Source organism: Methylobacterium sp. JK268 (assembly GCF_054052225.1).
On sequence record NZ_JBSVZN010000016.1, the window covers coordinates 112,878 to 169,101 of the forward strand.

Below are 56,224 nucleotides of genomic sequence, written 5' to 3' on the forward strand. Positions count from 1 at the left end.
GCGCAGGGCGCCCTCGAAGCCCGCATCAACGACATGCTGTTCGCCTGACACGAAGACCACGCCCGGGAGACACGCCCATGAGCACCGCCTCCACCTCCACCCTCGGCCTCGACCAGCGGCCCGAAATCCTGCGCGAGACCACCGCGTCCGGCGCCGTCGCGGTCGAGCAGCGCCTGTCGCTGCCCGACCTCCTCTACCGGCAGGGCTGGCTGCGCAAATGCGCGGTGCTGGCCGTGCTGGCGCTGGTCTGGGAGGCCTACGGCCGCTGGCTCGACAACCCGCTGCTGTTCCCGACCTTCACGGCCACGATCGAGGCCTTCGGCCAGGCGATCCTGAGCGGCGAGATCCCCGCCAAGGCCCTGATCTCGCTCCAGACGCTGGCGATCGGCTACGGCATCGGCATCGCGCTCGCGGCGATCCTCACCACCATCGCCATCGGCTCGCGGATCGGCACCGACCTCCTCGAGACGCTGACCGCGATGTTCAACCCGCTGCCAGCCATCGCGCTGCTGCCGCTGGCGCTGATCTGGTTCGGTCTCGGCCAGGGCAGCGTGGTCTTCGTCCTCGTGCACTCGGTGCTGTGGGCGATCGCGCTGAACACCCATGCGGGCTTCCGCTCGGTGTCCAACACCCTGCGGATGGTCGGGCTGAATTACGGCCTGCGCAACCTCAAGCTCGTGCGGATGATCCTGATCCCGGCCGCCTTCCCGAGCATCCTCACCGGCCTCAAGGTCGGCTGGGCCTTCGCGTGGCGCACCCTGATCGCCGCGGAACTGGTCTTCGGCGTGTCGTCGGGCTCGGGCGGACTCGGCTGGTACATCTTCGAGAACCGCAACGCGCTCGAGACCACCAACGTCTTCGCGGGCCTGTTCACGGTCATCCTGATCGGCCTGTTCGTCGAGAACGTGATCTTCGCCAACATCGAGAAGCGCACGATCCGGCGCTGGGGCATGCAGCACTGACCCCCCCTGATCCGGCAACCAACGACACGAGGAAACGCACGATGATCCGACGGACATGGCGGCGGGCCGCAGCCTGCGCGGCGCTCGCGCTCGGGCTCTCCGCCGGCCCCCTGCGCGCCGAGGTCTCCGAGGTGCGCATCTCGAAGGGCTACGGGGTGCTCTACCTCCCGCTCTTCGTCATGCAGGACAAGAAGTTCCTGGAGGCCCAGGCCGCCAAGGCGGGGCTCGGCGACGTGAAGGTGACCTGGCTCACCCTCGACGGCGGCAACGTCATCAACGACGCGATGATCGCCGGCTCGCTCGACATCGCCGGGACCGGCGCCCCGGGCTTCCTCGCCCTGTGGGCGAAGGGGCGGGGCAGCGCCAAGACCGAGGTGATCGGCGTCTCCGGCTTATCGACCACGGCCCTCGACCTCAACGTGAACAAGCCCGAGATCAAGTCGCTCGCGGACTTCACGCCGAAGGACAAGATCGCGATCCCCGGCATCAAGACCTCGCTCGCCGCGGTCGTGCTGCAGATGGCGGTTGCCAAGACGTTCGGGCCAGAGAACTACAACAAGCTCGATTCGAGCACGGTCGGCCTGCCGCATCCCGAGGCGGTGGCGGCGCTCCTCTCGGGCCGGACGGAGATCGTGGCCCACTTCGCCTCGCCGCCCTTCACGCAGGTGGAGCGCGCCGACCCGAAGGTGCACACGGTGATCAAGGCCTCGCAGTTGTTCGGCCCGATCACCCTGGACGTGGTCTTCGCGCTGAAGCGCTTCACGGAGGCGAATCCGAAAATGACGCAGGCCTTCCTGGCCGCCCTCGACCAATCCTGCGCCTTCATCAAGGAGCACAAAGCCGAGACGGCCGAGATCTTCGCGCGGGCCTCGAAGGTGAAAGTGACGCAGGAGGAGGTCGCCCAGATGCTGGACGACCCCGACAGCCGGTTCTCCGCGACCCCGAACGGGATCATGGAGTTCGCGGAGTTCATGCACCGGGCCGGCATCATCAAGACGAAGCCGGCGACGTGGTCGGACCTGTTCATCCCGGCGCTGAAGGAGCGGGCGGGGAGCTGAGAACGGCGGAACCCCGAACCCTCCCCCCTCTGCGGGGGAGGGTGCCCCACGGAGTGGGGCGGGAGAGGGGAACCCCGCTTCAGGATCACACTCGACCGTCAGTGCCGGGCGACACCTGGATCAGCGTCGCGCCGGCCCCTCTCCCGGCTCGCTCCGCTCGCCACCCTCCCCCGCAGAGGGGGGAGGGTGATCCGCCTCTGACCTCCGATCCCCACCATCCGCCAGCTTCCGCCGCGCCGCCGCCCTCCTGTATCAGGGCGCCATGTGGATCCGGCCCCTCCCGCCCCTCGACCCGATCGCCGCCGCCGCGCGCCTGCGGGACCTGGGCGGCCTGGCGTTCCTCGACAGCGCCATGCGCCACCCGGAGCTCGGGCGCTACTCGTACCTCGCCGCCGCGCCCTTCGCGGAGATCCGCGTCCGCGGCGGCCGGGCCTTCCTCGACGGCGCGCCGCTCGACGGCAGCCCGCTCGCCGCGATCCGGCGCATCCTGGCACCCTACCGGACCGAGGCGCGGCCGGACCTGCCCCCGTTCCAGGGCGGCGCCATCGGCTACCTCGCCTACGATTTCGGCGGGCTCTTGGAGCGCGTCGCCGCGCCGCCCCGCCGCGCCGGCCTCTGCGACGACGGCGCCCTCAACCTCTACGGCACGATCCTGGCGTTGGACCACCGGGAGGGGACGTGCCACCTGATCGCCTCGGGCTTCCCCGAGACGGAGCCCGCCGCCCGGGAGCGGCGCGCGCGGGCCGACCTCGACGCCGTCGCCGCGCGGCTCGACGGACCCGAACCCGGGCCCGCGGCCGGGAGCGGGCCGCCGCTCACCTGGGCGTCGAACTTCACGCCCGAGACCTACGCGGCCGCGGTGGAGCGGGTGCGCGACTACATCCGGGCCGGCGACATCTACCAGGCGAACATCGCCCAGCGCTTCACCGCGGCGCTGCCCCCCGGCTTCGACGCCTTCGCGTTCTACCGGCGCCTGCGGGTCCGGAACGCCGCCACCTTCGCGGCCTTTCTCGATTTCGATCGGCTGACAGTGGCGTCGAGTTCGCCGGAGCGCTTCCTGCGCCTCGACGGGCGCGCGATCGAGACGCGGCCGATCAAGGGCACGGCCCCTCGCTCCGCCGATCCGGCGGAGGACCGCGCCCGCGCCGAGGCGCTCCTCGCCAGCGAGAAGGACCGGGCCGAGAACGTGATGATCGTCGATCTCCTGCGCAACGACCTCTCGCGGGTCAGCGCGCCTCACAGCGTGACGGTGCCGGCCCTCTGCGACCTTGAGACTTATGCGGGCGTCCACCACCTCGTCTCGGCGGTGACAGGGCGGCTGCGGGACGGGGCGGACGCCTTCGACCTCATCGCCGCCACCTTCCCGGGCGGCTCGATCACCGGCGCCCCGAAGCTGCGCGCCATGGACATCATCACGGAGATCGAGGGCGACGCTCGCGAGTTGTTCTGCGGGAGCATCGGCTGGATCGGCTTCGACGGCAGCCTCGACACCAACATCGCCATCCGCACCGTGGTCATGGACGAGCGGCAGGCCGTGCTGCAGGCGGGCGGCGGCATCACCCTGCTCTCCGACCCGGTCGCCGAGTACGAGGAGACCCTGACCAAGGCCGAGCGGATCTTCGCGGCCTTCGCGGAGGCGGGCTGAGACCGGCGCCGTCGCTCCCCCCGAGGCTGCGACGTCGACGGGCCTCGGCACCCTTCTCGCAGGCGGCGATCATGCGGTCGCGGCCCCCGCGTCACGGGCCGCCCGCGAGGCGGCGCAAGGCAACCAGGATGATCCTCGTCATCGACAACTACGATTCCTTCGTCTTCAACGTCGTGCGCTACTTCGAGGAGCTCGGCGCCCCGGTCGCGGTGGCGCGGAACGACGCCCTCGACGTGGCGGCGATCCGCGCCCGCGCCCCGCAGGCCGTGGTGATCTCGCCCGGTCCCTGCAGCCCCGCCGAGGCCGGCGTCTCGCTGGACGTCGTGCGCGCGCTCTCGGGCGAGGTGCCGATCCTCGGCGTCTGCCTCGGCCACCAATGCATCGGCGCGGCTTTCGGGGGCCGGGTCGAGCGGGCCGCGCGACCGCTGCACGGGCAGGGCTCCCCCATCACGCATGGGGCGCGGGGGCTGTTCCAGGGCCTGCCCTCGCCGATGCGGGTCGGGCGCTACCATTCCCTCATCGTGGCGCCGCGTCCCGCCATGGAGCGCAGCCTGACGATCGACGCGGTCTCGGCGGAAGGGGAGGTGATGGCGCTGTCCCACCGCCAGCATCCGACCTACGGCATCCAGTTCCACCCGGAATCGGTCCTGACCGAGCACGGCCACGCGCTCTTCGCGAACTTCCTCCGCCTCGCGCGGGCCTTCCGGAGGGCACCCGCCGATGCCGTGGCTTGACGGGGCGGTCGTCGAGGGGCCGACGATCCCCTTCGATCCCGCGGATCGCGGCTTCCTCCTGGGGGATGGCGTCTTCGACACCGCCCTCGTGGTGAACGGGCGGGTGATGTTCGAGGCGGCCCATGTCGCCCGCCTCGTCGCCTCGGCCGCCGCGCTCGGCTTCGCGATCGATCCCGCGGCGGTGACCGCGGGCATGCGGGCGATGGCGGCCGGACATGACCGGGCGGCGCTCCGCACCACCGCGACGCGCGGCAGCGGCCCGCGGGGCCTGCGCCCGCCGCCGGAGCCGCGCCCCCGGATCCTGGTGACGGCCGCCCCGCTCGCGCCTCCCGGCGCGGCCTTCGCGCCGCTCTCGCTGCACACGACCTCCATCCGCCGCAACGACACCTCACCGGCCTCCCGCCACAAGACGCTCGGCTACCTCGACGCGGTCCTGGCCGCGCAGGAGGCCGCGCGGGAGGGAGCGGACGAGGCGCTGTTCCTCAACACGCACGGGCACGTCGCGTGCGCGGGCAGCGGCACCCTCTTCGCCGTGATCGGCGGCGCGCTCATCACGCCGCCGCTGGCGGACGGCGTTCTCGCGGGCATCGTGCGGGGCTGGATCCTGGCGCAGGCTCCGGCCCTCGGGCTGCCGGCGACGGAGCGCTCGCTGACGCCAGCGGACCTCGCGGGCGCCGAAGCCCTGTTCCTGACGAATTCCCTCCGCCTCGTCGCCCCCATCGTCGCCCTGGACGGCCGCGCGCTTCCCGGTGCCGCGCATCGCGTGCTCGCCCGCCTGACGCAGACGACGCGGGACACCCTCGCGGCGGAATTCGGCGCGCCGCCCTGAGAATCCGGCCGCGTGCCGGAACGGAAAAGCCGCGCTGCGGTTTGCCCTCCCGCTTCAGGGAGGTGACGGTGCAAGCGACGGCCGATGCAGCGAGGACCCCGGCGGATGGCAGGGTCCGCACCGACATCCCCGCCCGGATGGACCGGCTGCCCTGGAGCCGCTTCCACCTGCTCGTCGTCATCGCGCTCGGCGTGACCTGGATCCTCGACGGGCTCGAAGTCACCATCGTCGGGTCGATCGGCCCGATGCTGCAGGACAAGCAGGCGCTGGGCCTCACGGTCGAGCAGATCGGCCTCGCCGCCTCCTTCTACGTGGTCGGCGCCGTGGCGGGCGCGCTCGGCTTCGGCTGGATCACCGACCGCTACGGGCGGCGGGTCGTGTTCTACACGACGCTGATCATCTACGTGGGCGGCGTGCTGGCGAGCGCGCTCGCCTGGAACTTCTGGAGCTTCGCGCTCTTCCGGCTCGTCACCGGGCTCGGCATCGGCGGCGAGTACGCGGCGATCAACTCGGCCATCGACGAGCTGATCCCGGCCAAGTACCGCGGCCGGGTCGACCTCATCGTCAACGGCAGCTTCTGGGTCGGGGCCGCGGCGGGCGCCGGCGCCTCGCTGCTGCTGCTCGACTCCTCCCTGGTTCCGGCCCATCTCGGCTGGCGCCTCGGCTTCGGCATCGGCGGCGTGCTCGGCCTCGGCATCCTGCTCCTGCGCCGCTACGTGCCCGAGAGCCCGCGCTGGCTCGTGGTGCATGGGCGCGAGGAGGAGGCGGAGCAGACCGTCGCGGAGATCGAGCGCACCGTCGAGAAGGAGACCGGCCAGCGCCTGCCCGCGGCCGAGGGCGCGCTGGAGGTGCATCCTAAGGCGAGCTTCGGCTTCGGCGAGATCTTCGGTTCGATGCTCGGGCCGCATCGCGGGCGCAGCCTGCTCGCCCTGGTGCTGATGTCGGCCCAGGCCTTCCTGTTCAACGCCGTGTTCTTCACCTACGGCCTCGTGCTGGCGAAGTTCTACGGGATCCCCGAGACTGGGGCCGGCACCTACCTGGTGCCGCTCGCCATCGGCAACTTCCTCGGGCCGCTGCTGCTCGGCCACTTCTTCGACACGATCGGGCGGCGCCGCATGATCACCGGCACCTTCGCGGTGAGCGGCCTGATGCTGCTCGTCACGGCCGTGGCCTTCGGTCTCGACCTGTTCACCGCCTGGACGCAGACCTTCGCGTGGATCGCGATCTTCTTCGTCGCCTCGGCGGCGGCGAGTTCTGCCTACCTGACGGCGAGCGAGATCTTCCCGCTGGAGACCCGGGCGCTCGCCATCGCGGTGTTCTACGCGCTCGGCACCGCGGCCGGCGGCGTCGCGGCCCCCTGGCTGTTCACCCGCCTGATCGAATCCGGCCTGCACGGCGCCCTGGCGGCGGGCTACGCGGGCGCCGCGCTCCTGCTCCTCCTGGCGGCCGGCACCGAGTGGGTGCTCGGCGTCGACGCGGAGGGAAAGTCGCTCGAGAGCATCGCGGACCCGCTGTCGAAGGCCCGCTGACCTTCAGGCATAATGTACACCATAGGGGGCTTGTGAAAGTCCGCTGAATGCGCTGACTCTTTTCGCAAGCCGAAATCTTGGGGCGGGCGGGGAGTGCGGAGCATGAGCATCGCGATCGTGGGGGCGGGCGCCATCGGGGGCTATCTTGGCGTCCGCCTGGCCGATGCCGGGGAGCAGGTCACCTTCATCGCCCGCGGGGCCAACCTGGAGGCGATCCGCCGCGACGGCATCCGGCTGATCGAGGAGGACGGGCGCGAAGTCCATGTCCGCGACCTCAGCGCCACGGCGTCCATGGCGGAGGCGGGGATCCACGACGTGGTGCTTCTGACCCTCAAGGCGCATCAGGTCGGGCCGATCGCCCAGGACCTGAAGGCGCTGATCGGCCCCGAGACCCTCGTGGTGACGATGCAGAACGGGATCCCGTGGTGGTACTTCCACGAGCACGGCGGGGCCTACGCGGGCACGCAGCTGAAGACGGCCGATCCGGGCGGGCTGATCGCGGCGGCGATCGATCCCCGGCAGGTGATCGGCAGCGTCGTCTACCCGGCGGCGGTGCTGACCGAGCCCGGCGTGGTCCGCGTGGTGGAAGGGTCGCGCTTCGGCCTCGGCGAGCTCTCGGGCGAGATGTCGGAGCGCGTGCAGGGCCTCGCCCAGCGCCTGATCCGGGCCGGATTCAAGGCGCCGGTGACGAGCGACATCCGGGCCGAGATCTGGCTGAAGCTCTGGGGCAACCTCTCGTTCAACCCGATCAGCGCGCTCACCCACGCGACGCTGGTCGACATCTGCCAGTTCCCGGACACGCGGGCGCTCGCCGCCGAGATGATGCGCGAGGCCGAGACCATCGCCAACACGCTGGGGATCACCTTCCGGCTCGGCATCGACCGGCGCATCGCCGGGGCCGAGAAGGTCGGCGCCCACAAGACCTCGATGCTGCAGGACGTGGAGGCGGGCCGGCCGATCGAACTCGAGGCCCTGGTCGGCTCCGTGATCGAGCTCGGGCGGCTGACGAAGGTGCCGACCCCGCACATCGACGCGGTCTACGCCCTGATGCGGCTCCTGGCGCGCACGCTGGAGCACCAGAAAGGCCGGCTGTCCATCCGGCCGCTGTGATCCATAATCTCCACCCTAGCTCAGACGAGGAGAGGCCGGGATGGCCGAGGAACCGGGCCGCACGATCGAGGCCCTGATGCGGGCGGGCGCGGAGGCGGCGACCGCCCTCGACGCGCCGGGAGGCCGGCCCCTGAGCTTCGGCGCCCTGCGGGACCTGATGGGCCGCACCGTGGCGGATCTCAACGCCCACGGGGTCGGGCGCGGCGACCGCGTCGCCATCGTGCTCGACAACGGCCCGGCCATGGCGGCGTCCTTCATCGCCGTCGCGGCGGGCGCGACCGCGGCGCCGCTCAACCCGGCCTACCGGGCGGAGGAGTTCGAGTTCTACCTCACCGACCTCAAGGCCCGGCTGCTGATCGCGGCCGCGGGCAGCGACACGCCGGCGGTCGCGGTGGCCGAGCGGCTCGGCTTGCCGGTGGTGCGCCTGCGCGAGACGCCCGAGGCCGGGGCGGGGTCCTTCACGCTCCTGTTTCCCGGGCCGGCGGCCCCCGTCGCCGAGGGCGGGCCCGCCCAGCCGGAGGACGTGGCCCTGGTGCTCCACACCTCGGGCACCACGTCGCGCCCGAAGATCGTGCCGCTGACGCAGGGCAACGTCACCGCCTCGGCGCGCAACATCCGCACGACGCTCGCCTTCACGGCGGCGGATCGCGGCCTCAACATCATGCCGCTGTTCCACATCCACGGGCTGATCGCCGGCATCCTGGCGCCGCTCTCGGCGGGCGGGTCGGTGTCCTGCACGCCGGGCTTCAACGCCTTGAAGTTCTTCGCCTGGATGGATGAGGTCGCGCCGACCTGGTACACGGCCGTGCCGACGATGCACCAGGCGATCCTCGGCCGGGCGGCCCGCAACCGCGAGATCATCGCGCGACACCCCCTGCGCTTCCTGCGCTCCTCCTCGTCCTCGATGCCGCCGCAGGTGCTGCGCGAACTGGAGGAGGTCTTCTCCGCGCCGCTGGTCGAGGCCTACGGCATGACCGAGGCCGCCCACCAGATGGCCTCGAACCCGCTGCCGCCCCGCGCCCGCAAGGCCGGCTCGGTGGGGCTCCCGGCCGGGCCCGAGATCCGGGTCGTGGACGAGGCGGGCGAGCCGGTCCCGGCGGGGGCCACCGGCGAGATCGTCATCCGCGGCGACAACGTGATGGCGGGCTACGAGAACAACCCGACCGCCAATGCCGAGGCCTTCACCCGGCACGGCTATTTCCGCACCGGCGACCAGGGGGTGATGGACGCGGAGGGCTACCTCACCATCACGGGCCGGCTCAAGGAGATCATCAACCGCGGCGGCGAGAAGATCTCGCCGCGCGAGGTCGACGAGATCCTGATGGATCACCCGGCGGTGGCGCAGTGCGTGACCTTCGCGGTGCCCCACGACAAGCTCGGGGAAGAGGTCGGCGCCGCGGTGGTGCTGCGCGAGGGGCACGCCGCCGACGACAAGGAGCTGCGGGCCTTCGTGGCGGCCCGCGCGGCGGCCTTCAAGGTGCCGAGCCGGATCACGATCCTCGACGAGATCCCCAAGGGGGCCACCGGCAAGCTGCAGCGGATCGGCCTCGCGGCCAAGCTGGGGATGGGGTAGGGGGCTCGCCCGGGGCCGACTCAGCGAGATGTGACTTTCTCCGCCACGGCGCCTCCCGTAGCTTCCGCCGACGGGAGGGCGATGCGTGCGCCGGATGATGAAGTTCCTCCACACGATGGGGGCGATCGGCCTGATGGGCGCGATGGCCTCCCTGGTCGTGCTGCTGGGACTGACGCCCTCGCCCTCCGCGCTCGCCGGCTACGCCCTGATGCGCGGCGCCATCGCCGCCGTGGCGACCTGGATCGTCCTGCCCTCGCTCGCCCTGACGCTCGTGTCCGGGCTGCTGGCGATCGCGCTCAACCCCGTCTTCCAGAATGCCGGCTGGGCCTGGGCGAAGCTCGCCAGCGGCATCCTGCTGTTCGAGTACGGCTTCGTGGGCGTGCAGGGCCCGATGCAGCGCGAGGCCGAGCGCAGCGCGGCGGCGCTCCTCGGGCAGGTCGACCCGGGCACGCTCGCCGGCTCGCTGCGCGCCGAGACGGGCACGCTGTGGGTGCTGCTGGTGGTGGCCACGGCCAACGTGGTGTTCGGGATCTGGCGGCCGCGGCTGATCCGGTCGCGCGGGCCGGCGTCGGCACCTTACCCTCCCCCCTCTGCGGGGGAGGGCGCCGCGCAGAGGGGGGAGGGGAACCACGCCGCAGGATAGACCGGGGCCGCGGTGAAGAGCGCCACCCCTCCGACCGGGCAGAGTTTCGCCCGTGATCCTCACCCCGCTTCCGGCCGGTCCTTCGCCTCGCCGGCCGCGAACGCCGCCCCGAACTCCACCGCCGCGATCTCGTCCGCCAGCGCCCGCAGCTGCGCCGCCTTCTCCGCCCCGAAGGTCCGCTCGAAGCGCGCCTGCGCCTCCCGCCACAGCCGCGCCGCTGCCCGGAAGCGCTCCCGGCCCTCCGGCGTCATCACCACCCGCCGGCTGCGGCGGTCGGCCGGGTCGACCTCCAGCGCCACCAGCCCGTCGCGGGCCAGCGGCTTCAGGGTGTGGCCGAGCGCCGAGAGGTCCATCACCATCGCCTCGGCCAGCGCCTTCATGGTCGGCGTGCCGAGGCTGCGCAGCTGCGCCAGCAGCCCGAACTGGGTCGCCTTCAGGCCGGAAGGCGCCAGCGCGTCGTCGTAGAGCTGGCCGAGCCGTCGCGTCGCCCGGCGCAGGGACGCGTTGCTGCACGGGCCATCCTCCCGCCGCCCTCCGCTCATCGCCGCCCCGGGCGCGTCCCGCTCCGGCCGCATGGCTCGTCCCTCACAGCGCGCTTGACGAATACAGGCATATGCCACCAATCTTCCCGTGGGGCCAGACGTGACGATGCCGGATCGGACCCCGATCCGTCGAGGCCCGATCGGGAGGTCCCATGGACGACCGCACGCGCCGCCTGCTCCACGGCCCGATCCTGCCGACGCTGCTGCGCCTGGCGGTGCCGAACGTGGTGGTGATGCTGGTCCAGTCCAGCGTCGGTCTGATCGAGACCGCCTTCGTGGCCGGCCTCGGCACCGACGCCCTCGCCGGCATGGCGCTGGTCTTCCCGCTGGTGATGACCGTTCAGATGATCTCGGCCGGCGCGGTCGGCGGCGGCATCCTGTCGGCGGTGGCGCGCAGCCTCGGGGCCGGGCGCCGGGAGGCGGCGGAGGGGGTGGCGTGGCACGCGATCGCGATCGCCCTCGGCCTCGGGCTCCTCACCACCGCGGCGGCGCTGGGCTTCGGACCGACCCTGTACCGGGCAATGGGCGCGGACGGCGCGACCCTCACGGCGGCCTCGGCCTATGGCGGCGTCGTGTTCGCGGGGGCGGTGCTGGTCTGGCTGTTCAACGCGCTGGCGGCGGTGATCCGCGGCACCGGCAACATGGCGCTGCCGGCCGCCGTCACCAGCCTCGGGGCGGTCGTCCTGGTGCCGGTGTCGCCGGCGCTGATCTTCGGGCTCGGGCCGCTGCCCGGCCTCGGCATCGTCGGGGGCGCGGTGGCGATCCTCGCCTATTACGCGGTCGGCAGCGCCGTCCTCGCGGCCCATCTCCGCTCGGGACGCGGCGTGCTCCGCCTCGCCCGCCCGCCGGCCATCGCCTGGGCTCCCGCGCGCGAGATCCTGAGGGTCGGCGCCGCCTCCTCGCTCGTCAGCCTCACCACCAACATCACGATCGCCACCGCCACCGCCTACGCCGCCCGCTTCGGCCCCTCGGCGGTGGCGGGCTACGGCACGGGCGCGCGGCTCGAATACCTGCTGGTCCCCCTGGTCTTCGGCCTCGGCGCGCCGATCTCCGCCATGGTCGGCACCGGCATCGGGGCGGGCGACCGGGCCCGGGCGCTGCGCGTCGCCTGGACCGGGGCGGTGCTGGCGGTCGGCCTCACCGAGGCGATCGGCGTCGCGGCGGCCCTCTGGCCCGGCGCCTACCTGCGCTTCTTCGTCACCGATCCCGCCATGCTGGCGACCGGGGCGCGCTACCTCGCCGCGGTCGGGCCCTTCTACGGCTTCGCCGGGCTCGGCCTCTCGCTCTACTTCGCCGCGCAGGGCGCCGGACGGGTCGGCTGGCCCCTCGTCGCCGGCATCACCCGCCTCGTCGTGTCGATCGGCGGCGGCGCACTCGCCCTGCGCGCCGGGGTGGGGCTCGACGGGATCTTCCTGGCGCTCGCCCTCGGACTGGTGGCGCTCGGCCTCATCAACGCGGGGGCCGTCGCGGCGGGGGTCTGGTTCCGCTCCCGCCCCGTTCCCGCCGCGCCCCTTCCCACCGCCCCCCCTGGCCGCCCGCTCCGGAGCCTGACGCGATGACCCTCCTGTACCTCGACGACCTGGAGCCCGGGCAGATCCACCGCTCCGGCGAACTCGCCGTGACGGAGGAGGCGATCAAGCGCTTCGCTGCCGAGTACGACCCGCAGCCCTTCCACCTCGACGAGACGCGGGCCGCGGCCTCGTTCTTCCAGGGCCTCGCGGCGAGCGGCTGGCACACGGCGGCGCTCACCATGCGGCTCTTGGTCGAGAGCTTTCCGCTCGCGGGCGGCATCATCGGCGCGGGCATGGACGAGCTGCGCTGGCCGCGCCCGCTGCGACCGGGCGACACGATCCGGCTCGAGAGCGAGGTCTTGGAGCTTCGCCCGTCCCGCTCGCGCCCGACGCAGGGGCTCGCCAAGGTCCGCACCACCACCCTCAACCAGGATTGTGAGCCCGTGCAGGTGCTGGTGGCGAACCTGCTCGTCCTGCGGCGAACCGCGGAGGGGTAACCGGTCCTGCGACCCCCCCTTTCCCGGATCTCCGTCCGCTGACGCGACGATCGTCCGGACAACGGAAGAGACGAAACGGACACTCTCCGCGCGACCTTCCGGGTGCGCCGGCCGCGCGCTACGCTCGCCGGCCAACCGCGCGCGGCCATGCAGAGCTTCGACGTCCTCAATCCGCCCTTCGACCGCCTCACCGCCGAGGAGGCCGACGACCTGCGCCGCCACGTCGATATCGGCTACTTCCGTCCCGGCACCGTCATCGTCGCCCACGGCCGGCCGGCGGAGCAGCTTCACGTGGTGATCAAGGGCGCGGTCGAGGCGCGGATCGGCGACGCCCCCCAGGCTCTGCTGCGCGCGGGCGACACCTTCGACGCCCGGGCGGTGGTGCATGGCGAGGCCGGCGAGGACTTCGTCGCCGCGCAGGAGACCCTGTGCTTCCTGATCCCGCGCGAGGTGATCGTGCGGCTCGTCCACGCCAATCCGGGCTTCGCGGCCTTCTTCTACGCGGAGATCTCGCGCAAGCTCGATGCGCTCGCGGCCTGGCAGCCGCGGGCGGGGATGAGCGCGGTCTTGCGCACCCGCATCCGCGACGCCCGCCACGCCCCGGCGGTGTTCCTGACCGGCGACACGACGCTGGAGGACGCGGCCCGGCGCATGCTCGAGGCCGATGTCGACGCGGTCTTCGTGGAGGAGGGCGGGCGCACCGGCCTCCTCACCGGCCACAAGGTCACCCGGGCGGCGGTGATCGAGAAGCGCCCCTTCGACACGCCCGTGCGCGACCTCGCCCGGTTCGAGGTGACGTCGGTCGATGCGGACCAGATGCTCCTCGACGCGCTCCTGATCATGACGCGCCACGGCAACCGCCGCATCGCCGTGCGCGAGGGCGGGAGCTTCCGCGGCTGGCTGCGCGACCTCGACCTTCTCGGAGCCTTCGCGGGCAACGCCCAGCTGGTGCCGAGCCGCATCGACCGGGCGGGGAGCGTCGCGGATCTGCGCGAGCCGGCCCGCGACATCGCCGTCCAGGCCGAGCAGCTCCACCGCCAGGGGGTCCGGGTCGACGCGATCGCGCAGGTCACCTCCGATCTCAACCGGCGGCTCTACGCCAAGCTCTTCGCGCTCCTCGCGCCGGCCTCGATCCGTGCGGCCGGCTGCCTCGTCCTGATGGGCTCGGAGGGCCGCGGCGAGCAGGTCTTCCGCAGCGATCAGGACAACGCGCTCCTGCTCGCCGCACAGGTGCCGGAGGGCGAGCTCTCGGCCTTCCGCATCGCCTTCTCGGGGGCGCTCGAAGACCTCGGCTTCCCGCCCTGCCCGGGGGAGATCATGGTGCGCAATCCCCTCTGGTCGCAGCCCGTCGACAGCTTCGCCCGCCAGCTCGGCCGCTGGGCGCTGGCGGGGGATCCCGACGCGGCCATGAACCTCGCGATCTTCGCCGATGCCGTCGCGGTCGCGGGCGATCCGCGCCCCCTGCAACGGGCGCGGGCCGTGCTCGCCGACGTGGTGCGGGGCGAGACCCGGATGCTCGCGCAGATCGCGCACCTCATCGACATCGCGGGCGATTCGGGAAATGGCGGCCTGTTCGACGCGGTCTTCGCCCGGATCGGCCTGCGCCGGCACGACCTCGACCTCAAGCGGGCCGGCCTGTTTCCCCTCGTGCACGGCGTCCGGGTGCTGGCGATCGAGGCGGGGCTCAGCGAGACCGGGACGGTGGAGCGCATCCGCGCGCTCACCGAGCGCGGCCTGATGGAGGACAGCCTGGGGCGCGACCTCGCGAGCGCGCTGCGGGCCTTCATGGCGCTGCGCCTGGACCGCCAGCTCGCCGCGTCGCATCGCGGCGCCGCCTCCGGCCCGGTCGTCCTCGACGCGGACGCGATGCCGACCCTGGAGCGGGACCTGCTGCGCGAGGCGCTGCGGATCGTGCGCCGCTTCCGCGAGGTGATCCACGTCCGCTACGGGCTCGGGCAGTTCTGACCATGTGGACCGGATTGCGCCGCCGCATCGACCGGCTCCGGCTGCGGGACGAGGATTACGCCTTCCTGTTCGCGCCGCCGCCCGCGGAGGAGGCGGTGGCCCTCGATTGCGAGACCACCGGGCTCGATCCGCGCCGGGACGAGATCGTGGCGGTGGCGGCGATCCGCATCCGCGGCGACCGGATCCTGACGAGCGAGCGTTTCCGCACGACCGTCCGCAGCCGCAGACCCTCGTCTCCGGCGGCGATCAAGGTCCACGGCCTGCTGGAGGCGGAGCTGCGCGAGGGCCGCCCGATCGACGCCGTGCTGCCGGACCTGCTGCACTTCATCGGCAGCCGCCCGATCGTCGGCTACTACACGGCCTTCGACGTGCGGATGATCGACCGGTCGGTGCGGCGCCGGCTCGGCGTGCGGTTGCCCAATCGGCTGATCGACGTCTCCACCCTGTACCACGCCGCGAAATACGGCGGCGCCCCCGACTACGTGAAGATCGACCTGCGCTTCGACCGCATCCTGGCCGATCTCGGGCTACCGTCCCTGCCCCAGCACGACGCCTTCAACGACGCGCTGATGACCGCGATGATCTACCTGCAATTGCGGGACATGCTGGCCCGGCGCGCCGCGATCCCGCGGGAGGCGCGGGACGCGGTCGAGACGGCGGGTTTCGGGGCCTGACCGGACCCACCCGGACGCCGGTTGAAAAGCGCGGCCGGACTTCGCATATGGCCGCCGTCACCTGGACTTAAGGGGAGCCAGTCAGTCGTGAGCGAGACTCTGGAACGGCATGCCTTCGGGGCCGAGGTCGGGCGCCTCCTGGATCTCGTCGTCCACGCGCTCTACTCCGAGCGCGAGATCTTCCTGCGCGAACTCGTCGCCAACGCCGCCGACGCCGTCGACCGGCGCCGCTTCGGGGCGCTCACCGATCCGGCGCTCTCCCTGCCGGCGGAGGTGAAGGTGCGGATCCGGCCCGACAAGGAGGCCCGCACCCTCGCCATCTCCGATCCCGGCATCGGCATGAGCAAGGAGGAGCTGGCGCAGAATCTCGGCACCATCGCGCGCTCCGGCACCCGCGCCTTCAGCCAGTCCCTCGCCGATGCCAAGCCCGACGAGCGCCCGAGCCTGATCGGCCAGTTCGGCGTCGGCTTCTACTCGGCCTTCATGGTGGCGGACCGGGTCGAGGTCACTTCCCGCAAGGCGGGCAGCGACGAGGCCTGGACCTGGGCCTCGGAGGGGCAGGGCGAGTACACGCTGGCGCCCGCGACCCGCGAAGAGCCGGGCACCGACGTGGTGCTCCACATCAAGTCCGACGCGGACGAGTATCTGGAGCCCCTGCGCCTGGAAACCATCGTGCGCAAATGGGCCGACCACATCACCGTCCCGATCACGCTGCTGCGCGACGGCGAGGAGGTCGCGGGCAATGCCGGCACCGCCCTGTGGCGCAAGCCGAAATCCGAGATCACCGAGGATGCCTACACGGAGTTCTACCGGCACCTTACCCACAACTTCGACCAGCCCTGGGCGACGCTGCACTGGCGGGCCGAGGGCGCCCTCGAATTCTCGGCGCTGCTGTTCATCCCCGGCATGAAGCCGTTCCTCGCCGTCGAGGAGGAGCGCGAGAGCAAGGTGCGGCTGCATGTCCGCCGCATGTTCATCACCGACGAGGCCGGGCTGCTGCCGTCCTGGCTGCGCTTCGTGCAGGGCGTCGTCGACACCGAGGACCTGCCGCTCAACGTCTCGCGCGAGATGCTGCAGGCGACGCCGGTCCTCGCCCGCATCCGCCGCGCGGTGACCGGCAAGGTGATGGCGGAGCTGAAGTCCCGCGCCAAGGACGCGGAGAGCTACGCCACCTTCTGGCAGGCCTTCGGTCCGGTGCTGAAGGAGGGCATCTGGGAGGATGCCGAGCACCGCGACGACATCGCGGCCCTGCTGCGCTTCCGCTCCTCGGCCGTGGAGGGCTGGACGTCCTTCGCCGACTACGTCTCGCGCATGAAGCCGAACCAGGAGGCGATCTACGTCCTGGTCGGCGACGACGCGGCGGCCCTGGCGAAGTCGGCGCAGATCGAGGGCTTCCGGGCGCGCGGGATCGAGGTGCTGCTGCTTTCCGACCACGTCGACGCCTTCTGGCCGGAGCGCCTCGACAAATTCGACGGCAAGCCGATCCGCAGCATCACCCAGAGCGCCGACGACCTCTCGGCCTTCGCGCCCGAGGGCGAGGCGGCCGGGGAGGCGGCGGATCTCGGCGACCTGCTGCCGAAGCTCAAGGAGGCCCTGAAGGACGACGTCGCGGACGTGCGGGCGAGCCAGCGGCTCGTCGAGAGCGCGGTGCTGCTCTCGGCTTCCCAGGGCGGGCCGGACCTGCAGATGCAGCGCCTGCTGCGCCGCGCCGGCCGCGGCTTCGGGGCCGGCCTGCCGGTGCTGGAGCTGAATCCCCGCCACCCCCTGGTGCACCGGATCGCCGAGCGCGCGAGGGCCGGAGAGGACGTGGGAGAGGCCGCGCAGACGCTCCTCGACCTCGCCCACGTCCAGGGCGGCGACCCGCCTCGCGACCCGGTCGCCTTCGCGCGCCGCGTGGCGTCGGCGCTGGCGGCGAGCGGCTGAGGCGGGAGCCGCGCACCGCCGACCGAGGGTGCCTCCTCCGAGCCACGACCGCGTGCCAGCGTCGCGAGGCCGTGGGCCGCCGGATCCTCGCTCCGGCACCGGCCGCCGCATCGGCGATCGTGGCCGGAGCGGTCGCCGCCAAGCATACGCGAGGACCGAGCGCGGCCCTGCCCGGCGTCGCCGCACCTTCTCGTGCCGCCGAAATGGGCTAGGTGCCTCTCCGCGGTGTCAGAGGACGGACCAGGAGGGCAGGGGGTGCGGACGATCGAGGAGGAGAGGCCGGCCATCGGCCAGGAGGCGCGCGCCGCCCGGGGCTCGGGCCTGCGTCACCCGCTCGTCGTCGCCTTCGGGCTGATGCTGATCGCCTTCAACCTGCGGCCCGCCCTCTCCAGCGTCGGCCCGCTCCTGTCCCGGATCCGCGAGGAGACCGGCATGGGCGCGGCGCTCGCCGGGGCGCTCATCACGCTGCCCGTGCTGTGCCTCGGCGTGTTCGGCCGGCTCGCCCCGCTCCTGGGCCGGCGGCTCGGGCCCGACACGACGGCGCTCCTCGCCCTCCTCGTGACCGCGGCGGGGCTGGTCCTGCGCGGCCTCGGCGGTCTGGAAGCCCTCTTCGCCGGATCCCTGGTCGCGGCCGGCGGCATCGGCGTCGTCAACGTCATCCTCCCGGCGATCGTCAAGCGGGACTTTCCCGACCGCCCCGGCCTCATGACGGGCCTCTACACCGCCACGCTCTGCCTCGGCGCCTCCGCCGGGGCGGGGCTGACGGTGCCCGCCGGGCAGGTGCTCGGCTCCGCCTGGCGCGGACCGATGATGGTCTGGGCCCTCCCGGCCCTCGCCGCCGCCCTGGCCTGGCTCCCCCTGGCCCTCGCGGCGCCCCGCGCCCCAACCTCCGGCGGCGGTCGGCGTGCCTCACCCCTGTGGCGGAACCCGCTCGCGTGGCAGGTCACCGGCTTCATGGGCGTCCAGTCCTCGCTTGCCTACATCGTGTTCGGATGGCTTCCCGCCGCCCTCGGCGATCGCGGCCTGGACCCGCTCGCGGCTGGGCTCGTCGCGTCGCTCTCGGCCATGGCGCAGACGGTCCTCGCCCTCGTGATTCCGCCGCTCGCCGCGCGGTCGCGGGATCAGCGGGCCTGGGTGCTGCTGGTGGCGGGCTCGGCGGTCTGCGGCTTCTGCGGCCTCCTCGTCGGACCGCTCGTCCTGCTCTGGCCCTTCGCCCTCGTCCTCGGGCTCGGGCTCGGCGGCTGCTTCGGGCTCGCCCTGACGCTGATCGTGCTGCGCTCCCCCGACTCGCGGACGGCCGGCGACCTCTCGGCGATGGCGCAGGGGATCGGCTACACTCTCGCCTCCCTCGGCCCGTTCCTGATCGGCCTCGCGCACGAGGCCGGCGGAGGCTGGGGGCTGCCGGCCCTGCTTTATCTCGGCATCGGACTGGCGGCGGTCGCGCTCGGTCTGCTCGCCGGACGCAAGAGGCTGGTGCCAATCTGCCCGTAGAGCGACTTCCGCCCACCGGAATGCCGGTCCAGCGCAGACGATGCGGCGGAATGAAAATCGAGAGCAAGCATGATTGCAGCGCGATCGGGCTCTGCGATCGAAAACAACCCGTCTGATCTGACACGCGACGCCGGTTGCAGGCCCCTCGTCTTTCCGCATGGCCGACGCTGGACCGGGACTCGTCTTAGCGGGACCTGCTCTCGGGACCGCGATCCCCGGACGCGGGCGCACCGCGGGCTGCGCAACTGCCGTGCAATGCGGCGCTCCTTTCCGAAGGGAAATCGGCAAAAAATCAACTCTATCAACACAATATTCACCCAAAAAATAACCGATTTAGCTGCGTCAGATTTGTCAGGAAGCGATCGTTTGTTTACGGACTTCGGCCAGGGTGGTGGTCGCACGGGCGCGCGACGGGCAGGGTGTCCTATATGATCTGGAAATGGCTCGAAGCGCCTGCGTCGTCCGCCGCGATCGACCTCGCCGTTCGCCTCTATCAGGCGACGAGCGAGACGGATTTCTTCACAATCCTGAGCGAGATCCAGCGGCGGCGCGCGAGGACGATCACCGTCGACGGCTTCTCGGTCGCCCTGGACGGGCGCCGGATCCGCCACGTCCTGGAAAGCGGCGCGTTGCGCGGCGCTCCGGTACGATCGGCCATTGAGGCGTGGCTCGTCGACGAGTCGCAGGACGACGCCATCCTCGATCGCCCGGAGGGCGGCGTCCACGTCCTACGCCAGCGGCTGACCTGGGAGGGCCATCTCCTCGGCGGGCTCGTGCTGACGGGCGAGCGGCTCACCCGGACCGACATGGCCCGCTGCGCGGTGCTCGCGCGGCTCGCCTCCGGAGCCCTCGCCGGCCTTCACCAGCGGCGATTGTCCCAGCTGGTCATCGAGGCGATGGAGGAGAGCGAGGAGGCCTTGGCCTTCTACGACGAGAACGAGGACATCGTCTTCACCAACGAGGCCTATCACCGGATCTTCCCGCATTATCCGGACCGGGCCGCACTGCGCGGCCGGTCGCATCTCGACCTCTACCGGATGGACCTGGCGGCCGGGATCATCGACGACCCGCTCGCGCGCGGCGACCCCGACGCGTTTCTGGCCGAGCGCGCCCGCCTCTCGCGGGCCCTGGTCGGGCGGCAGCGCGAGATCCAGCGGATCGACGGCCGAACCTACATCTACACGCGGACCCGCTCCCGCACGGGCGCGACGCTGTCGCGGCGCACCGACATCACCGAACAGGCGCAGACCGAGGCGAGGCTGCGCGAGCGCGAGACCGAACTCCACGCCCTGGCGTTCCGCGATCCGCTGACCGGGCTCTACAACCGGGCCTTTCTGCGTGAGCGGGAGGCGGTGCTGCGTCGGCGGCGGGCTGCGGACCGCACCGCCGGGGTCGCCGTCCTCGTCATCGGCATCGACGGCCTCAGGGCCGTGAACGACACGTTCGGGCACGATTGCGGGGACGAGGTGCTGGCGGAGACCGCCCGTCGCCTCGCGCGTGCGCTGCCGGAGAGCGACGCCCTGCTGCGGCTGAGCAGCGACGAGTTCGTGGTGCTGGTCGAGCGGAAGATCCATCCCGCCGAGTTGGCGGGTCTCGCCGAGCGCATCATCGCGGCAGCCGCCCCGCCGATGACGATCGGCGATCGGGTGATCCGCGTCGGCGCGAGCGTCGGCATCGCGATGAACACCGGGCCCGACCTCGATCTCGGCGTGCTGATGAGCGACGCGGACCTCGCGATGGGTGAAGCGAAGTCCCGGGCGGGCGGCAGCTATCGCTTCTCCCATCCCGATCAGCGGCGCGCCATGGTCGAGCGGCTCGCCCTGGTCGAGGATCTGCGCGCGGCCCTGCGGACGGGCGGGTTTACGCTGCACTACCAGCCGCAATTCGCCACGCGGGACGGGCGGCTGGTCGGTTTCGAGGCACTGGCGCGCTGGAACCATCCCCGGAAGGGGACGATCCCGCCCGACGTGTTCATCCCGGTCCTCGAAGAACATGGCCTCGTCGAAGCCCTGGGCAGCTACGTGCTGCGCACCGCCTGCGCCGAGGCACGCGACTGGCCGGAGGACCTGCGGATCGCCGTCAACGTCTCCCCGCTGCAGGTGCGCGGCGGCGGGTTCGCGCCGATCCTGGAAGAAACGCTTCTGCGCACCGGCCTCGCGCCGCAGCGGCTGGAACTGGAGATCACCGAGTCGGTGCTGCTGGTCGGCGAGGACCGCACCCGGGCGGAACTCGACCGCTGGAAGGCCCTCGGCGTCCGCGTCGCCCTCGACGATTTCGGCAGCGGCTATTCCAGCCTCAGCTACCTGGGTGCCTTCCCGATCGACAAGATCAAGATCGACCGGACCTTCATCGGGCGGTTCGATCCCGCGGCGCCGGACGCGGCGCCCGGCGCCATCCTGAACGCGATCATCAATCTCGGCCGCGCCCTCGGCCTCACCGTCACGGCCGAGGGGATCGAGCGGGACGAGCAGCTCGCCTACCTGCGCGAGCGGGAATGCACGGAGGTGCAGGGCTTCCTGCTCGGCCGTCCTCTGACGCCGGCCGAGGCGCGCGCGCTGATCCGGAAGACGCGTCCGTCCGACGACGCCCTCTGCCCCGAGGAGGCCGGGCCCGACCCGGCGGGCCCCGCTCCGGCGGCGAAGGACCGGGTCACCCGCGCCGGAGCGCTTCCAGCACCTTAGCGCCGGGCCGGCCTGTCTGCGGCCATCCGAGCTGGCGCTCGATATCCTTGATGGCGTCGCGAGTCTTGGCGCCGACGCGGCCGTCCGGCTCGCCGACGTCGTAGCCGCGCTGGGACAGCGCGCTCTGCAGCGCCCGCCGGTCGGCCCGGGAGAGGGGAGGGTCGTCGGTCGGCCACGCCGCCTGGATCCCGGTCCGCCCGCGCAGGCGGTCGGAGAGGACGGCGATCGCCAGCCCGTAGGACTCGGCGGCGTTGTAGGAGTAGATCGCGTCGAAGTTCCGGGTCACCAGGAAGGCCGGACCCTCCACGCCCGCCGGCGCGATGATGCCGACCGGCCCCTCGCCGCTGAGCGGCCGCCCGTCGATCCGGGTCACGCCGAGGCTCGCCCAGTGGGCGACCGGGCGCTTGGCCTTGCGCCCCGCCGCCGCGAGGTTGAACCCGGCCGGCAGCCGCACCTCGTAGCCCCAGGGAAGGCCGTTCTGCCACTTGGCGGCGCGCAGGAAATTCGCCGTCGAGCCGACCGCGTCGGCGACCGTATCGACCACGTCGCGCCGCCCGTCCCCGTCGAGATCGACGGCCAGGCGCTGGTAGGTGGAGGGCATGAACTGAGTCTGGCCGAAGGCGCCGGCCCAGGAGCCGGTCAGGCGCTCCGGCGCGATGTCGCCGTGGTCGATGATCTTGAGCGTCGCCATCAGCTCGCCGCGGAAGTAGCCGGCGCGGCGGTTGGAGGAGCAGGCGAGGGTGGCGAGCGACTGCACCAGCGGCATCTTGCCGAGGTTCTTGCCGAAATTCGATTCGACGCCCCAGACCGCCGCGACCGTGTAGCGGTCGACGTGGAAGCGCGCCTCGGCCTCCGCCAGGGCGGCGGCGTGCTGGCGCATGGCCGCGCGCCCGTCCTCGACCCGCTCGTCGTCGACGAGCGCCGCCATGTAGTCCCAGATCGGCGTCTTGAACTCGGGCTGGGCCTGCGAGAGTTCGATCACCTTGTCGTCGTAGCTGATCCCGGCGGTGGCGGCCTGGAAGGCGGCCGGCGAGATCCCCTTGGACGCGGCCTCCTGCCCGAGCCCGGCGAGGCACGAGCGGAAATTCGCCCGCGCGCCTGCAGGCAGCGCGAAGCCGCCGAGGCAGAGCAGGGTCGCGGCCGTGGCGCGCGCGCGTAGCGTCATCGGGGGCCTCCGTGAGCCGTCATCCAAGCACGCGAATAGGGCAATACCAGGGTTAACGAAGTCTTGAGACGCGCTGCAGCCTCGGCGCCGGCGGGGTCCAGCCGGCCCGGACCCCGTCGCAGCCGCCACTCCCTATCATGTAGACTCCCAGATGGAGTCGGCCCTACACTCCGATCCAGCATGTCGAAATCGGGAAGGGACGCAGCGATGATGGGGTCTGACGTCCTGGAAGTCGGAATCGGGCTCACTCTTATGTTTCTGCTTGTGAGTCTTCTGTGTTCTGCTCTGCGAGAGATGATTGAAGCTGCGCTCAAATCTCGTGCCGGAGATCTTGAACGCGGATTGAGGGAGATTTTTGGGAATGGCACAACGAATCAATTTCTCAAAACTTTCTACAATCATACGTTGATATATTCTCTGTTCAACGGAAAATACGTCGCACCTGGAGACAGAGGCTCCGGGATCATGGAAGATTTGAAGCACACTGCAACCGACGTGTGGCGGCGACAGAACTTGCCGGCCTATATCCCGTCGCGCAATTTCGCCGCCGCCGTCCTCGACCTGGCGGTCCGGCCGGAGGACCGGGACGGCGAGCCTCCGCCGCCGCTCACGGTGGACGCTCTCCGGCTCACCGTCTCGAAGATGGACGACACGTCTCCGATCAAGCCCCTGCTCCGGACGGCGCTCGATGGGGTCGAGAAAGATGTCGGCGAGGTCAGGAAGAACCTGGAGGCGTGGTACAACGCGTCCATGGACCGGGTGTCCGGCTGGTACAAGCGCCGCACCCAGCTGATCCTGTTCGGGCTCGGGCTGCTCACGGCGGCGATGTTCAACATCGACACCGTGTGGGTGGCCGGGCGGCTCAGCACCGACAAGGCTTACCGCCAGGCCGTCGTGGCGCAGGCCGGCACCATCGTCGCGCGATCGGCCGCGCCGCGGGACGGGGAGGCGGCGAGCCTCCCGGAACGGTTCGGTGCGCTGAGGACCGAACTGGAGGCCACCGGGGCCCTGATGGGGTGGTGGCCGCCGCAACTCGCCGGGTGCGGAAGCCCAGCCGACCCGTGCATCTGGCATGTCGGCCAGATGCTGCTCGGCTGGCTGGCGACGGCGCTCGCCGTGACGCTGGGGGCTCCGTTCTGGTTCGACGTTCTCAACAAGTTCATCGTGATCCGATCGACCGTGAAGCCGTCGGAGAAGAGCCGACCCGAAGCGTCGAAGGACCGTCAGACTTAGTGGCTCAGCACAGAGGATTTGACGGTTTCGGCGTGCGTGGCCTCGAAGACCGCGTCGCCGTGATGGCGGAGGGTCGGATCGTCGAGACCGGCCCGGCGGACGCGGTCTTCGAGGCCCCGCAGCATCCCGTCACCCGGCGCCTCCTCGCGGCCGTGGCGAGGCTGCCGATGCGGGAGGGGGAGGCGAGCGAGGCCGCAGACCCGGGCCCTCGCGGCGGCGCTTCGGCGCCGAGCCTCTCCCTGGGGCCGTCGGCAGCGCCGCGGTCCTGCGACGGATACGGGCACCGACCAGGTCCGGATGTCGTCTGGCCGCGCATTCGCGGCGAGTGCGGAATTCTGTCGTGCCGCGCGCCCACAAAGGAGAATATAGTTACAATATATGGCAGCTTAAGAGTGTTATTTTCTGCTTAACATCCTTGAATTGACAAGCAAAATAGGAGATATTACCCAGATTATCGGCGGCATCCGTTCCGGAGCGCTGCCCGCCACGGGTTCCTCATGTCACGATGCCCACCGTCGCGACCGGTCGCGGCTCACGCACGCCCCGGCACGCGTCGCGCCGGAGGATCTCTCGCATGAGCCGCGCCCTGATCGGGAACGTCGCGGCCCTCGGCGCGATCGCGCTCGCGGGCCTCCTGATCCTCGGCCGTAACCTGCCGGATGCGGGCGGGACCGCGATCCTGAACGTCTCGTACGACCCGACCCGGGAACTCTACGCGGCGCTCAACCCTGCCTTCTCGGCGGCCTACGCCCGGGACGCTGGCCGGACGGTCCGGGTGAAGCAGTCGCATGGCGGCTCCTCCGGGCAGGCGAGGTCAGTCATCGCGGGCGAGCAGGAGGCGGACGTCGTCACGCTCGGGCTGCCCTCCGACATCGACGGGCTGGCCAAGCGCGGCCTCGTCGCCCCGGACTGGCGCGCACGCTACCCGAACCACGCCGTGCCCTACACCTCGACCATCGTCTTCGTGGTGCGGGCGGGCAATCCGAAGGGCGTGCGCGACTGGCCCGATCTCGTGCGCGACGGCGTCGAGGTGGTGACGCCCGACCCGAAGACCTCCGGGAACGGCAAGCTCAGCGCCCTCGCGGCCTGGGGCTCCGTGGTCACGCGCGGCGGCGACGAGGCCGCCGCCAAGGCGTTCCTGGACGCGCTCTACGGCCACGTTACGGGCCTCGCCTCCGGCGCTCGCGGGGCCGCCGACGCCTTCGCGGTCGAGCGCGTCGGCGACGTCCACCTGACCTGGGAGAACGAGGCACTCCGCGAAGTCGCCGCCGCGAGGGGCGCCCTGGAGATCGTCTACCCGCCGGTGAGCATCCTGGCCGAGCCCAGCGTCGCCGTGGTGGAGGCCAACGCGCGCCGGCACGGGGTGGAGGCCGAGGCGAAAAGCTTCCTGGCCCACCTGTTCGCGCCGGCCGCGCAGGAGACCATCGCCCGCCTGGGCTACCGGCCGTCGAACGCCGAGGTGCTCGCCCGCCATGCGGACCGCCTGCCGCCGCTCACGCTGTTCCCGGTCACCGCGCTCGCACCCGACTGGGCCGCTGCCCAGCAGCGCTTCTTCGGCGAGAACGGCATTCTCGACACCGTTCGCCGGGCGCCGACGCAATGAGGACCATCGGCCATCCATGAGCGCCACCCCGCTTCCGGCCTCCGTCGCCCTCGCGCGGCTCGCCGCCTGGCGCCCCTCCTCCGACGCCCTCCGCCGCGACCTCGTCGCCGGGCTGACGGTGGCGGCGATCTCCCTGCCGCAGGGCATGGCCTACGCGCTCCTCGCCGGGGTCGATCCGCGCTACGGGCTCTACTCGGCCATCGTGGTCACGCTGATCGCCTCGCTACTCGGCTCCTCCTCGCACCTCATCAACGGGCCCACGAGCGCGATCTCGCTCCTCGTCTTCTCGGCCCTCGGCCATTTCGACCCGGACGCGCGGGGCCAGGCCGCGGAGGCGATGTTCCTGCTCGGCACGATGGTCGGCGCGATCCAGATTCTGATCGCGGTCTTCCGCCTCGGCGACCTCACCCGCTACATATCGGAATCAGTCATCCTCGGCTTCATGGCCGGAGCCTCCGTGCTGCTCGCCGTCAGCCAGATCGGCAATGCGCTCGGCCTCAAGAGCCGCGGCCACGGCGACCAGGGCGTGCTGGTGCGCCTCTGGCTCACCGTCACGGAGGGTGGACCGATCAGCGGCAAGGCCCTCACGCTCAGCCTCGGGGCGGTGGTCCTGGCGGTGCTGTTCCGGCGCATCGTGCGCCGCTACCGCCTGCCGCAGCTCGACATGCTGGCCGCGCTCACCGTGGTGGCGCTCCTCGCCTTCCTCGCCGGCTGGACGGCCGTGGGGCCTGACGGCCGGACGGCGGTCGGGGTCGCCGGGGTGGTGCCGGCAAGCCTGCCGAGCTTCCACGTCGCCGAGATCCGGCTCTCCTGGCTTTCCGACCTCGGCGGCAGCGCGCTCGCCATCGCGTTCATGGGCCTCCTGGAGGCGCTCGCCATCGCCAAGTCGATCGCACACGAGACGCGCCAGCCCCTCGACTACAACCGGCAATGCATGGCCGAAGGGGCGGCCAACCTCGTGGGCGGCTTCTTCCAGTGCCTGCCGGGCTCGGGCTCGCTCTCCCGCTCGGCGATCAACTACCAGGCCGGGGCGCGCACGCGCTTCTCCGGTGTGGTGGTCGCGCTTGCCGTGGCGGTCGCGCTGCTCGCCTTCGCGCCCCTCACCCAGTTCATCCCCAAGGCGGCGCTGGCGGGCCTGCTCTTCGTGACGGCCGCTCGCCTCATCGACGTGAAGCGGCTCGCCCGCGCGATCCGCGGCTCGGGCTACGATGCCGGCCTCGTTGCCGCGACGGCGGGCTCCGCGCTCCTCCTCGGGGTCGAGTTCTCGATCCTCGTCGGCGTGGCGCTGTCGATCCTGCTCTTCGTGCCCCGCGCGGCCAAACTGAAGGTGTCCGAGCTGATCGTCACCGACGAGGGCGTGGTGCGCGAGCGCGTGAACGGCGACGCCCCGGCCCGCGGCCTGATCGTGCTGGACCTCGAGGGCGAATTGTTCTTCGGCGCCGCGCCGGACCTGGAGCAGGCCCTGGGCTGGGTCCTGAACCGCGCGCGGGCCGAGGGCATCGGCCACGTGGTGGTACGCCTCAAGCGCGCCCGCCATCCGGACGTGGTCTGCCTCGACGTCCTCGAGCAGTTCCTGCGCGACGCCGCGCAGGCCGGCGTGACCGTGCGGCTCGCCGGCGCCCAGCCGGACCTTCTGGCGCTGATCCGGCGCCTTGGCGTGACCGCGTGGTTTCCGGACGAGCGCATCTTCCCGGAGGAGGACGAGCGCGACTCGGCGACCCTCAAGGCGGTGCGCCAGACCTGCGCTGCCCTGGAGGCGGGCCGGGTTAGGTCGCCGGGTTCCGGCACGCTCTACTACCTGGTCTGAGAGCGCGTCGGCCGGACGGGCCCGACGCCGCGAACGGCCGCGACTGACGGTTGCTGTGGGGCTCGTCCTTGCCGTTCCGGCCCAGGCGGCCGGGCGTGCAGGATCTCCGGGCGTGGCTTCACCGCGGAGGCACTGGAGACGTCGAACCCGAGCGGCTCCCCACCCTCAGGGCCACGCACGCCCAAACCGGCACATCCTCTGTGCTGAGCCACGAGCCCGGCAGGGGCGTGTCAGAGCATCCCCGGACGAAACGCGCCCCGCTTCGTCCGGAGATCCGGCGCCGCTCAGGCCCAGGGCCGCTCGGCGAGCTTCGCCTCGTAGGCCTCGATCGCCGGCGCCTTCTCGAGGGTGAGGCCGATATCGTCGAGCCCGTTGAGGAGGTTGTGCTTACGGCCGGGATCGATGTCGAAGTGCAGCACCCCGGCGTCGGGTCCGCGGATCTCTTGGCGCTCCAGGTCGACGGTGAGCGTGGCGTTCGCGCCGCGGCCGGCGTCGTCGAACAGCTTCTCCAGGTCCTCCGGCGAGACCGTGATCAGCAGGATCCCGTTCTTGGCGCTGTTGTTGAAGAAGATGTCGGCGAAGCTCGTGGAGATGATGCAGCGGATGCCGAAATCCGCGAGCGCCCAGGGCGCGTGCTCGCGGGAGGAGCCGCAGCCGAAATTATCGCCGACCACCAGGATCTTGGCGTTCCGGTAGGCCGGTTGATTGAGCACGAAGTCCGGGTTCTCCGAGCCGTCGTCCCGGTAGCGCATCTCCGAGAACAGGCCCTTGCCGAGGCCGGTCCGCTTGATGGTCTTGAGATACTGCTTGGGGATGATGCGGTCGGTGTCGACGTTGACGATCGGCAGCGGCGCCGCGACGCCTTCGAGAACGGTGAACTTTTCCATGATGCGCGCTTCCCGGCGGCCCCGGACGGAGGGCGGCCCTGCGCGTTCTAGCAAGCGCGGGGAGGGCCGCGCAAATCCCGGATCCGGGCGGCCCGGAGCGGCGGTTCAGACCCGCAGGTCCCGGCGGCCGAGCTGCGCGTCGAGGCTCAGCGGTCCCGGTCCGGCGAAGACGAAGTACAGGAAGACGAAGCTGTAGAGGATCGCCGCGTCGCCGCCGTTGAGGGCCGGGAAGAAGCTCCGCGGCGCGTGCGCGAGGAAGTAGGCGACGGCCATCTCGCCCGACAGGACGAAGGCCACCGGCCGCGTGAACAGGCCGAGGGCGAGGAGCGCGCCGCCGACGAGTTCGAAGATCCCGGCGATGCCGGGCAGCGAGGTCAACGCCGGGGGATTCGCCATGGCGGGAAAGCCGAGCACCTTCTGGGTGCCGTGCGCCATGAAGATCAGCGCCGAGACGATGCGCAGGACGCTGCGGGCGAGGGGCGCGTAACGGTCGAGGGTGGCAAACATCGCGGGCTCCGACGCTCGGCCGTCCGGGAACGATACCGGACGGCCGAGCTTGCCTTAGCCCATGGCGCGGGGGGCCATCAACCCGCTGCCGACGGCCTCAGCGCGTGCCCGACAGTTCCAGCACGTCGTCGAAGGTGCGCAGGCCCGCCTTCTGGGCGTTCACCAGCACGGCCATGTTGCCGGGGGCGTGCTGGTTCTTCCACATCTTGGTGTGGGCGTGCGGGATCTTGTCCCAGGGGAAGAGCTCGCTCATGCAGGGATCGACCCGCCGGTCGATCACGAACTGGTTCGCCGAAGCCGCCTGCTTGAGATGGGCGAAGTGCGAGCCCTGGATCCGCTTCTGGCGCATCCAGACGTAGCGGGCGTCGAAGGTGATGTTGAAGCCGGTCGTGCCGGCGCAGAACACCACCATGCCGCCGCGCTTCACCACCAGGCACGAGACCGGGAAGGTCGCCTCGCCCGGATGCTCGAACACGATGTCGACGTCGTTGCCCTTGCCGGTGATGTCCCAGATCGCCTTGCCGAACCGGCGGGCCTCCTTCAGCCACTCATTGTACTCGGGCGAGTTGACCTTGGGGAGCTGACCCCAGCAGTTGAAGTCCTTGCGGTTGATGACGCCCTTGGCGCCGAGGCTCATGACGTAGTCGCGCTTCGACTCGTCGGAGATCACCGCGATGGCGTTCGCGCCCGAGGCCGCGCAGAGCTGCACGCCGAACACGCCGAGACCGCCCGAGGCGCCCCAGATCAGCACGTTCTGGCCCGGCCGCACCGTGTGGGGCGAGTGGCCGAACAGCATCCGGTAGGCGGTGGCCAGCGTCAGCGTGTAGCAGGCGCCCTCTTCCCAGGTCAGGTGCTTGGGCCGATGCATGAGTTGGCGCGACTGCACCCGGCAGAACTGCGCGAAGGAGCCGTCCCCGGTCTCGTAGCCCCAGATGCGCTGCGACGGCGAGAACATCGGGTCGCCGCCATTGCACTCCTCGTCGTCACCGTCGTCCTGGTTGCAGTGGACGATAACCTCGTCGCCGACCTTCCAGCGCTTCACCTTCGCGCCGACCTTCCAGACGATGCCGGAGGCGTCCGAACCGGCGATGTGGTACTCGCCCTTGTGGACGTCGAAGGGCGAGATCGGCTCGCCCAGGCCCGCCCAGACGCCGTTGTAGTTGACGCCGGCCGCCATCACGAGGACCAGCACCTCGTCGTCGCCGATCGGCCAGGTCGGCAGCACCTCGATCTTCATCGAGTCCTCCGGCGGCCCGTGCCGCTCCCGGCGGATCGCCCAGGCGTACATCTTGGCCGGCACGTGGCCGAGCGGCGGGATCTCGCCGATCTCGTAGAGATCCTTCAGCTGACCCGCGTCACCGGCGATCGGCTGCACCGCAGCGCCCGCACCCATTGCCGAGCCTCCCTCTGATATTGCACTGCACCGATCCTAGCGGCGAACACCGGGGGGTCAAATAGACCAAAAGCAGGGCAGACGGCCGCCGAAAAGGCAGGCAATCCCGGGTTCTGTCACCGCGTCGGGCGGCCGATCCCAAGGTACAGGATTCGCCGCCCCGGCACGAGACCTTGTGGATGGGTGACGCTGCCCGAGGGCTTGTCTACCATGCGGTGCCCAACCGAGGGGATTCGCGGGCGGGACCGAAGTGCAGCGCGAGGGACGAGGGCGCCATGGGCGAGCAGGCGACGGGAACGGTGCAGCGCGACAAGCCGTGGATCATCCGCACCTATGCGGGCCACTCCACCGCCGCGGATTCGAACGCGCTCTACCGGCGCAACCTCGCCAAGGGCCAGACGGGCCTGTCGGTCGCCTTCGACCTGCCGACCCAGACCGGCTACGACCCGGACCACGTGCTGGCCCGCGGCGAGGTCGGCAAGGTCGGGGTGTCGATCGCCCATCTGGGCGACATGCGGACCCTGTTCCGCGACATCCCGCTCGCGCAGATGAACACCTCGATGACCATCAACGCGACGGCGCCCTGGCTGCTGGCGCTTTACCTCGCGGTCGCCGAGGAGCAGGGCGCGCCGCTCGACGCCCTGCAGGGCACGACGCAGAACGACATCATCAAGGAGTACCTCTCGCGCGGCACCTACGTGTTCCCGCCCGCGCCGAGCCTGCGGCTCACCAAGGACGTGATCCTGTTCACGACCCGGAACGTGCCGAAGTGGAACCCGATGAACGTCTGCTCCTACCACCTGCAGGAGGCGGGGGCGACGCCGGTCCAGGAACTCTCCTACGCGCTCGCCATCGCGATCGCCGTGCTCGACACCGTGCGCGCGGATCCCGATTTCGACGAGGGCTCCTTCGAGGAGGTGGTCGGCCGCATCTCGTTCTTCGTGAATGCGGGGCTGCGGTTCGTCACCGAGATCTGCAAGATGCGGGCGTTCTGCGACCTCTGGGACGAGATCACCCGCGACCGCTACGGCATCAAGGATCCGCGCAAGCGCATCTTCCGCTACGGGGTGCAGGTGAACTCGCTCGGCCTGACCGAGCAGCAGCCCGAGAACAACGTGCACCGCATCCTGATCGAGATGCTGGCCGTGACCCTCTCCAAGCGCGCGCGCGCCCGCGCCGTGCAGCTCCCGGCCTGGAACGAGGCGCTCGGCCTGCCGCGGCCCTGGGACCAGCAATGGTCGATGCGCATGCAGCAGATCCTCGCCTTCGAGACCGACCTGCTCGAATTCGACGACATCTTCGACGGCTCGACCGTCATCGACGCCAAGGTCGAGGAGCTGAAGGCGCAGACCCGGGCCGAGCTGGACCGGATCGGCGCGCTCGGCGGCGCGGTGGCGGCGGTGGAGACGGGCACCCTCAAGCGCGCCCTCGTGGAGGCGAATGCCCGCCGGATCGCGGCGATCGAGCGGGGCGAGCAGGTTGTGGTCGGCGTCAATCGCTTCGAATCCGGCGAGCCCTCGCCGCTGACCGCGGGCGACGGGGCGATCTTCACCGTCTCGGAGACGGTCGAGATGGAGGCGCAGACCCGCATCCGCGCGTGGCGGGCCGAGCGCGACGCCGCCGCCGCGTCCCGCGCCCTCGACGACCTGGAGGCCGCGGCGCGCTCGGGCGCCAACATCATGCCGGCCTCGATCGCCTGCGCGAAGGCGGGAGTGACCACGGGCGAGTGGGGCGAGCGCCTGCGGGCGGTGTTCGGCGAGTACCGGGCGCCCACCGGCGTGACGCCCGAGACCGCGACCTCGGGCGCCGCCGAGGAGGCGCGCCTGCTCATCGCCGATCTCGGGACGAAGCTCGGCGAGACGCCGAAGCTCGTCGTCGGCAAGCCGGGCCTCGACGGCCACTCGAACGGCGCCGAGCAGATCGCGCTGCGCGCCCGCGACGTCGGCTTCGACGTCACCTACGACGGCATCCGGCAGACGCCGGACGAGATCGTCGCCAAGGCCAAGGAGCGCGGCGCCCACGTGATCGGCTTGTCGATCCTGTCGGGCTCGCACGTGCCGCTGGTGCGCGAGGTCAAGGCGCGGCTGCGCGCGGAGGGGCTCGACCACGTGCCGGTGGTGGTCGGGGGCATCATCTCGCAGGAGGACGAGCTCGTCCTCAAGAACATGGGCGTGGCGGCGGTCTACACGCCGAAGGACTACGCCATCGACACGATCATGGTCGGCCTCGCCAAGGTGGTCGAACGGGCGATCGCCCGGCGGGAGGCGGAGGAGGCCCAGCCGACGCGCGAGATCGTCTTCTGACCCGCGCCGACGTGGCAGCGCCGCCGGATTTCTCGTTGAAACGTCACGGTCGTCGCCTACAGTCCAGCCGGACGGTCGAATTCGAGCGGACTTGTCGATATCCCGACTGTCCGCCGGGACCATCAGTGGACTGGTAGGCTCGACTTCATGCGCGCCAGAAACGCGGAGTGGCACGAGGCGGCGCCGCTCTCCTTCAGGTCGCTCTCCCGCGCCGGGATGCTGAGTGCGGCGCTCCCGCTCGTCCTCAGCCTCGTCTGGGCGCAGGTCCATGGAGCCGCCGACCGCGTCGCCCATCTCTCCGTCAAACTGCGCGTCGTTCCGGACCACGCGGAACCCGCCGGCGAAGGGACCGGCCGGGACTGCGAGGAGCGGGCGGACATTCCCGGTCGGGCGGATGACGGGCTGGTCGCGCTGAGCATCCGCAGCCCGTGCCGGGCCGGCGAGGTCGTGCACATCCGCACGGAGCACGTCGAGCGGGACGTGCGGCTCGATGGGCAGGGATACCTCAGCGCCGTCATCCCGGTCTTCAGCGATCCGGCCCTGATCCGCTGGGAGCGGCGCGACGGGCGGGACGAGGAGGCACGGGTCTCCGTGCCGGGGCTGCCGCAGGTGCTGAAGATCGTCCTGACCTGGCGCGGGGACCTGCCCCTGTCCCTGCACGTCGACGAGGCGATCCTGCGGCAACCGGCATCCGGTTGCGGGTGGGTCGCCCGCGGCGCCTCCTGCCGCGGGATCGGCCAGTTCGCGTCGCTTCTCGGCGGCCCGGGCCGGAATGTCGACGTCTACACGATCCCCCTCGCCGCGCTGCCGCCGCGCGGCCGGCTTCCCTACCAGGTGGTGTTCGATCCGGCGGCCGGCGACCGCCCCGGTCCGCGGGACCGCTACTGCGGCGAGGGCGAGGACGCCGCCCCGCTCTTCGAGGTCTGGACCGTCAGCCGGGGCACGATGCGCATCGAACGCAGGGGCGGTTTCTCCACGCTTCCCTGCGGACAGGGCGGGCTCGAGCGCCGCATCTCGCGCGGCGACATCCCGCTCGCCCCGTGAGGGGAGCGGCGGGTCACCGCATCCAGACCTCGACCCGGCGGTTCTTGCGCAGCCCGTCCTCGTTCGGCGCCTCCGCACTCCCGTCGCAGGCGACCGGCGCGAAGGATCCCAGGCCGCGGGCGGCGAGCTGGCGGGGCGGCACGCCGCGCGCGACGAGTTCCTGCATCACCGTCGCCGCCCGGCGCTCGGACAGAGCGATCTTGCGCGGCGTCGTCCCGCGGGAATCCGCGTAGCCGAGGATCATCACGCGCCGGTCGCGATTGCGCGGCTCCTTCAGGAGCGCGGCGAGCCGGTCGATGTCGCGCACCGCCTTCGAGTCGAGGTCGGCCCCCGCGCTGCGAAACCGGTAGGTGACCGACAGCCGGGCGGCCCCGGAGAGATCCCGGGCGAAGCGCCCGAGAAGCACCCGGTCCGATGCGGGGTCGCGGGCCGCCTCCGAGATGCGCCGGTCGCCGTAGCTCGCCTCCGACTCCACGATCATCAGGTCGATGAACTGGTTGCGGGTGATGATGGGCTGTGCCTTCTCCGAGAGCGCGTAGTCGATGAAGTCCGGGACGCGGGGGTGTGTCGGACGAGCGCCGGCGTACAGGAAGAGGCGGCGCGACAGCGGGTACTCCTCCGTCCTCACCAGGAACTCGCTCGGCGCGTAGCCGAGCCCGCATTCGAGGGCGATCTCGACGGGCTTGGCGTTGCGGGCATAGGCGATGCCGACGAAGCCGATCCCGTTTCGGTCGGCCGCGACGGCGTCGGACAGGTCCGAGGAGGATTCGAACGCCTGGGCGGCGGACGAGATCTTCCGCTTCTTCATGACCAGGGCCATGAAGGTGTCGAGGGTCCCGGACTTGTCGGCGCGACGATAGATGGTGATCGGGCCCGGATGTCCCCCGACCGCGGCCCAGTCGGTCGTCTCCCCGGCGAAGATCGCCGCGATCGCGTCGAGCGTCAGGCGCCCGACCGGATTGTCGCGGTTGACCAGAACGAGGAGGCCGTCGAGCGCCACCACGTGCTGCTGGGCGGGCGCCGAGAGGTCGCCGAGGCCGGCCGCGGCCGTTTTCGCCAGTTCCTCCTTGTTGATCTCACGCGACATCATCCCGAGATCCGCCTGGCCGTCGGCGAGCGCCGGCGGTGCCGTGCCGGACCCATGCGCGGCGAGTTCCGCGGTGAGGACCGTGCCGGCCGCTCCCCGGGCCGTCATGCTGCGATCCTCGGGCGTGCGACCGTCCAGCCACTGGACGTCCTCCGCCCCGAGCCGCCGCGCATAGGCTTCGAGGAGGTTGGGCATCAACTCCGCGCCGACCGTGTTGGAGCCGGCGATGCGCAGGGGACGGCCGCTGTCGCTCTGCCCCTCGCAGGCCGGAGCCGTGCAGGCCGTTCCCGCCGGACCACCGAGGGACTCGATCTGGCGGACCGAGGATCGAGGGACCCGAACCACTCCGTAGGACGTCCGGACGGTATAGATGTCACCTTCGTTCGACTCGACATCTCCGATCACGACCGTGCCGTCAACGGTCGTAATGCGCGACGCGGCCTGACATAGATCTGACAAAAACATCATGCAAAACATAGCCGCCGAGGTTAAACCGACGTATTTTGCAATTCGATCGATCATGAGGTCGTAAGTCCTTTGATCATCGCTCTTTATATTAATACAATATTGTGAATATATCATGACACCCGTAATATTATTGGCGTGAGCGACGGATGTCTCAGGAGCGTCACACCACCATCTCGCCGCCGAACGCGCGCGGTGGCCTCGGACCCGGCGCGGTTTCCCTCGCACCGGCAACCCGCGTAGATGGGCACCATGCACCTCTCCGCACCCCTCGCCGCCGTCCCGCTCGCCGCCATCCTTTCGGCAGGGCTCGTCCGGGCGATGATGCCCCTCCTGCAGCGCTACGCCCTCGCGCGGCCGAACGCCCGGTCGAGCCACGCGGTGCCGACGCCGCAGGGCGGGGGGATCGCGGTGATCGGGGCGGCCATCCTGGTGGCGGCGGCCCTGTGGCCGGGCCCTCTCGGCCGCGAGGCCCTGCTTCTGGCCGCCGCGACCCTCGGGCTCGCCCTCGTCGGCGCCGTCGACGACCTGAGCCCGCTGCCGGCCCTGCCGCGGCTCCTCCTCCAGGCGCTGGCGGTCGCCGCCGCGCTCGCGGCGAGCGGCGGACGGCTGTGGCCGGACCTGCCCGCGGGGCTGGAATGGGGGCTCGCGCTCCTCGCCGGCCTGTGGTTCGTCAACCTCGTGAACTTCATGGACGGGCTCGACTGGATGACCGTGGCGGAGGCCGTGCCGGTGCTCGGGGCGCTGCTGCTGATCGGGCAGGCCGGCCTCCTGGCGCCGGGGGCGAGCGTCGCGGCCGGCGCCCTGCTCGGCGGCGTCCTCGGCTTCGCGCCGTTCAACCGGCCGGTGGCGCGGCTCTTCCTCGGCGATGTCGGCTCCCTGCCGCTCGGGCTCGTCCTCGCCTGGCTGCTGCACGGGCTCGCGGTCGGACCGCATCCGGGCGGCCTCGCCGCCGCGATCTTGCTGCCGCTCTACTACCTGGCCGATGCGACCCTCACCCTGCTCCGGCGCCTGCGGGCCGGGGAGCGGGTGTGGGAGGCGCACCGCACGCATTTCTACCAGCGCGCCACCGCGAACGGGCGGAGCGTGCGCGCGGTGACCGGGACGGTGTTTCGCCTCAACCTCGCCCTGGCCCTGCTCGCGGGCGCGACCCTGGCCTGGCCGTCCTGGCCCGTCGCGGCCGGGGCGCTCGCGGCCGGCATCGCCCTCGTGGCGGGGGTGCTGCGCGCCTTCGCGACTCCCCGCACCCTCCCGGTGACCGCATGACCCCACGCCCGCTCATCGCGCTCACGGGCGCCACCGGCTTCATCGGCCGGCACCTCCTCGCCGACCTGACGGGCCGCGGCTACCGCGTCCGGGTGCTGCTGCGCCGCCCCACCGCGCTGCCGCCCGGCGCGAGCGGCGCCGTGGTCGGCGACCTCGCCCGGCCGCAGAACATGGCGGCGGCGCTCTCGGGGGTCGACGCGGTGGTCCACTCGGCCGGCCTCGCGCACGCCATGTCGGGGGCGCCCGAGGATGATTACCGGACCTTCAACACCGAGGCGACGCGCGGCCTCGCGCAGGCCGCCGCCCGCGCGCGGGTGCGCCGCTTCGTGTTCCTGTCCTCGATCCGCGCGCAATGCGGCCCCGCCGCGCCCGGGATCCTGACCGAGGCGGATCCGCCCGCGCCCACCGACGCCTACGGCCGCTCGAAGCTCGCCGCCGAGGAGGCGCTCGCCGCCGTCGAGATCGACTTCGCGGCCCTGCGCCCGGTCCTCGTCTACGGCCCGGGGGTGAAGGGGAACATGGCGGCCCTGCTCGCTCTCGCGGCCAAGCCCCTGCCGCTGCCCCTCGGGGGCCTGCGCGGGCGCCGCTCGCTCGTCTCGGTCGAATCCCTCGCGGGCGCGGTGGCGGCGGTGCTGGAGACGCCCGGTCCGCTGCGCCGGCCGCTGATCGTCGCCGAGCCGGACCCGCTCACGGTGCCGGAGATGCTGGCCGCCCTGCGCGCGGGACTGGGACGACCGCCCGGTCTGCTGCCGGTGCCCGCGGGCCTGCTCGCGGCGGCCCTGCGGCTCGCGGGACGGGGCGAGGCGGCCGAGCGCCTCGCCGGGTCCCTGGTCGCCCGCGCGGACGCGCTCGCCGGCCTCGGCTGGAGCGCGCCGCGCGGCAGCCGGGCGGGACTCGAAGCCCTCGCCCGGCACGCCGCCGATCAGTCCTCCTCGGCCTCCTCGTCGGGGCCCGGACGGATGCCGTAGCGCTGCTCCAGGTTGGCGGAGGGGCGCGGCGCGTAGCGCTCGCCGCCCGGCCCCTCGCCCTGCGGGCGCATCGGGCGGGTCGGACGGTCACCCTGCTCGCGGCCGATCCGCGGGATCAGCTGGACGATGTCGACGAAGTCGTCCGCCTGCCGCCGCAGGTCGTCGGCGACCATGGGCGGCTGTGTCTGGATCGTCGAGACCACGGTCACCCGCACGCCGCGCCGCTGCATCGCGGCGACCAGGGGCCGGAAATCCCCGTCGCCGGAGAACAGCACCATGTGGTCGATGTAGGGGCTGAGCTCTAGGGCATCGATGGTGAGCTCGATGTCCATGTTGCCCTTGATCTTGCGGCGCCCGGTCGAGTCCGTGAACTCCTTGGCGGGCTTGGTCACGACCCGATAGCCGTTGTAATCGAGCCAATCGATCAGCGGCCGGATCGACGAGTACTCCTGGTCCTCGACCAGCGCCGTATAGTAAAAAGCCCTGATCAGGTTCTCGCGCGCGCGAAAATCCGCGAGAAGCTTCCTGTAGTCGATGTCGAAGCCCAGTGCCTTGGTGGTCGCGTAAACATTAGCGCCGTCGATAAAGAGGGCGCTGCGCTGATATGTCATTTGATAATCCTAAGCCGCCCGGTCGACGCGGCGGTGCGTCCAGATTTCCGAGAACACGGCGCAAAAGAATGGGTCGGATGGGTGTGACGACATCCGCCGCGTCGGGCGCGCCGGCCCGCGGCCCCGCAATGGGGCTGAGGTAAGGAGTGGGGACGCTCCGTGTCAAGCTCGGCGGTGGCGCCCCCCCGATCAGCCCGCCGCGATCGCGCGGCTGCCGGGCTTGACCGCCGGGGTCGCGGCGAGGTCCGGGGGCAGCTGGTCGGCCGGGTAGTTGGGAATGTCGAGGGTGGCGAGCGCCGCGAAGGGCACGCCGAGATCCGCCCGGCCGCCCGAGCGGTCGATGAGGCAGGCCGCGCCGACGACCGTCCCGGGCTCATTGGCCAGGGCCGCGAGGCATTCCCGCGACGACAGGCCGGTGGTGACGATGTCCTCCACCATCACGGCCCGGCTGCCGGCCGGGATGGAGAAGTCGCGCCGGAGCTGGAAGGGTCCGCCGGGGTCGCGCTCGACGAAGATCGCCCGCGCCCCGAGCGCCCGCGCGGTCTCGTAGCCCGGCACGATGCCGCCCACCGCCGGCGAGACCACGAGGTCGACGGCGCCGTAGCGCTCCCGGATCAGCGCGGCGAGGCCGGCGCAGACGCGCTCCGTCCGCACGGGATCGCTGAAGATCGCCATCTTCTGCAGGAAGACCCGGCTGTGCAGCCCCGACGAGAGGACGAAATGGCCCTCGAGCAGGGCCCCGGCGGCACGGAACTCGTCGAGCAGGGCGTCGGGCGTCATCTGAGGAACCTCGGGCGGCGTGGTCCGCGGCTTGTGGCAGGGGCCGGGGCGGCGTGCAACCGCCGCCGGTCAGCCGTTCACCCGCTCGACGCGGCTCACCACCCGCTTGGCCCGCAGCTCCGAGATGATCGCGTTCAGGTGCTTGAGGTCCCAGACCGACAGGTCGATCGTCACCTCGGTGAAGTCCTGGCTGCGCCGCTTCATCGAGATGTTGTCGATGTTGCCGTCGTGGTCGGCGATGACCTGGGCGATCTGGGCGAAGCTGCCCGGCTCGTTGATCGACTGCAGGGCGATGCGGGCGGGGAAGCGCTGGTTGCTGCCGCCGTCCACGTCCCAGCGGACGTCGAGCCAGCGGTCGGGCTCGTTGTCGAAATCGGCGAGCGCCGGCGACTGGATCGGGTAGATGGTCACGCCCTCGCCGGGCGTGAGGATGCCGACGATGCGGTCCCCCGGCACGGCCCCGCCCTCCGGCGAGAACCGCACGGGGAGGTCCCGGTCGAGGCCGCGGATCGGGATCGCGCCCTCGCCCCCCGCCTTGTCGCCGCCCTTGCCCCCCTGTCCCGGCCAGGTGAGCCGGACGGTCTGGTCCTTGTCGAGGGAGAGGCGGCCCGCCCCGTTCACGTGCGGCTTCGGCCCCGTCGCGGCGGGCTGGCTGCGGCGCTCGTCCTTGTAGTCCGGGTAGACCGCCCGCACCACGTCGCCCGAGAACATCTCGCCGCGCCCCACCGCCGCGAACACGTCCTCCGGGGAGGTGCGGGCGAGGCGGGGCAGGGCGCCGCGCAGCTTCTCGTCCGAGAAGTTCTTGCCGGCCCGTTCGAAGGCCCGATCGAGGATCTGGCGCCCGAGGCCCGCATATTGCCGCCGCACCGCCGAGCGGGTGGCGCGCCGGATCGCCGCCCGCGCCTTGCCGGTGACGACGAGGGATTCCCAGGCGGCCGGCGGGGTCTGGCCATCCGCGCGCACGATCTCGACCTCGTCGCCGTTCTGGAGTTCCGTCAGGAGCGGGGCGATGCGCCCGTTGATCTTGGTGCCGACCGCGGCGTTGCCGAGTTCGGTGTGGACCGCGTAGGCGAAGTCGATCGGGGTGGCGCCGCGGGGCAGCGCGATCAGCCGGCCCTTCGGGGTGAAGCAGAAGACCTGGTCCTGAAAGAGCTCGAGCTTGGTGTGCTCCAGGAACTCCTCCGGGCTGTCGCCCTCGGCCAGGAGCTCGATGGTCCGGCGCAGCCACTGATAGGCGCCGCTCTCGGTGGCGAGGTGGGGCGAGCCGTCCTTGTAGAGGGCGTGCGCGGCGATGCCGTACTCGGCCACCTCGTCCATCTCGGCGGTGCGGATCTGCAGCTCGACGCGCTGACTCTTCGGCCCGATCACGGTGGTGTGGATCGACCGGTAATCGTTCTGCTTGGGCGTCGAGATGTAATCCTTGTAGCGCCCGGGCACCATCGGCCAGGTCGTGTGCACGATGCCGAGCGCCCGGTAGCAGGTGTCGACCGAATCGACGATCACCCGGAAGCCGAAGACGTCGGAGAGCTGCTCGAAGGCGATCGACTTGCGCTCCATCTTGCTCCAGATGGAGTAGGGCCGCTTCTGGCGTCCCTTGACGGTGGCGGTGATGCCCTTGGCGGCGAGCCTCTGGACGAGGTCACGCTCGATGCTCTCGACGAGGCGCTCCGACTTCGTGGTCAGGTCGTCGAGCCGCTTGGTGATGGTGGCGTAGACCTCGGGCTTGAGGTTGCGGAAGGACAGGTCCTCCAATTCCTCGCGCAGCTCCTGCATGCCCATGCGGCTGGCGAGCGGCGCGTAGATGTCGAGGGTCTCCTGCGCGATGCGCACCCGCTTCTCGGGCGGCATGTGCTGTAGGGTGCGCATGTTGTGCAGGCGGTCGGCGAGCTTGACGAGCAGCACGCGCACGTCCGCCGCGATGGCGAGGAGCAGCTTGCGGAAGTTCTCGCCCTGGGCGGCCTGCTTCGAGACGAGGTCGAGGCGCTTGATCTTCGTCAGCCCGTCGACGAGCGTGCCGATCTCGGGCGAGAAGGTGCGGTTGATCTCCTCCAGGGTGGCGGCGGTGTCCTCGACGGTGTCGTGGAGCACCGCGGCCACGATGGTGGCGTCGTCGACCCGCAGGTCGGTCAGAATCGCCGCGACCTCGAGCGGGTGGGCGAAGAACAGGTCGCCGGACGCGCGCTTCTGCGAGCCGTGCGCCCGCATCGCGTAGACGTAGGCCCGGTTGAGCATCGCCTCGTCGGCGGCGGGGTTGTAGGCCTTGACCCGCTCGACGAGTTCGTACTGGCGCATCATCCGCCGGTGGTCTCCTGGCTCCCTGCCGCCCGACAGGGGCGGCGCGCCGTCGCCTGCGAGGAACCGCGCGGGCCTGCCGGACGAGGCGTGAGGGGATGACCGACTATCGGGGGGAATCCGCCTTCGCGCCAGCCCCTTATGGTCGCGGTCGGGCTTGAACGGGGCCCGAAACGCAGGAACCCGGCGCGAGGGCCGGGTTCCGAAAGGTCGCCAGGGAGGGGGGCCAGGGAGGAGGGCTCAGTCGCCCTCGTCCTCGGTCTCGGTCGGCGGGGCGAGGTTCTCGAGGCCGCGCAGGAGGTCCTCCTCGCTCATCCGGTCGAAGGTGACCTCGCTGTCGTCGCCCGAGGAGGATTGCGGCGCCACCGCGGCGGCGGCCGGGGAGCTCGACAGCAGCGGCACGGCCTCGGCCTCCGGCTCGTCGACCTCGACGTATTTCTGCAGCGAGTGGATCAGCTGCTCCTTGAGGTCGTCCGGCGTGATGGTCTCGTCGGCGATCTCGCGCAGGGCGACGACCGGATTCTTGTCGCGGTCGCGATCGACGGTCAGGGGCGCGCCGGACGAGAGCAGCCGGGCGCGATGGCCGGCGAGCAGGACGAGCTCGAACCGGTTCTCGACCTTGTCGATGCAATCTTCAACGGTGACGCGAGCCATGCGCGGCTCCTTCCTTCGGACGATCTCGGCGTGTCGGGAGGCCGCCTGTCTACACGAGATGTCCTTTGCCAACAAGCGGGTGACCGTCCCGGGGGCGTCTCAGGGCCCGGGCGGCGCCCGGCGGCAGCAGCCGACGTAATCGCCGTGCACCCAGCCCGTCTCGCCGCCGCGCAGGCGCACGTTGAGCCACGCGCCCTGGCGCCCGATCACCGTGAACAGCGCCTCGGGCCCGAGCTTGGACAGGCGCACCCCGGCGCCGCCCGGGCGGCTGCGCAAGGCGAGCCAGTTGTCGCCCGCAGGGTCCAGCCCGACCGGGAAGCTGTAGCCCGCGGGCCGGTCCGTCGGCGGCGGGGCGGGCAGGGGCGCGGCGACGCGCGGCGGGGGAAGCGCGGGAACGGGCGCCGGGCGCGGCCCGGGGGGAAGGGCCTGCGGCCGCTCGGAGGGCGGCGCCTCGCCCCCCGCGAGGCTGATGAAGCGCGCGCCCCGCACCTCGTTGTAATAGGCGGGCACCTGCTTGTGCGGCACCGTGTCGGCGAGCTTGACCACCTCGTCGCGCACCGTCTCGCCGAGGTCGATCAGGCTGAGCCCCGGCCGCCGGATCTGCGCGACGAAGACGCGGGTGAAGACCGAGTTCGGGCTCGGATCCTGCCCCGGCAGGCGGTCGAGGGCCTGCTGCCCGGCTCCCGCCGCGTAGAGGGAGAACACCCCCTCGGCGGGCTCGGTGCGCGAGAGGCCGCGGGAGAGGCCGACCGCGCGGGTGCCGCTGCGCGGGAAGGGATTGTCCCGGCAGGCGTCGATGACCATCACTACGACCCGCGCGCCCCTCTCCCGCAGGGCGGCGCTGAGATCCGCCTCGGCGAGCGCCCGGGTGCGGGCGAGGAGTTCCTGCCCGGGCTCGATGGCCGGGATGTCGGAGGGGATCAGGTAGTTGGTGCCCTGCAGCGCGATGCCGTGGCCCGCGAAGTAGAACAGGGCCGTGTCGCCCGGCTGCACCTGCTCGGCGAAGGCCGAGAACCGGCGCAGGAAGGTCTCCTGCGTGACCGAGGCCGTGAGCAGCGTGACGCGGAAGCCCACCGATTCGAGGGCCCCGCCGACCGCCCTGGCATCCGCCACCGGCCGCTCCAGGGCGGCCCCGGGACCGAGGTTCGGGTAGGTGTCGACGCCCACCACGAAGGCGAGGCGGCTCTCGGCGCATGCCGGCGCCGCGGCGAGCAGCGCGCAGACGAGCAGGAACAATCGTAGACCGACGCGCCCCACGCTCCCCTCCCGCTGCGCGTAGCAGTAGCGGTCGCCCTTCCGTGCCGCAACGGGAGTGCGTGTCGCCCCGCGCGCGAAGGCCCTATGCTGGGCGCGACGGGGATGGAGGCCGAGAACCGATGACGAGCGAGGACGAGGCGACGCACCAGCCGACCGGCGAGCTGACGGTCCGCACGATCGCGATGCCCGGCGACACCAACGCCAACGGCGACATCTTCGGCGGCTGGGTGATGGCGCAGATGGACGTGGCGGGCGGCATCGCCGGGGTCGACCGGGCGCAGGGGCGGGTGGTTACGGTGGCGGTCGAGGCGATGAGCTTCATCCGCCCGGTGCGCGTGGGCGACGTGCTCTGCGTCTACACCCGCGTCACCCATGTCGGGCGGACCTCGATGAAGATCCAGATCGAGGCCTGGGCGCGGCGCTTCCGCACGCAGCTGCGCGAGAAGGTGACGGAGGCGACCTTCACCTTCGTGGCGATCGACGACGAGGGACGGCCGCGGCCGGTGCCCCCTGCGGCCAAGGCAGAGCGGCCATGACGCGGCAGTAGGGGACCGTTCAGCCTCGCCGCGCATTGATAGGGTCCGCCGCGCTGCGCGGCCCCCCCGGAGTCGGGCATGCTGGATATCTGGTTCGAATCGATGCTCCTGGCCGTCGAGGCCCAGGGGGTCATCGCGCAGCGCCTCGTGAAGCTCGCGGCCTTCGACGCCGCCGCGGCGGTCGAGGCGGAGCGCATGGTGAGCGAGAAGGTGAGCGCGCTGGTCGAGGCCTCCGGCACGCTGCTGGCCGGCGGCGGCCTGGGCGCCGTCGTCTCGCGCTACCGCGAGCACGTCGCCGCCAACGCCCTGCGCCTCGCCCTTCCGCCGCCCGCCGAGTGAGCGCCCCCTTCGCCTGCCAGGCCTGCGGGGCCTGCTGCGCTTATTCGGCCGAGTGGCCGCGCTTCTCGACGGAGGACGATTCCGCGATCGCGGCGATTCCCGAAGCCTTCGTGGACGACCCGGCCGGGCGGATGCGCTGCGAGGGCGACCGCTGCAGCGCGCTGGAGGGCCGGATCGGCGAGGCTGTGCGCTGCCGCGTCTACGCGGTGCGGCCCGAGGTCTGCCGCACCTGCGAGCCGGGGGACCCTGAATGCCTGATGGCGCGGCGGCGTCACGGACTTCCGGTGCCGGCGGAGGGGCTCTCGCCCTGAGCGGGAAGCGGCGCTTCGGACGGCCGGGATGGCCCGCGGGTTTCCATCGCGCTCCCCCCTTTTCCGGACACTGCAGCGTCAGCGGAAGAAGATCCGGAAATCAGATGACGAATCGCCGCGAAGCGGCTCCGCATGGCAGAATTGAAATTGCAAAGCGGACGCTTCGCGGTGTCTCGCGCTGGTTTCCGGGTCGCATTCCGCTGGCGCTGCATGCGCCCGGAAAAAAGGGACCTTGGTAGGAAGTAAGCACTTCTCGGTGTCGTCTACGGGAGCTTACCAGCCCGGTGACGGACTGAGTGCCGTCACTCTCAAAACAGCCTGCCTCAAATCCCGCAGCAACGACAATGCCTTGCGAGCGCGTTCTCTTTTCCGAGCCTGCGCGGAGGTACTCTGCTCTGCCCAGGAGCTTCGCGCCGCACGCTTGAGCAAGGCCGGGTTCCGCATTGTAACGCGATGCGGCGTACCGCCACCGGACGCGCGAGCGCTCCGGCGGATGACGACGGGACGCGGCGTCGCGCGGGCTTGTGCCGGAGGCCGCGCGGCGGCACATGCGGCGGATGATCGATCATCCGACCCGGGACGTCGGCTTCGGGGTCTACCTGCACTGGCCGTTCTGCGCGGCGAAGTGCCCGTATTGCGACTTCAACAGCCACGTCCGCCACGCACCGCCCGACGAGGCGGCCTGGCGGGCGGCCTTCGCGCGCGAGATCGCGCATGTCGCCGCGCTCACGCCCGGCCGCACCGTGACCAGCGTCTTCCTCGGCGGCGGCACGCCCTCGCTGATGCGGCCTGCCACGGTCGGCGCGCTCCTCGACGCGGTGGCGGGAGCCTGGGGCCTCGCCCCCGGGGCCGAGATCACCCTGGAGGCGAACCCGACCAGCGTCGAGGCCGAGCGCTTCCGCGGCTACCGGGCCGCCGGGGTCAACCGGGTGTCCCTGGGCGTCCAGGCCCTGGAGGACGGAGCGCTGAAGCGGCTCGGGCGCCTGCACAGCGTCGCGGAGGCGCTCGCCGCCGTCGACACCGCGGCGCGGCACTTCGAGCGCTTCTCGTTCGACCTCATCTACGCCCGGCCCGACCAGACGCCCGCCGCCTGGGCGGCCGAGCTGCGGCAGGCGATCGCGCGGGCGGCCGAGCACCTGTCGCTCTACCAGCTCACGATCGAGGAGGGGACCCCGTTCCACGGCCTCGCGGCCGCCGGCAAGCTCGTGCCGCCGGACGAGGACACGGCCCGTGCCCTCTACGACGTGACGCAGGAGGTCTGCGCCGCCGCGGGGTTGCCGGCCTACGAGATCTCGAACCACGCCCGGCCGGGCGCCGAATCGCGTCACAACCTCCTGTACTGGCGCTACGGCGAGTATGCGGGGATCGGTCCCGGCGCCCATGGCCGGCTCGTCCTGCCCCAGGGCCGCACCGGCACGGTGACGGAGCGCGCGCCGGAGGCGTGGCTCGACCGCGTCGCCCGGGAAGGCCACGGCATCGTCCGCACCGAGCCGCTCGCGCCGGAGGAGGAGGGCGACGAGTTCCTGCTGATGGGGCTGCGCCTCGCCGAAGGGATCGACCCGGCCCGGTTCGCCGCCCTGGCGGGCCGGCCGCTCGACCGGGCGCGCCTCGACGGGCTGGTGGCGGCGGGGCTGCTGCGGGTGACCGAGGCGGGCCGCATCGCGGCGACGACGAAGGGTGCGCCGGTGCTCAACGCCGTCGTCGCCGAGGTGGCGGCCTGAGGAAGGCTCTCAGGTGCCCGACGGACCCAGCGCCCGCGGCGCGGGGCTGACGATCGTCGTCGTGCCGCCGCGGACCTCGTAGACCGCGAGCGCCCGCTCGCTCGGACCGTCGGGCTTGAAGCGGAAAGTGCCGTCGATCCCCGCGAAGCCCGAGGGGTTGGTGAGGCTTGTCTCGGCGAAGCGCTGCGTCCCGTACTGCCGGTTGAGCGCCGCGGCGAGCGACACCGCGTCGTAGGCGAGCGAGGCGACGCGGACCGGGTCGGTGCCGAAGCGGGTCCGGTAGCGCTGGGCGAAGCTCGCGTAGCCGCCCGGATCGACCGCCGCGAACCACCCCCCCTGCAGGGCCGGCAGGGCGAGGGCCCGCGGGTCGTTCCAGATCGCTGTGCCGATCGGCTTGACCCGGGTCGGGTTGAAGCCGGCGCGGGTCAGCGCCCCGGCCGGGCCGGCGATGCCCTCGGGCGTGTCGGGCAGGAACAGCACGTCCGCCTGCGCCCCAGGCCCCGTGACCAGCGGCGCGATGCGGGCCACCGCTGCCGCCGGGTTGCCGGCCGGGTAGCGCTCGATCGCCACCACGCGCCCGGCCTTGCGGGCCACCGCCTCGCGGAACTGCGCCTCGACCACGTTGCCGTAGGTGGTCTCCGGGATCAGCGCCGCGAAGGAGTGGCGGCCGGCGGCCGAGACCTCCTCGACCACCCGGTCGACCTCCGGCTGCGGCAGGAAGCTCAGGAGGTAGACGCCGCGTCCGGCAACGCTGACATCGGTGGAGAACGCGACGAGCGGCTTGCCGGCCGGCCGCAAAGTGGAGGCGGCCGCCTGGACGCTGCCGGCGAAGAGCGGCCCGATCACCAACTCGGCCCCCTCGGCCAGGGCGGCGGCGGAGGCCTCGCGGGCGCCCTCGGGCGTGCCGCGGTCGTCCTTGACGAGGATGCGCAGGTCCGGGTTCTGGAACTCCTCGACGGCGAGCTCCGCGGCGTTGCGAAGCGCCGTGCCCGCCGCCGCCCCCGGCCCGGTGAGCGGCACGATCAGCGCCAGCTTCACGCTGCCCTGGCCGATCGTCGCGGTGCCGGCGGCGGGCGGCGCAGGTGCCTCGGCCATCGGGCGGGTCGCGGAGACCTGGCTCACGCTTCCGCCGCAGGCCGACACCGCGAGGGCGATGAGCCCGCTCAGGCCCAGCCGCCCCCGCCACCCGAAGCGCAACGCCGCCATCGCCCCCGCTCCCCCGCCGCGACCGCCCCGACGCCCCCGAGGATCACGCCCGCTGCATAAAGTCTCCTCAGAAAAAGTAAACGACAGGTCGTAGACCAAGTCGAACACGCGCGGCGATCCCCATGGCCAGCCGTGCCGCCGACGTGCGAGAACCGCGCCATGAGCGACCGTGCCGACGATTCCTCCCGCCGCCCCCCCGCGCCCGGCCGGGGACCGGGCGTGTTCACCGCCTTCGGGCTCGCCGCGGAGGCCGAGCCCCTGGCGCCGGGCCTGCACGTGGTGGCGACCCCGATCGGCAACCTGAAGGACGTGACCTTCCGGGCGCTCGGGACCCTCGCGGCGGCCGACGCGGTGCTCGCCGAGGACACCCGCGTCACCCGCACGCTGCTGGCGCATTACGGCATCACCACCCCGCTCCTGTCCTACCACGAGCATTCGGGCGACCTCGTCCGCGAGCGCATGGTCGCCCGGATGAAGGCGGGCGAGGCCCTGGCCCTGGTCTCGGACGCGGGCACCCCGCTCGTCTCGGATCCGGGCTTCAAGCTGGTCCAGGCGGCCATCGCCGAGGGTCTGACCGTCACGCCGGTGCCCGGAGCCTCGGCGGCCATCACGGCGCTCATGGCCGCCGGCCTGCCCACCGACCGCTTCTTCTTCGAGGGGTTCCTGCCGCAGAAGGCGGGGGCGCGGCGCAGCCGGCTCGCGGCACTGGCGGGCGTGCCCGGCACCCTGGTGCTGTTCGAGGCGCCCCACCGCCTGCCCGAGATGCTGGCCGACGCCGCCGACGTGCTGGGTGGCGGGCGGGCCGCCGCCGTGGCCCGCGAACTCACCAAGCTGTTCGAGACCGTGCGGCGGGGCGACCTCGCCTCGCTCGCCGCCGACTACGCGGCGTCGGGGCCGCCGAAGGGCGAGGTGGTGGTGGTGATCGGCGCCGCCGTGGAGGCCCCTCCCGGTCCCGAGCAGGACGCGGACCTCGACGCGCGGCTCGAGGCGGCGCTCGCGCGCCACTCGATCAAGGACGCGGCCGCGCTCGTCGCCGACGAGACCGGCCAGAAGCGGCGCGACGTCTACGCCCGCGCCCTCGCGCTCGCCCGGCGCGGCGATGACGGCGAGTGAGCGCGCGGCGCGGCGGCGGCGCGCCACCTACCTGCGCGGGCACGGGGCGGAACGCCTCGCGCTGCTGGCCCTGCTTCTCAAGGGCTACAGGCCCGTCGCGCGGCGCTTCGCGGCGGCGGGCGGGGAGATCGACCTCGTGGTGCGGCGCGGCGGCGTGGTGGTGTTCGTCGAGGTGAAGGCCCGGCCGACCCTGGACGCGGCGGCGGCCGCCATCGACGCGCGCAAGCGCCGCGCCTTCTCACGGGCGGCCCGCGCCTGGATGGTGCGTCATCCCTGGAGCACCCGCCTGACGCTGCGCGCGGACGCAGTCTTCGTGGCGCCGCGGCGCTGGCCGCGCCACCTCGTCCACGCCTTCGACCTCGATCTTTCCTGACGCGGCGCAGTGCTGAGGCCGCTTGGCAAGCCGAGGCCCGCCGTTCATCTTGCGTGCAGCGCACCATCGCTAGGGTGCCGGAGCTGGGCAGCCGGGAGGGGCGAGATGCGGAGTGGGTTCGGCTGCGAGTCCTGCGGGAGCCCCGCGGTGCGCTTTCCCGACGTCCTGCACGAGGACGCTCCGGTGCAGTGCGATCGCTGCGGCTGCATCCTGATGGCCTGGGGCGCCTTCAAGCGGCGCGTCGAGGCCGAGGCGAACCGGCCCGCCGCCGCATCGGCGGCGCGCCCGGATCCGGAGGCGCTCAGCCCGGATTGCCCTGGATCGCCGCGATCAGGGTGCGCTTGAGATCCTGCTGGCTGAACGGCTTCTGCACCACGGGGCGGTCGCGGAACGGCTCGCGGATCCCCGCCCCGCCGTAGCCGGTCGAGAAGACAAGCGGCAGGCCGCGCCGTACCACCGCCTCGGCCACCGGATAGATCGGCTCGCCCGCGACGTTGACGTCGAGGATCGCGACCGCGAAGCTCTCCTTCTCGGCCATCTCCAGCGCCGTGCTCAGCCGCGCGGCCGGGCCGACGATGTCGCAGCCGAAATCCAGGAGCATGTCCTCCAGGAGCATGGAAATCGCCGCTTCGTCCTCGACCACCAGGACGCGGGCCCCGTTCAGGATCTGATCGCTTGTGTCCGTGCTCACGCCGGAGGCTCTTTCCTCAACACCTCGCACCGAGGTCACGTGTCACCCTGGCTTGGTCCGGATCGCCGCTGGCCGCCAGGGCGACGGCTCGGCTCGGCCGCGCTCGCCGCGGTACTGCTTCCCCGCGGGCGGGGAGGCGGTTGAGGCGTCGCCCGGAACGGGCAGCATGTCAAGCGGGGCCTCGGGCAAAGGCCGCTACGGTTAAGTCTTACGGATGACAGGATGAAAAGGGACTTTTCCAGCCTCCCGGTCCGGCCGACGGGAAACCGCCGCACCCTTCTTCTCGGCCTCGCGGCCGCGCTGGCCCCCGGCCGCGCCGCCGCGCAAGAGACGCCTTTGCAGGAGAAACCCGTGACGGTCGCCTCGAAGGCCGACGCGGAGGGGACGCTGCTCGGTCAGATCATCCTCCAGACCCTGCGCCGCCTGGCGATTCCCGTGGTCGACCGGCTGCAGCTCGGCCCGACCCGGATCGTGCGCACCGCGATGATCGCCGGCGAGATCGACGCCTATCCGGAATATACCGGCAACGCCGCCTTCTTCTCCGGCACCGACACCGATCCGGCCTGGACCTCGGCGGAGGCCGCGATCGCGGCAGCGCGGCGCTTCGACGCCCCGCACGGCCTCGTCTGGCTCGCGCCGGCGCGCGCCAGCAATTCCTGGCAGCTCGCCGTCCAGGGAGCACTGGCCCGGCGCGAGGGGCTCAGCGGGATGGCGGATTTCGCGCGGGCCGTGCGGGCCGGGCTCATCGATCTCGCGGCCTCGGCGGAGTTCGTGGAGAGCCCGGCGGCCCTGCCGGCCTACGAGCGGGTCTACGGCTTCACCCTGCCGCGCGAGCGGATCGTGGTGCTCCCGGGCGGGGATACGTCCGTGACCCTGCGGGCCGCCGCGCAGGGCATCGGCGGCATCAATGCCGGCATGGTCTACGGAACCGACGGGGCGATCAGCGTGCTCGACGTGGTGGTGATGGACGATCCGAAGGCGGCCCAGATGGTCTACGCCCCCGCGCCGGTCTTCCGCGAGGCCGTCCTCGCGCGCTATCCGGCGATCGCCCCGGCGCTCGACGGGATCTTCACTCGGCTCGACCAGGCGACGCTGCGGCGCCTCAATGCCGCCATCACGGTCGAGGGCGAGACCCCCGAGGCCGTGGCGCGGCGCTACCTGGCGCAGACGTGATGCCGGCCCGCTTCCCCGTCCCGCGCGGCGGCGCCGCGGCCGCGGCGGGCGCCGCCCTGGCGGCGCTGGCCCTGCTGCCGCTGCTGACCTTGGCGCCGAACCGCCTCGTGCCCGGCGCGCCCGTCGCCGCGGGCGGGACCGCCCTCTGGGCCGGGCTCCTCGCCCTGGTCGCGGCGGGGCTCTCCGGGCCGCGCGGCCGGGCGCCGGGGCTTCTCGCGGCGGCGGCCGCGCTCGCCGGCCTCGCCGTCCTCGCCCTCGGCCTCGGCGGTGTCGCCGCCGGGCTGCTGGCCGGGCGCCCGCCCGCCACCCGGATCTCCCTCGGCGCCGGGGCCTGGATCGCCGCCCTCGCTCTGACCGTGCTGGCGGGCGAGGGCGCCCGCGCGAGCGGGGCGCGGGGGGCGGCGCCCCTAGCGATCGGTGCCGCGCTCGCCGGCGTGGTCCTCGCCGCGGCGAGCGGGCATCTCGACGGCCTCTCGCTCGTCGTCGAGTACCACGCCCGCGCGGCGGCGATCCGCGGGGCCGTGCTCCAGCACCTCGCGCTGGCGGGCGGCGCCCTCGCCCTCGCCCTCGCCGCCAGCGTGCCGCTCGCGCTGCTGCGCCTGCGCGGCGGCGCGGCCGCCCGGGCGATCGACGCCGTGATCAGCGGGGTCCAGGTGGTGCCGGCCCTGGCGCTCTTCGCGGCGCTCGTCTCCCTCCTCTCCGGCCTGCTCGCGTGGGTGCCGGGATTGCGCGCCCTCGGCCTCGGTGCGATCGGCCCCACGCCCGCGGTGATCGGCACCGGCGCCTACCTCGCGCTGCCGCTGGTGCGCAGCCTCGCCGAGGGCCTCGCCTCGCCGGATCCCGTGGTGATCGAGACCGCGGGCGCGCTCGGCCTGCGCCGGAGCCAGATCCTGCTGAGGGTGCGGTTGCCCCTCGGCGCACCGATCCTGCTCGGCGGATTGCGGGTCGCGGCGGTGCAGAGCATCGGATTGTCCACCCTCGGGGGCCTCGTGGGGGCGGGCGGGCTCGGCGCCGTGGTGTTCGACGGCATGGCGCAGTTCGCCCCCGACCTGATCGTGCTCGGGGCGCTGCCGGTGATCGGGCTGTCGCTCGCCGCCGATCGCGGCCTGGCCGCGCTCGGCCCTCGCCCGGCCGCCGCGTCATGACCCGGTCCTCCTCCGCGCCGCACGTCTCCGCCGCGCTTGCGAGCGGGGGGGTCGGCCTCCTCCTCGCCGCCGCCGCGCATCCCCTCGCCGCCGCCGGGCTCGCCCGGCTGCTCGGACTCCAGACCGGTGCGCCCGTGCCGCTCGACCGCCTGCTCTGGCTCGCGCAGCGCCACCTCCTCCTCGCGCTCGGCGGCTTCGCGGTCGCCGCCGGACTCGGACTCGCGCTCGGGATCCTGGCCGGCCGGACCGCCAGCCCGCGCCTGCGCGGCGCGATCGATTCCCTCGCCGCGGCCGCGCAAGCGGCGCCGCCCGTGGTGGTGATCGGGCTGGCGCTGCCGATTCTCGGTTTCGGAGCGCCGCCGACGCTTCTCGCCCTCGCGCTCTACGGCCTGATGCCGGTTCTGCGCGCCACCAGCGACGGCCTCGCGACCGTGCCGCCGGACGTGCGGGCAGCCGCCACCGCCATGGGGCTGACCCCCGTCCAGGTGTTCTGGACCGTCGACCTGCCCCTCGCCGCCGGCCCGATCCTCGCGGGCCTGCGGGTGGTGATGGTCGTCGCCATCGCCACCGCGGCGGTCGGGGCGCTCGCGGGCGCCTCGACCCTGGGCACTCCGATCGTGGTCGGCCTCCAGAACCAGAACGGCCTCGCGCTGCTCCAGGGCGCCGCCGCCGTCGCCGCGCTCGCCTTCCTGGCGGACGCGGTCTTCCTCGCCGCGGAGGCGCGGCTGCGTCCACGCGGGACCGCGTCGGACGACGGGTCGCGGTGACGCCGGCCCGCCGGGACGCTGCGCGAGGGCATTCGACCGATGGATCGACCGGAAAGCGGCGACACCGCATCGTCGATCGATCGTATGTCTCGATCTTTTCTCAATTTATCTGATGGAAACATACAGAATTGAATCATTTGTAGTTTTGCAATACAACAAATTGCCAAATTTAAGCCGCTTTCCAGCCAGAGGCTATGCCCCTGACGTCTACCCGTGAGCGCCGCGGAAGCGTTCTCGGCGCGCTTCCGCCCGGTCCCCGGAGATCAGCGATGCGCCGCGCCATCATCCACATCGGCACGCCGAGAACCGGCAGCTCGTCCCTTCAGACGCTGCTGTTCCGGCATCGCGGGGCGCTGCGCGAAGCGGGCATCGTGTATCCGGACCTGACGCCTTCGGGCGCGCGCCCGCATCTCAGCCACCAATATCTCGGCGCCGCGCTGGCGGGTCGGCGGCCGCGCCGCGAGTGCCGCGACCTACTCGCCACCCTGGACGGCACCCTCGCGGCGAGCACGGCGGACGTGGCGCTGATCTCCTACGAGAGCCTCTGCCTGCTGCCCTCCTGGCACCGGGCGCCCCGGATCCTCTGCGACCTGCTCGAGAGCCGCGGCTTCCGGCCCGAGATCCTGGTGGTCCTGCGGCCCCAGGCCGAGGCCCTGCAGTCGCAATACCTCTGGCGCCTGCAGTTCCTGCGGGAGTCTCGGCCCCTGGCGGCCTGCTTCGCGGCGGATCTCCGGCAGCGGCGCCTCGACTACCTGTACGGGGTCTCGGGATGGGCGCGGGCCGCCGGCGGACGGGTCCACCTCGTGCCCTACCGGGACCGTCGGTCGGACGCGCTCCTCACCGCGCGGATCGCGGCGGAACTCGGGCTGGCGGACAGGCTGGTGCCGCTCCTGAGCCCGGAGGACCTCGCCCTGTGCAGCAATCGCAGCCTCGACGCCGTGTCGGCGGAGGTGGCCCGGCGCCTGCACCGGGCCGGCAGCGTCCTGTCCCAGGATCGGGCGCGGGCGGTGACGATGCGCGTCGAGGCGCTGGCGGCGGAGCGCGGCCTCGCCGGGCCGGTCTTCCAGGGGCTCGACGCCGACCTGCGCGCGCAAGCGGCCGGCTTCCACCGGACCACGAACGATCTCCTCGCCCGCCACGTCTGGGGGACCGACTGGGCGGACCGGGTCGAGGAAGCCGCGGGTGGCCCCGTGACCGAACGCGCCGGCCGCGAGACCGGCCCCGGCGCCGAGGGCGCGGTCACCGAACTTCTGCGGCTGGTGCGGGCGGAATGCAGCCCGGCGGCGCGACCGTCCGGCCTCGCCCGCGCCCTCGACCGGATCCGGACCGAGTGCGCCGCGACCCTCCGGCGGGTGCCGGTGCCGGGACTGCACTGACGCCGGCGCGGGCGGTTCAGCCCCCGATCTCGACCGTCGCGCCCTTGCCGACGTGCCGGGCGAGGTCCCGCACGTCCCAGTTGGTCAGCCGGATGCAGCCATGCGATTCCGACTTGCCGATCTTCTCGGGCTCCGGCGTGCCGTGGATGCCGTAGGACTCGACCGAGAGGTCGATCCAGACCAGGCCGACCGGGTTGTTCGGTCCCGGCTTGATCGTGAACTTGTGCTTCGCGGAGACGCCCTTGAAGGCGTATTTCGGGTCGTAAGTGTAGTCGGGATTGAAGACGACGCTCTCGACCTTAAAGGTGCCCTGCGGGGCGGGCTTCTCCTCGCTGCCGACGGTGGCCGGGTAGACGGCGACGAGGGTGCCGTCGCGGTCGAGGGCGCGCAGCTGCGCGGCCTCCTTGTCGACGACGATGCGGGCGACCTTCGGCTCCTCGGGCAGGCCCTTCGCCGGGGGACGGTCCGTCCCCATGGGCGGGACGGCGGCCACGGTCACCACGGTGCCGGCCTTGGCGAGGTCCTTGTCGGGGTTGAGCGCGTCGAACAGCGCCCGGCTCATGTGGAACCGCTCCGCCAGCATCTCGGCCGGGCCGGTATAGGCCAGGGCCTTGAGGTCGGCCTGCTCCTCCATCTTCTCCGGGATCTCCTGGGCGTAGGGTCCCTCCGCGTCCTCGCGGGTGAGGGTGTAGTCGACGAGCACCGGATCCTGGCTCGTCTGCGTCAGGGCCGTCCAGAGATCCCCGTCGAGGCGGCCGCTCGCCTTGACGCCCTTGATCTCCGCGAAGGCGCGCAGCGCGCCGCGCAGGTTGTCGCCGTCGCGCCCGTCGATCGCGCCGGGCGAGACATGCGCCCGGTCGAGGAGCACCTGCGCCTTGATCAGCACCGGATCCGGGCGCTTGCCGGCGGGCTTGCGGCCCTCGTCGGCCCGCAGATCCGCGCCGTTGACCGTGTCGCGGTCGAGGGCGGGCTCGGCGGCCCGCGCGAGCCCGACCGCCGCCAGCATGAGTCCCAGTCCCGCAACCGCCCGCCGCATGATCGAACCCTCCGCCCTCGCGCGGGCAGTAAAGCGGAGAACGGCCCGAGGTTCCCGGCTACTGGCAGAGGCGGTGGCCGGCGTTGCGCTCGCGCTCGTCGAGATGCAGGTGATTGCCGTGCTCGGCATTCGATCCCGGCCCGAGCACCGTGCGGAAGAAAGTGCAGGCCCGCAGGCGCGCGGCGGCCAGGAACCGCGCCTCCGGCGTTCCCTCCGCGACGGCGCCGACCGAGACCGGATCGCGTCCCGCGAAGGCGAAGCCCATCACGTCAACCGCGTTGGCGAAGGCGTGCTCGCTGAGCTTGGCCTCCGCGTCGTGGTTCTGGCCGCGGCACTCGTAGGAGGTGGCGATCCGGACGGCCTGCGGCGGCCGGCCGAGCTCGCGCTCCGCCAGGACCTTCACCTCGGTGCTCCAGCGGGCGAGGGCCTCGGCGGCGTGGCAGGTGAGCGTGGCGGGCGGCGAGACCGCGACCCCGTCCGGTAGGACGGTGACGCGCAGGGGCTTCGGCGCTCCGCAGAGCCCGTCGGAGAGGGGCGGAAGCGGCTCGGCCCGGGCGCCGAGGCGGTCGAGCCGAGTGAGGCAGGCGGCATCGTCCGGCACCACGGGCGCGGCCGGGCCCGCGGGCACGTCCGCCGGCCGCTCCGGGGGCAGCGGCGCGGGGGCTGCCTCGGGCAGAGGTGCCGGGGCCGCGGGGGGCGGTGCGGCCGGGGCCGCGATCTCGGGACGGGGCGGCGGCAGGGGCGGAGCCTGCGCGGCGCCGGGCGTCGCAGCCAGCACCGCGAGGAGGAGGGCAGCGCAACGTCTCACACCATCCCCCTCGACCCACGGCCTCGCCGACGCCGGTCAACGGCGACGGGAGCGTGGCCGTTCCCGACGGGTTGCGCGCGGCGTTTCCGCCTTTATCGTCGGGACCCCGATCCCCCGGCGAAGGTCCACAGGCATGGCTGGCACGATGGCTCACCCTTCCGGCAACCCGCTCCTGGAACCGGTCTGGGCGACGCCGCACGGCCTGCCGCCCTTCGAGGCCATCGCGCCGGCCCATTTCGAACCGGCCTTCACGGAGGCGCTCGCCGCGCACGAGGCGGAGATCGCCGCCATCGCGGGACAGCCGGAGCCCGCCACCTTCGCCAACACGGTGGCGGCCCTGGAACGGTCGGGCCAGATCCTCAAGCGCGTCGGCGGCGTCTTCTTCAACGTCGCGGGCAGCCACACCAATCCGGACCTGCAGGCGGTCGAGCGCGCGATGGCGCCGCGGCTCGCGCGGCACCGCAGCGCGCTCTTTCTCAACGGGACCCTGTGGGAGCGCGTGAAGGCGATCGACCCGGCCGGCCTGTCCGCGGAGGAGGCGCGCGTCCTCGACCGCTACCGCACGCACTTTCGCCGCGCGGGCGCCGACCTCGATCCCGCCGCCAAGGAGCGCATGGCGGCGATCGCCGCCCGCCTCGCGGAGCTCGGCACGCGCTTCGCGCAGAACCTCCTCGCCGACGAGAGCGGTTTCGTGCTGCCCCTGGAGGGCGAGGACGACCTCGCCGGCCTGCCGCCCTTCCTGCGGGCCGCCGCCGCGCGGGCGGCCGAGGAGCGGGGGCTCTCCGGCCACGTGATCACGCTCGCCCGTTCACTGATCGAGCCCTTCCTGGTCTTCTCGACGCGGCGGGACCTGCGCGAGCGCGCCTACACGGCCTGGATCCGCCGCGGCGAGAACGGCGGCGAGACCGACAACCGCGCCATCATCGCCGAGACCCTGCGG

General features: G+C 72.2%; 49 protein-coding genes and 1 pseudogene (2 of these 50 only partly in view). 35 read left to right on the forward strand and 15 right to left on the reverse strand.

All coding sequences use genetic code 11. The annotated features are described in order from the left end of the window. The 10 genes and pseudogenes from ACW9J6_RS18950 to ACW9J6_RS18995 form a co-directional block, all read left to right on the forward strand. Positions 1 to 48, forward strand: the 3' portion of a protein-coding gene (locus tag ACW9J6_RS18950) for an ABC transporter ATP-binding protein (RefSeq protein ID WP_457118058.1). The gene continues 723 nt to the left of window position 1, outside the view; 48 of the gene's 771 nt are visible here — the last part of the coding sequence; its start codon lies off the left edge, out of view; the stop codon is at positions 46 to 48. 29 nt (positions 49 to 77) lie between these two features. After that, positions 78 to 962: an ABC transporter permease gene (locus ACW9J6_RS18955; protein ID WP_457118059.1), complete on the forward strand. Its 885-nt coding sequence runs from the start codon at positions 78 to 80 to the stop codon at positions 960 to 962. 41 nt (positions 963 to 1,003) lie between these two features. Continuing rightward, a complete protein-coding gene (locus ACW9J6_RS18960; RefSeq protein WP_457118060.1) occupies positions 1,004 to 2,020 on the forward strand; it encodes an ABC transporter substrate-binding protein in 1,017 nt (338 codons plus the stop codon). Between the two features lie 262 nt (positions 2,021 to 2,282). Continuing rightward, entirely contained in the window at positions 2,283 to 3,665 is a 1,383-nt protein-coding gene (gene pabB, locus ACW9J6_RS18965) for an aminodeoxychorismate synthase component I (RefSeq protein ID WP_457118061.1), read from the forward strand. A 128-nt stretch (positions 3,666 to 3,793) separates the two neighbouring features. After that, on the forward strand, positions 3,794 to 4,399 hold the full coding sequence (locus ACW9J6_RS18970) for an anthranilate synthase component II (protein ID WP_457118062.1): 606 nt from the start codon (positions 3,794 to 3,796) through the stop codon (positions 4,397 to 4,399). Further along, positions 4,386 to 5,228: an aminotransferase class IV gene (locus tag ACW9J6_RS18975; protein WP_457118063.1), complete on the forward strand. Its 843-nt coding sequence runs from the start codon at positions 4,386 to 4,388 to the stop codon at positions 5,226 to 5,228. The genes ACW9J6_RS18970 and ACW9J6_RS18975 overlap by 14 nt, the downstream gene beginning before the upstream one ends. A gap of 137 nt (positions 5,229 to 5,365) precedes the next feature. Further along, on the forward strand, positions 5,366 to 6,757 hold the full coding sequence (locus ACW9J6_RS18980; protein ID WP_457118128.1) for an MFS transporter: 1,392 nt from the start codon (positions 5,366 to 5,368) through the stop codon (positions 6,755 to 6,757). Positions 6,758 to 6,859: 102 nt separating this feature from the next. After that, positions 6,860 to 7,867: a 2-dehydropantoate 2-reductase gene (locus ACW9J6_RS18985; protein ID WP_457118064.1), complete on the forward strand. Its 1,008-nt coding sequence runs from the start codon at positions 6,860 to 6,862 to the stop codon at positions 7,865 to 7,867. A 40-nt stretch (positions 7,868 to 7,907) separates the two neighbouring features. Continuing rightward, a complete protein-coding gene (locus ACW9J6_RS18990) occupies positions 7,908 to 9,440 on the forward strand; it encodes an acyl--CoA ligase (protein WP_457118065.1) in 1,533 nt (510 codons plus the stop codon). Between the two features lie 85 nt (positions 9,441 to 9,525). Beyond that, positions 9,526 to 9,993, forward strand: a pseudogene (locus tag ACW9J6_RS18995) (hypothetical protein); the annotation flags it as partial. 149 nt (positions 9,994 to 10,142) lie between these two features. Here ACW9J6_RS18995 and ACW9J6_RS19000 read toward each other — a convergent pair. Then, complete coding sequence (locus ACW9J6_RS19000; protein WP_457118066.1) at positions 10,143 to 10,658, reverse strand: MarR family winged helix-turn-helix transcriptional regulator; 516 nt, start codon at positions 10,656 to 10,658, stop codon at positions 10,143 to 10,145. Positions 10,659 to 10,777: 119 nt separating this feature from the next. Between ACW9J6_RS19000 and ACW9J6_RS19005 the strand changes: the two genes are divergently transcribed. The 7 genes from ACW9J6_RS19005 to ACW9J6_RS19035 all read left to right on the forward strand — a co-directional run bounded on the left by ACW9J6_RS19005 (position 10,778) and on the right by ACW9J6_RS19035 (position 21,367). Beyond that, the gene (locus ACW9J6_RS19005) at positions 10,778 to 12,184 is read left to right on the forward strand and encodes an MATE family efflux transporter (protein WP_457118067.1); all 1,407 of its coding nucleotides are present in this window, start codon (positions 10,778 to 10,780) and stop codon (positions 12,182 to 12,184) included. Continuing rightward, positions 12,181 to 12,633: a MaoC family dehydratase gene (locus tag ACW9J6_RS19010; RefSeq protein WP_457118068.1), complete on the forward strand. Its 453-nt coding sequence runs from the start codon at positions 12,181 to 12,183 to the stop codon at positions 12,631 to 12,633. The genes ACW9J6_RS19005 and ACW9J6_RS19010 overlap by 4 nt, the downstream gene beginning before the upstream one ends. A 147-nt stretch (positions 12,634 to 12,780) precedes the next feature. Continuing rightward, entirely contained in the window at positions 12,781 to 14,598 is a 1,818-nt protein-coding gene (locus ACW9J6_RS19015) for a DUF294 nucleotidyltransferase-like domain-containing protein (protein ID WP_457118069.1), read from the forward strand. Between the two features lie 2 nt (positions 14,599 to 14,600). Beyond that, positions 14,601 to 15,272: a 3'-5' exonuclease gene (locus ACW9J6_RS19020; protein WP_457118070.1), complete on the forward strand. Its 672-nt coding sequence runs from the start codon at positions 14,601 to 14,603 to the stop codon at positions 15,270 to 15,272. 87 nt (positions 15,273 to 15,359) lie between these two features. After that, entirely contained in the window at positions 15,360 to 17,195 is a 1,836-nt protein-coding gene (htpG, locus tag ACW9J6_RS19025) for a molecular chaperone HtpG (RefSeq protein ID WP_457118071.1), read from the forward strand. 255 nt (positions 17,196 to 17,450) lie between these two features. Then, entirely contained in the window at positions 17,451 to 18,686 is a 1,236-nt protein-coding gene (locus tag ACW9J6_RS19030; RefSeq protein ID WP_457118072.1) for an MFS transporter, read from the forward strand. A 428-nt stretch (positions 18,687 to 19,114) separates the two neighbouring features. After that, entirely contained in the window at positions 19,115 to 21,367 is a 2,253-nt protein-coding gene (locus tag ACW9J6_RS19035; protein ID WP_457118073.1) for a putative bifunctional diguanylate cyclase/phosphodiesterase, read from the forward strand. Here ACW9J6_RS19035 and ACW9J6_RS19040 read toward each other — a convergent pair. After that, a complete protein-coding gene (locus ACW9J6_RS19040; RefSeq protein ID WP_457118074.1) occupies positions 21,336 to 22,532 on the reverse strand; it encodes a lytic murein transglycosylase in 1,197 nt (398 codons plus the stop codon). The genes ACW9J6_RS19035 and ACW9J6_RS19040 overlap by 32 nt on opposite strands. 474 nt (positions 22,533 to 23,006) lie before the next feature. Between ACW9J6_RS19040 and ACW9J6_RS19045 the strand changes: the two genes are divergently transcribed. The 3 genes from ACW9J6_RS19045 (at position 23,007) to ACW9J6_RS19055 (ending at position 27,175) form a co-directional block, all read left to right on the forward strand. Next, positions 23,007 to 23,765, forward strand: a complete 759-nt coding sequence (locus tag ACW9J6_RS19045; RefSeq protein WP_457118075.1) for a hypothetical protein — start codon at positions 23,007 to 23,009, stop codon at positions 23,763 to 23,765. A gap of 574 nt (positions 23,766 to 24,339) precedes the next feature. Continuing rightward, a complete protein-coding gene (locus tag ACW9J6_RS19050; protein WP_457118076.1) occupies positions 24,340 to 25,368 on the forward strand; it encodes a sulfate ABC transporter substrate-binding protein in 1,029 nt (342 codons plus the stop codon). Between the two features lie 16 nt (positions 25,369 to 25,384). Then, positions 25,385 to 27,175 (forward strand): SulP family inorganic anion transporter, encoded by a 1,791-nt coding sequence (locus ACW9J6_RS19055; RefSeq protein ID WP_457118077.1) that lies wholly within the window; start codon positions 25,385 to 25,387, stop codon positions 27,173 to 27,175. 284 nt (positions 27,176 to 27,459) lie between these two features. Here the strand turns inward: ACW9J6_RS19055 and leuD are convergent, their stop codons facing one another. The 3 genes from leuD to ccrA form a co-directional block, all read right to left on the reverse strand. Continuing rightward, a complete protein-coding gene (leuD, locus tag ACW9J6_RS19060) occupies positions 27,460 to 28,062 on the reverse strand; it encodes a 3-isopropylmalate dehydratase small subunit (protein ID WP_457118078.1) in 603 nt (200 codons plus the stop codon). A gap of 105 nt (positions 28,063 to 28,167) precedes the next feature. Then, positions 28,168 to 28,569, reverse strand: a complete 402-nt coding sequence (locus ACW9J6_RS19065) for a DoxX family protein (protein ID WP_457118079.1) — start codon at positions 28,567 to 28,569, stop codon at positions 28,168 to 28,170. A 97-nt stretch (positions 28,570 to 28,666) separates the two neighbouring features. Next, a complete protein-coding gene (ccrA, locus tag ACW9J6_RS19070; RefSeq protein WP_457118080.1) occupies positions 28,667 to 29,962 on the reverse strand; it encodes a crotonyl-CoA carboxylase/reductase in 1,296 nt (431 codons plus the stop codon). A gap of 275 nt (positions 29,963 to 30,237) precedes the next feature. Here ccrA and ACW9J6_RS19075 point away from each other — a divergent pair, with 275 nt between their 5' ends. After that, positions 30,238 to 32,265 carry a protein meaA gene (locus tag ACW9J6_RS19075; protein WP_457118081.1) on the forward strand — a complete coding sequence of 676 codons (2,028 nt, stop codon included), beginning with the start codon at positions 30,238 to 30,240 and terminating at the stop codon, positions 32,263 to 32,265. Positions 32,266 to 32,412: 147 nt separating this feature from the next. Further along, the gene (locus tag ACW9J6_RS19080; RefSeq protein ID WP_457118082.1) at positions 32,413 to 33,309 is read left to right on the forward strand and encodes a hypothetical protein; all 897 of its coding nucleotides are present in this window, start codon (positions 32,413 to 32,415) and stop codon (positions 33,307 to 33,309) included. 13 nt (positions 33,310 to 33,322) lie between these two features. Here ACW9J6_RS19080 and ACW9J6_RS19085 read toward each other — a convergent pair whose 3' ends face one another. Beyond that, entirely contained in the window at positions 33,323 to 34,741 is a 1,419-nt protein-coding gene (locus tag ACW9J6_RS19085; protein WP_457118083.1) for a substrate-binding domain-containing protein, read from the reverse strand. 372 nt (positions 34,742 to 35,113) lie between these two features. Here ACW9J6_RS19085 and ACW9J6_RS19090 point away from each other — a divergent pair, with 372 nt between their 5' ends. Further along, complete coding sequence (locus ACW9J6_RS19090) at positions 35,114 to 36,127, forward strand: glycosyl transferase (protein ID WP_457118084.1); 1,014 nt, start codon at positions 35,114 to 35,116, stop codon at positions 36,125 to 36,127. Then, entirely contained in the window at positions 36,124 to 37,095 is a 972-nt protein-coding gene (locus ACW9J6_RS19095) for an NAD-dependent epimerase/dehydratase family protein (RefSeq protein ID WP_457118085.1), read from the forward strand. Before ACW9J6_RS19090 ends, ACW9J6_RS19095 begins: the two co-directional genes overlap by 4 nt. Here ACW9J6_RS19095 and ACW9J6_RS19100 read toward each other — a convergent pair. The 5 genes from ACW9J6_RS19100 to ACW9J6_RS19120 all read right to left on the reverse strand — a co-directional run bounded on the left by ACW9J6_RS19100 (position 37,050) and on the right by ACW9J6_RS19120 (position 42,689). After that, positions 37,050 to 37,706, reverse strand: a complete 657-nt coding sequence (locus tag ACW9J6_RS19100) for a LabA-like NYN domain-containing protein (protein WP_457118086.1) — start codon at positions 37,704 to 37,706, stop codon at positions 37,050 to 37,052. The two genes, ACW9J6_RS19095 and ACW9J6_RS19100, sit on opposite strands and share 46 nt — an antisense overlap. Before the next feature lie 189 nt (positions 37,707 to 37,895). Beyond that, the gene (pyrE, locus tag ACW9J6_RS19105; RefSeq protein ID WP_457118087.1) at positions 37,896 to 38,486 is read right to left on the reverse strand and encodes an orotate phosphoribosyltransferase; all 591 of its coding nucleotides are present in this window, start codon (positions 38,484 to 38,486) and stop codon (positions 37,896 to 37,898) included. Between the two features lie 69 nt (positions 38,487 to 38,555). Continuing rightward, positions 38,556 to 40,781: a RelA/SpoT family protein gene (locus ACW9J6_RS19110; protein WP_457118088.1), complete on the reverse strand. Its 2,226-nt coding sequence runs from the start codon at positions 40,779 to 40,781 to the stop codon at positions 38,556 to 38,558. 237 nt (positions 40,782 to 41,018) lie between these two features. Beyond that, positions 41,019 to 41,432, reverse strand: a complete 414-nt coding sequence (gene rpoZ, locus ACW9J6_RS19115) for a DNA-directed RNA polymerase subunit omega (protein ID WP_457118089.1) — start codon at positions 41,430 to 41,432, stop codon at positions 41,019 to 41,021. Between the two features lie 99 nt (positions 41,433 to 41,531). Next, positions 41,532 to 42,689 carry a caspase family protein gene (locus ACW9J6_RS19120; protein WP_457118090.1) on the reverse strand — a complete coding sequence of 386 codons (1,158 nt, stop codon included), beginning with the start codon at positions 42,687 to 42,689 and terminating at the stop codon, positions 41,532 to 41,534. A gap of 119 nt (positions 42,690 to 42,808) precedes the next feature. On the opposite strand from ACW9J6_RS19120, the gene ACW9J6_RS19125 reads away from it, so the two are divergent. The 4 genes from ACW9J6_RS19125 (at position 42,809) to hemW (ending at position 45,596) form a co-directional block, all read left to right on the forward strand. Then, positions 42,809 to 43,225: an acyl-CoA thioesterase gene (locus ACW9J6_RS19125; RefSeq protein ID WP_457118091.1), complete on the forward strand. Its 417-nt coding sequence runs from the start codon at positions 42,809 to 42,811 to the stop codon at positions 43,223 to 43,225. 78 nt (positions 43,226 to 43,303) lie between these two features. Beyond that, a complete protein-coding gene (locus ACW9J6_RS19130; RefSeq protein ID WP_457118092.1) occupies positions 43,304 to 43,564 on the forward strand; it encodes a hypothetical protein in 261 nt (86 codons plus the stop codon). Further along, the gene (locus ACW9J6_RS19135; protein WP_457118093.1) at positions 43,561 to 43,875 is read left to right on the forward strand and encodes a YkgJ family cysteine cluster protein; all 315 of its coding nucleotides are present in this window, start codon (positions 43,561 to 43,563) and stop codon (positions 43,873 to 43,875) included. The genes ACW9J6_RS19130 and ACW9J6_RS19135 overlap by 4 nt, the downstream gene beginning before the upstream one ends. A 557-nt stretch (positions 43,876 to 44,432) precedes the next feature. Continuing rightward, positions 44,433 to 45,596, forward strand: a complete 1,164-nt coding sequence (gene hemW, locus ACW9J6_RS19140) for a radical SAM family heme chaperone HemW (RefSeq protein ID WP_457118129.1) — start codon at positions 44,433 to 44,435, stop codon at positions 45,594 to 45,596. Positions 45,597 to 45,605: 9 nt separating this feature from the next. Here hemW and ACW9J6_RS19145 read toward each other — a convergent pair whose 3' ends face one another. Further along, positions 45,606 to 46,802 (reverse strand): penicillin-binding protein activator, encoded by a 1,197-nt coding sequence (locus ACW9J6_RS19145; RefSeq protein ID WP_457118094.1) that lies wholly within the window; start codon positions 46,800 to 46,802, stop codon positions 45,606 to 45,608. 159 nt (positions 46,803 to 46,961) lie between these two features. Between ACW9J6_RS19145 and rsmI the strand changes: the two genes are divergently transcribed. Both rsmI and ACW9J6_RS19155 read left to right on the forward strand, forming a co-directional pair. Next, a complete protein-coding gene (gene rsmI, locus ACW9J6_RS19150) occupies positions 46,962 to 47,915 on the forward strand; it encodes a 16S rRNA (cytidine(1402)-2'-O)-methyltransferase (protein ID WP_457118095.1) in 954 nt (317 codons plus the stop codon). Further along, on the forward strand, positions 47,902 to 48,288 hold the full coding sequence (locus ACW9J6_RS19155) for a YraN family protein (protein ID WP_457118096.1): 387 nt from the start codon (positions 47,902 to 47,904) through the stop codon (positions 48,286 to 48,288). The genes rsmI and ACW9J6_RS19155 overlap by 14 nt, the downstream gene beginning before the upstream one ends. A gap of 301 nt (positions 48,289 to 48,589) precedes the next feature. Here ACW9J6_RS19155 and ACW9J6_RS19160 read toward each other — a convergent pair whose 3' ends face one another. Beyond that, positions 48,590 to 48,904, reverse strand: a complete 315-nt coding sequence (locus tag ACW9J6_RS19160; RefSeq protein WP_457118130.1) for a response regulator — start codon at positions 48,902 to 48,904, stop codon at positions 48,590 to 48,592. A gap of 297 nt (positions 48,905 to 49,201) precedes the next feature. On the opposite strand from ACW9J6_RS19160, the gene ACW9J6_RS19165 reads away from it, so the two are divergent. From ACW9J6_RS19165 to ACW9J6_RS19180, 4 genes are all read left to right on the forward strand, one after another. Further along, positions 49,202 to 50,152: a glycine betaine ABC transporter substrate-binding protein gene (locus ACW9J6_RS19165; RefSeq protein WP_457118097.1), complete on the forward strand. Its 951-nt coding sequence runs from the start codon at positions 49,202 to 49,204 to the stop codon at positions 50,150 to 50,152. Further along, entirely contained in the window at positions 50,152 to 51,297 is a 1,146-nt protein-coding gene (locus tag ACW9J6_RS19170; protein ID WP_457118098.1) for an ABC transporter permease subunit, read from the forward strand. Before ACW9J6_RS19165 ends, ACW9J6_RS19170 begins: the two co-directional genes overlap by 1 nt. Beyond that, positions 51,294 to 52,064, forward strand: coding sequence for an ABC transporter permease (locus tag ACW9J6_RS19175; protein WP_457118099.1), 771 nt, complete (start codon positions 51,294 to 51,296; stop codon positions 52,062 to 52,064). Before ACW9J6_RS19170 ends, ACW9J6_RS19175 begins: the two co-directional genes overlap by 4 nt. A gap of 269 nt (positions 52,065 to 52,333) precedes the next feature. Continuing rightward, complete coding sequence (locus ACW9J6_RS19180; RefSeq protein ID WP_457118100.1) at positions 52,334 to 53,440, forward strand: hypothetical protein; 1,107 nt, start codon at positions 52,334 to 52,336, stop codon at positions 53,438 to 53,440. 16 nt (positions 53,441 to 53,456) lie between these two features. On the opposite strand, the gene ACW9J6_RS19185 is transcribed toward ACW9J6_RS19180, so the two are convergent. Beyond that, complete coding sequence (locus tag ACW9J6_RS19185) at positions 53,457 to 54,476, reverse strand: L,D-transpeptidase family protein (protein WP_457118101.1); 1,020 nt, start codon at positions 54,474 to 54,476, stop codon at positions 53,457 to 53,459. A gap of 58 nt (positions 54,477 to 54,534) precedes the next feature. Beyond that, positions 54,535 to 55,284 carry an extensin-like domain-containing protein gene (locus tag ACW9J6_RS19190; RefSeq protein ID WP_457118102.1) on the reverse strand — a complete coding sequence of 250 codons (750 nt, stop codon included), beginning with the start codon at positions 55,282 to 55,284 and terminating at the stop codon, positions 54,535 to 54,537. A gap of 133 nt (positions 55,285 to 55,417) precedes the next feature. Here ACW9J6_RS19190 and ACW9J6_RS19195 point away from each other — a divergent pair, with 133 nt between their 5' ends. Then, positions 55,418 to 56,224: the 5' end (the start) of a M3 family metallopeptidase gene (locus tag ACW9J6_RS19195; protein ID WP_457118103.1), read on the forward strand. The gene runs 1,248 nt beyond the window's last position; the window shows 807 of its 2,055 coding nt (coding positions 1-807); its start codon is at positions 55,418 to 55,420; its stop codon lies beyond the right edge, outside the window.

Coding starts and splice junctions, on each gene's coding strand:
- ACW9J6_RS18955 (WP_457118059.1), top strand. CDS start 78: ATGAGCACCGCCTCCACCTCCACCCTCGGCCTCGACCAGCGGCCCGAA.
- ACW9J6_RS18960 (WP_457118060.1), top strand. CDS start 1,004: ATGATCCGACGGACATGGCGGCGGGCCGCAGCCTGCGCGGCGCTCGCG.
- pabB (WP_457118061.1), top strand. CDS start 2,283: ATGTGGATCCGGCCCCTCCCGCCCCTCGACCCGATCGCCGCCGCCGCG.
- ACW9J6_RS18970 (WP_457118062.1), top strand. CDS start 3,794: ATGATCCTCGTCATCGACAACTACGATTCCTTCGTCTTCAACGTCGTG.
- ACW9J6_RS18975 (WP_457118063.1), top strand. CDS start 4,386: ATGCCGTGGCTTGACGGGGCGGTCGTCGAGGGGCCGACGATCCCCTTC.
- ACW9J6_RS18980 (WP_457118128.1), top strand. CDS start 5,366: ATGGACCGGCTGCCCTGGAGCCGCTTCCACCTGCTCGTCGTCATCGCG.
- ACW9J6_RS18985 (WP_457118064.1), top strand. CDS start 6,860: ATGAGCATCGCGATCGTGGGGGCGGGCGCCATCGGGGGCTATCTTGGC.
- ACW9J6_RS18990 (WP_457118065.1), top strand. CDS start 7,908: ATGGCCGAGGAACCGGGCCGCACGATCGAGGCCCTGATGCGGGCGGGC.
- ACW9J6_RS19000 (WP_457118066.1), bottom strand. CDS start 10,658: ATGCGGCCGGAGCGGGACGCGCCCGGGGCGGCGATGAGCGGAGGGCGG.
- ACW9J6_RS19005 (WP_457118067.1), top strand. CDS start 10,778: ATGGACGACCGCACGCGCCGCCTGCTCCACGGCCCGATCCTGCCGACG.
- ACW9J6_RS19010 (WP_457118068.1), top strand. CDS start 12,181: ATGACCCTCCTGTACCTCGACGACCTGGAGCCCGGGCAGATCCACCGC.
- ACW9J6_RS19015 (WP_457118069.1), top strand. CDS start 12,781: ATGCAGAGCTTCGACGTCCTCAATCCGCCCTTCGACCGCCTCACCGCC.
- ACW9J6_RS19020 (WP_457118070.1), top strand. CDS start 14,601: ATGTGGACCGGATTGCGCCGCCGCATCGACCGGCTCCGGCTGCGGGAC.
- ACW9J6_RS19035 (WP_457118073.1), top strand. CDS start 19,115: ATGATCTGGAAATGGCTCGAAGCGCCTGCGTCGTCCGCCGCGATCGAC.
- ACW9J6_RS19040 (WP_457118074.1), bottom strand. CDS start 22,532: ATGACGCTACGCGCGCGCGCCACGGCCGCGACCCTGCTCTGCCTCGGC.
- ACW9J6_RS19050 (WP_457118076.1), top strand. CDS start 24,340: ATGAGCCGCGCCCTGATCGGGAACGTCGCGGCCCTCGGCGCGATCGCG.
- ACW9J6_RS19055 (WP_457118077.1), top strand. CDS start 25,385: ATGAGCGCCACCCCGCTTCCGGCCTCCGTCGCCCTCGCGCGGCTCGCC.
- leuD (WP_457118078.1), bottom strand. CDS start 28,062: ATGGAAAAGTTCACCGTTCTCGAAGGCGTCGCGGCGCCGCTGCCGATC.
- ACW9J6_RS19065 (WP_457118079.1), bottom strand. CDS start 28,569: ATGTTTGCCACCCTCGACCGTTACGCGCCCCTCGCCCGCAGCGTCCTG.
- ccrA (WP_457118080.1), bottom strand. CDS start 29,962: ATGGGTGCGGGCGCTGCGGTGCAGCCGATCGCCGGTGACGCGGGTCAG.
- ACW9J6_RS19075 (WP_457118081.1), top strand. CDS start 30,238: ATGGGCGAGCAGGCGACGGGAACGGTGCAGCGCGACAAGCCGTGGATC.
- ACW9J6_RS19080 (WP_457118082.1), top strand. CDS start 32,413: ATGCGCGCCAGAAACGCGGAGTGGCACGAGGCGGCGCCGCTCTCCTTC.
- ACW9J6_RS19090 (WP_457118084.1), top strand. CDS start 35,114: ATGCACCTCTCCGCACCCCTCGCCGCCGTCCCGCTCGCCGCCATCCTT.
- ACW9J6_RS19095 (WP_457118085.1), top strand. CDS start 36,124: ATGACCCCACGCCCGCTCATCGCGCTCACGGGCGCCACCGGCTTCATC.
- ACW9J6_RS19100 (WP_457118086.1), bottom strand. CDS start 37,706: ATGACATATCAGCGCAGCGCCCTCTTTATCGACGGCGCTAATGTTTAC.
- pyrE (WP_457118087.1), bottom strand. CDS start 38,486: ATGACGCCCGACGCCCTGCTCGACGAGTTCCGTGCCGCCGGGGCCCTG.
- ACW9J6_RS19110 (WP_457118088.1), bottom strand. CDS start 40,781: ATGATGCGCCAGTACGAACTCGTCGAGCGGGTCAAGGCCTACAACCCC.
- rpoZ (WP_457118089.1), bottom strand. CDS start 41,432: ATGGCTCGCGTCACCGTTGAAGATTGCATCGACAAGGTCGAGAACCGG.
- ACW9J6_RS19125 (WP_457118091.1), top strand. CDS start 42,809: ATGACGAGCGAGGACGAGGCGACGCACCAGCCGACCGGCGAGCTGACG.
- ACW9J6_RS19130 (WP_457118092.1), top strand. CDS start 43,304: ATGCTGGATATCTGGTTCGAATCGATGCTCCTGGCCGTCGAGGCCCAG.
- hemW (WP_457118129.1), top strand. CDS start 44,433: ATGATCGATCATCCGACCCGGGACGTCGGCTTCGGGGTCTACCTGCAC.
- ACW9J6_RS19145 (WP_457118094.1), bottom strand. CDS start 46,802: ATGGCGGCGTTGCGCTTCGGGTGGCGGGGGCGGCTGGGCCTGAGCGGG.
- rsmI (WP_457118095.1), top strand. CDS start 46,962: ATGAGCGACCGTGCCGACGATTCCTCCCGCCGCCCCCCCGCGCCCGGC.
- ACW9J6_RS19155 (WP_457118096.1), top strand. CDS start 47,902: ATGACGGCGAGTGAGCGCGCGGCGCGGCGGCGGCGCGCCACCTACCTG.
- ACW9J6_RS19160 (WP_457118130.1), bottom strand. CDS start 48,904: ATGCTCCTGGAGGACATGCTCCTGGATTTCGGCTGCGACATCGTCGGC.
- ACW9J6_RS19165 (WP_457118097.1), top strand. CDS start 49,202: ATGAAAAGGGACTTTTCCAGCCTCCCGGTCCGGCCGACGGGAAACCGC.
- ACW9J6_RS19170 (WP_457118098.1), top strand. CDS start 50,152: ATGCCGGCCCGCTTCCCCGTCCCGCGCGGCGGCGCCGCGGCCGCGGCG.
- ACW9J6_RS19175 (WP_457118099.1), top strand. CDS start 51,294: ATGACCCGGTCCTCCTCCGCGCCGCACGTCTCCGCCGCGCTTGCGAGC.
- ACW9J6_RS19180 (WP_457118100.1), top strand. CDS start 52,334: ATGCGCCGCGCCATCATCCACATCGGCACGCCGAGAACCGGCAGCTCG.
- ACW9J6_RS19185 (WP_457118101.1), bottom strand. CDS start 54,476: ATGCGGCGGGCGGTTGCGGGACTGGGACTCATGCTGGCGGCGGTCGGG.